This is a genomic window from Mesorhizobium sp. M1423 (genome assembly GCF_040317575.1).
In the GTDB taxonomy this organism is placed as follows: domain Bacteria; phylum Pseudomonadota; class Alphaproteobacteria; order Rhizobiales; family Rhizobiaceae; genus Mesorhizobium.
Genome location: NZ_JAMYKU010000013.1, coordinates 56,905 through 111,390 on the forward strand (window position 1 = coordinate 56,905; position 54,486 = coordinate 111,390).

General features: G+C 63.2%; 58 protein-coding genes, 1 pseudogene and 1 riboswitch (2 of these 60 cut by a window edge). Of the genes and pseudogenes, 35 read left to right on the forward strand and 24 right to left on the reverse strand.

The window, feature by feature from the left end; translation table 11 throughout:
• The 4 genes from NKG95_RS17600 to NKG95_RS17615 all read left to right on the forward strand — a co-directional run.
• Positions 1 to 814, forward strand: partial view of an HlyC/CorC family transporter gene (locus NKG95_RS17600; protein ID WP_023721135.1) — the 3' portion only. The gene continues 83 nt to the left of window position 1, outside the view; 814 of the gene's 897 nt are visible here — the last part of the coding sequence; its start codon lies beyond the left edge, outside the window; its stop codon occupies positions 812 to 814.
• 40 nt (positions 815 to 854) lie between these two features.
• The gene (locus tag NKG95_RS17605) at positions 855 to 1,664 is read left to right on the forward strand and encodes an alpha/beta hydrolase (protein ID WP_352483488.1); all 810 of its coding nucleotides are present in this window, start codon (positions 855 to 857) and stop codon (positions 1,662 to 1,664) included.
• Positions 1,665 to 1,819: 155 nt separating this feature from the next.
• Entirely contained in the window at positions 1,820 to 2,053 is a 234-nt protein-coding gene (locus tag NKG95_RS17610; protein ID WP_023721134.1) for a type II toxin-antitoxin system Phd/YefM family antitoxin, read from the forward strand.
• 2 nt (positions 2,054 to 2,055) lie between these two features.
• Positions 2,056 to 2,448 carry a type II toxin-antitoxin system VapC family toxin gene (locus NKG95_RS17615; protein ID WP_353041783.1) on the forward strand — a complete coding sequence of 131 codons (393 nt, stop codon included), beginning with the start codon at positions 2,056 to 2,058 and terminating at the stop codon, positions 2,446 to 2,448.
• A 5-nt stretch (positions 2,449 to 2,453) separates the two neighbouring features.
• Here NKG95_RS17615 and NKG95_RS17620 read toward each other — a convergent pair whose 3' ends face one another.
• Positions 2,454 to 2,756, reverse strand: coding sequence for a BolA family protein (locus NKG95_RS17620; RefSeq protein WP_023721132.1), 303 nt, complete (start codon positions 2,754 to 2,756; stop codon positions 2,454 to 2,456).
• 133 nt (positions 2,757 to 2,889) lie between these two features.
• On the opposite strand from NKG95_RS17620, the gene NKG95_RS17625 reads away from it, so the two are divergent.
• The 6 genes from NKG95_RS17625 (at position 2,890) to NKG95_RS17650 (ending at position 8,600) form a co-directional block, all read left to right on the forward strand.
• Positions 2,890 to 3,519: a J domain-containing protein gene (locus NKG95_RS17625; protein ID WP_036238769.1), complete on the forward strand. Its 630-nt coding sequence runs from the start codon at positions 2,890 to 2,892 to the stop codon at positions 3,517 to 3,519.
• A gap of 123 nt (positions 3,520 to 3,642) precedes the next feature.
• Positions 3,643 to 4,629 (forward strand): cobaltochelatase subunit CobS, encoded by a 987-nt coding sequence (cobS, locus tag NKG95_RS17630; protein ID WP_023721131.1) that lies wholly within the window; start codon positions 3,643 to 3,645, stop codon positions 4,627 to 4,629.
• Between the two features lie 11 nt (positions 4,630 to 4,640).
• Positions 4,641 to 6,539: a cobaltochelatase subunit CobT gene (gene cobT / locus NKG95_RS17635; protein WP_023721130.1), complete on the forward strand. Its 1,899-nt coding sequence runs from the start codon at positions 4,641 to 4,643 to the stop codon at positions 6,537 to 6,539.
• Entirely contained in the window at positions 6,536 to 7,561 is a 1,026-nt protein-coding gene (locus NKG95_RS17640; protein WP_353041686.1) for an esterase-like activity of phytase family protein, read from the forward strand. The genes cobT and NKG95_RS17640 overlap by 4 nt, the downstream gene beginning before the upstream one ends.
• Before the next feature lie 191 nt (positions 7,562 to 7,752).
• Positions 7,753 to 8,121: an ArsR/SmtB family transcription factor gene (locus NKG95_RS17645; protein WP_352483563.1), complete on the forward strand. Its 369-nt coding sequence runs from the start codon at positions 7,753 to 7,755 to the stop codon at positions 8,119 to 8,121.
• Positions 8,118 to 8,600: an SRPBCC family protein gene (locus tag NKG95_RS17650; protein WP_352483490.1), complete on the forward strand. Its 483-nt coding sequence runs from the start codon at positions 8,118 to 8,120 to the stop codon at positions 8,598 to 8,600. Before NKG95_RS17645 ends, NKG95_RS17650 begins: the two co-directional genes overlap by 4 nt.
• 55 nt (positions 8,601 to 8,655) lie before the next feature.
• Here the strand turns inward: NKG95_RS17650 and NKG95_RS17655 are convergent, their stop codons facing one another.
• The 3 genes from NKG95_RS17655 to rpmB form a co-directional block, all read right to left on the reverse strand.
• Positions 8,656 to 9,327 (reverse strand): spermidine synthase, encoded by a 672-nt coding sequence (locus NKG95_RS17655; protein WP_023721126.1) that lies wholly within the window; start codon positions 9,325 to 9,327, stop codon positions 8,656 to 8,658.
• A gap of 83 nt (positions 9,328 to 9,410) precedes the next feature.
• Complete coding sequence (locus NKG95_RS17660) at positions 9,411 to 10,091, reverse strand: queuosine precursor transporter (protein ID WP_023721125.1); 681 nt, start codon at positions 10,089 to 10,091, stop codon at positions 9,411 to 9,413.
• Positions 10,092 to 10,173: 82 nt separating this feature from the next.
• Entirely contained in the window at positions 10,174 to 10,470 is a 297-nt protein-coding gene (gene rpmB / locus NKG95_RS17665) for a 50S ribosomal protein L28 (RefSeq protein ID WP_023721124.1), read from the reverse strand.
• 617 nt (positions 10,471 to 11,087) lie between these two features.
• Here rpmB and NKG95_RS17670 point away from each other — a divergent pair.
• The 5 genes from NKG95_RS17670 (at position 11,088) to NKG95_RS17690 (ending at position 14,630) form a co-directional block, all read left to right on the forward strand.
• A complete protein-coding gene (locus NKG95_RS17670) occupies positions 11,088 to 11,879 on the forward strand; it encodes a DUF3108 domain-containing protein (RefSeq protein ID WP_352495630.1) in 792 nt (263 codons plus the stop codon).
• A gap of 40 nt (positions 11,880 to 11,919) precedes the next feature.
• Positions 11,920 to 12,825: an aromatic amino acid exporter YddG gene (gene yddG / locus NKG95_RS17675; RefSeq protein WP_353041688.1), complete on the forward strand. Its 906-nt coding sequence runs from the start codon at positions 11,920 to 11,922 to the stop codon at positions 12,823 to 12,825.
• Positions 12,825 to 13,490 carry a lysoplasmalogenase family protein gene (locus NKG95_RS17680; protein ID WP_353041690.1) on the forward strand — a complete coding sequence of 222 codons (666 nt, stop codon included), beginning with the start codon at positions 12,825 to 12,827 and terminating at the stop codon, positions 13,488 to 13,490. Before yddG ends, NKG95_RS17680 begins: the two co-directional genes overlap by 1 nt.
• Positions 13,491 to 13,671: 181 nt before the next feature.
• On the forward strand, positions 13,672 to 14,034 hold the full coding sequence (locus NKG95_RS17685) for a MerR family transcriptional regulator (protein WP_352495627.1): 363 nt from the start codon (positions 13,672 to 13,674) through the stop codon (positions 14,032 to 14,034).
• Positions 14,031 to 14,630: a short chain dehydrogenase gene (locus NKG95_RS17690; RefSeq protein ID WP_352495626.1), complete on the forward strand. Its 600-nt coding sequence runs from the start codon at positions 14,031 to 14,033 to the stop codon at positions 14,628 to 14,630. The genes NKG95_RS17685 and NKG95_RS17690 overlap by 4 nt, the downstream gene beginning before the upstream one ends.
• Positions 14,631 to 14,800: 170 nt before the next feature.
• Here the strand turns inward: NKG95_RS17690 and NKG95_RS17695 are convergent, their stop codons facing one another.
• The gene (locus NKG95_RS17695) at positions 14,801 to 15,229 is read right to left on the reverse strand and encodes a cupin domain-containing protein (RefSeq protein ID WP_352483497.1); all 429 of its coding nucleotides are present in this window, start codon (positions 15,227 to 15,229) and stop codon (positions 14,801 to 14,803) included.
• Positions 15,230 to 15,249: 20 nt separating this feature from the next.
• Complete coding sequence (gloB, locus tag NKG95_RS17700; protein ID WP_023721117.1) at positions 15,250 to 16,017, reverse strand: hydroxyacylglutathione hydrolase; 768 nt, start codon at positions 16,015 to 16,017, stop codon at positions 15,250 to 15,252.
• Between the two features lie 98 nt (positions 16,018 to 16,115).
• Between gloB and NKG95_RS17705 the strand changes: the two genes are divergently transcribed.
• From NKG95_RS17705 to NKG95_RS17715, 3 genes are all read left to right on the forward strand, one after another.
• The gene (locus tag NKG95_RS17705) at positions 16,116 to 16,886 is read left to right on the forward strand and encodes a class I SAM-dependent methyltransferase (RefSeq protein WP_352483498.1); all 771 of its coding nucleotides are present in this window, start codon (positions 16,116 to 16,118) and stop codon (positions 16,884 to 16,886) included.
• A gap of 130 nt (positions 16,887 to 17,016) precedes the next feature.
• Positions 17,017 to 18,849, forward strand: coding sequence for an ABC transporter ATP-binding protein/permease (locus tag NKG95_RS17710; RefSeq protein WP_023721115.1), 1,833 nt, complete (start codon positions 17,017 to 17,019; stop codon positions 18,847 to 18,849).
• Between the two features lie 76 nt (positions 18,850 to 18,925).
• On the forward strand, positions 18,926 to 19,732 hold the full coding sequence (locus NKG95_RS17715; protein ID WP_352483499.1) for a DUF1194 domain-containing protein: 807 nt from the start codon (positions 18,926 to 18,928) through the stop codon (positions 19,730 to 19,732).
• Between the two features lie 18 nt (positions 19,733 to 19,750).
• Here the strand turns inward: NKG95_RS17715 and NKG95_RS17720 are convergent, their stop codons facing one another.
• Together NKG95_RS17720 and NKG95_RS17725 are read right to left on the reverse strand one after the other, a co-directional pair.
• Positions 19,751 to 20,776: an RNA polymerase subunit sigma-70 gene (locus NKG95_RS17720; protein ID WP_023721113.1), complete on the reverse strand. Its 1,026-nt coding sequence runs from the start codon at positions 20,774 to 20,776 to the stop codon at positions 19,751 to 19,753.
• Positions 20,777 to 20,817: 41 nt separating this feature from the next.
• A complete protein-coding gene (locus NKG95_RS17725; RefSeq protein ID WP_353041693.1) occupies positions 20,818 to 21,564 on the reverse strand; it encodes an SDR family NAD(P)-dependent oxidoreductase in 747 nt (248 codons plus the stop codon).
• Positions 21,565 to 21,798: 234 nt separating this feature from the next.
• Here NKG95_RS17725 and NKG95_RS17730 point away from each other — a divergent pair.
• Positions 21,799 to 22,118 (forward strand): annotated as a pseudogene (locus NKG95_RS17730) (DUF1330 domain-containing protein).
• Positions 22,119 to 22,146: 28 nt separating this feature from the next.
• Here NKG95_RS17730 and metW read toward each other — a convergent pair.
• Positions 22,147 to 22,761, reverse strand: a complete 615-nt coding sequence (metW, locus tag NKG95_RS17735; RefSeq protein WP_023721109.1) for a methionine biosynthesis protein MetW — start codon at positions 22,759 to 22,761, stop codon at positions 22,147 to 22,149.
• Positions 22,762 to 22,876: 115 nt separating this feature from the next.
• Complete coding sequence (metX, locus tag NKG95_RS17740; RefSeq protein ID WP_353041694.1) at positions 22,877 to 24,046, reverse strand: homoserine O-acetyltransferase MetX; 1,170 nt, start codon at positions 24,044 to 24,046, stop codon at positions 22,877 to 22,879.
• A 92-nt stretch (positions 24,047 to 24,138) separates the two neighbouring features.
• A riboswitch (SAM riboswitch) is annotated at positions 24,139 to 24,216 on the reverse strand.
• Positions 24,217 to 24,354: 138 nt separating this feature from the next.
• On the opposite strand from metX, the gene hisC reads away from it, so the two are divergent.
• Positions 24,355 to 25,464, forward strand: coding sequence for a histidinol-phosphate transaminase (gene hisC, locus NKG95_RS17745; protein WP_353041695.1), 1,110 nt, complete (start codon positions 24,355 to 24,357; stop codon positions 25,462 to 25,464).
• Between the two features lie 6 nt (positions 25,465 to 25,470).
• The gene (locus NKG95_RS17750; RefSeq protein WP_353041696.1) at positions 25,471 to 26,406 is read left to right on the forward strand and encodes a prephenate/arogenate dehydrogenase family protein; all 936 of its coding nucleotides are present in this window, start codon (positions 25,471 to 25,473) and stop codon (positions 26,404 to 26,406) included.
• A gap of 133 nt (positions 26,407 to 26,539) precedes the next feature.
• Here NKG95_RS17750 and NKG95_RS17755 read toward each other — a convergent pair whose 3' ends face one another.
• The gene (locus NKG95_RS17755; protein ID WP_353041698.1) at positions 26,540 to 27,541 is read right to left on the reverse strand and encodes a DUF2125 domain-containing protein; all 1,002 of its coding nucleotides are present in this window, start codon (positions 27,539 to 27,541) and stop codon (positions 26,540 to 26,542) included.
• Between the two features lie 114 nt (positions 27,542 to 27,655).
• Here NKG95_RS17755 and NKG95_RS17760 point away from each other — a divergent pair, with 114 nt between their 5' ends.
• Complete coding sequence (locus NKG95_RS17760) at positions 27,656 to 28,189, forward strand: gamma-glutamylcyclotransferase (RefSeq protein ID WP_023721103.1); 534 nt, start codon at positions 27,656 to 27,658, stop codon at positions 28,187 to 28,189.
• 45 nt (positions 28,190 to 28,234) lie between these two features.
• On the opposite strand, the gene NKG95_RS17765 is transcribed toward NKG95_RS17760, so the two are convergent.
• A complete protein-coding gene (locus NKG95_RS17765) occupies positions 28,235 to 29,215 on the reverse strand; it encodes a quinone oxidoreductase family protein (RefSeq protein WP_031194569.1) in 981 nt (326 codons plus the stop codon).
• Between the two features lie 319 nt (positions 29,216 to 29,534).
• Between NKG95_RS17765 and NKG95_RS17770 the strand changes: the two genes are divergently transcribed.
• The gene (locus tag NKG95_RS17770) at positions 29,535 to 30,482 is read left to right on the forward strand and encodes an aldo/keto reductase (protein ID WP_352641344.1); all 948 of its coding nucleotides are present in this window, start codon (positions 29,535 to 29,537) and stop codon (positions 30,480 to 30,482) included.
• Positions 30,483 to 30,558: 76 nt separating this feature from the next.
• Positions 30,559 to 31,179, forward strand: coding sequence for a LysE family translocator (locus NKG95_RS17775; RefSeq protein ID WP_352917668.1), 621 nt, complete (start codon positions 30,559 to 30,561; stop codon positions 31,177 to 31,179).
• 27 nt (positions 31,180 to 31,206) lie between these two features.
• Here the strand turns inward: NKG95_RS17775 and NKG95_RS17780 are convergent, their stop codons facing one another.
• Together NKG95_RS17780 and NKG95_RS17785 are read right to left on the reverse strand one after the other, a co-directional pair.
• Entirely contained in the window at positions 31,207 to 32,007 is an 801-nt protein-coding gene (locus NKG95_RS17780) for a lysophospholipid acyltransferase family protein (protein ID WP_353041700.1), read from the reverse strand.
• Between the two features lie 108 nt (positions 32,008 to 32,115).
• Positions 32,116 to 33,024 (reverse strand): LysR family transcriptional regulator, encoded by a 909-nt coding sequence (locus tag NKG95_RS17785; RefSeq protein WP_353041702.1) that lies wholly within the window; start codon positions 33,022 to 33,024, stop codon positions 32,116 to 32,118.
• A gap of 133 nt (positions 33,025 to 33,157) precedes the next feature.
• On the opposite strand from NKG95_RS17785, the gene NKG95_RS17790 reads away from it, so the two are divergent.
• Positions 33,158 to 33,778 carry a pyridoxamine 5'-phosphate oxidase family protein gene (locus tag NKG95_RS17790; RefSeq protein ID WP_352515876.1) on the forward strand — a complete coding sequence of 207 codons (621 nt, stop codon included), beginning with the start codon at positions 33,158 to 33,160 and terminating at the stop codon, positions 33,776 to 33,778.
• Positions 33,779 to 33,794: 16 nt separating this feature from the next.
• On the opposite strand, the gene NKG95_RS17795 is transcribed toward NKG95_RS17790, so the two are convergent.
• From NKG95_RS17795 to ftsE, 3 genes are all read right to left on the reverse strand, one after another.
• A complete protein-coding gene (locus NKG95_RS17795; protein WP_353022866.1) occupies positions 33,795 to 34,559 on the reverse strand; it encodes a YdcF family protein in 765 nt (254 codons plus the stop codon).
• An 88-nt stretch (positions 34,560 to 34,647) separates the two neighbouring features.
• Positions 34,648 to 35,631 (reverse strand): cell division protein FtsX, encoded by a 984-nt coding sequence (locus NKG95_RS17800; protein ID WP_352495619.1) that lies wholly within the window; start codon positions 35,629 to 35,631, stop codon positions 34,648 to 34,650.
• Complete coding sequence (gene ftsE, locus NKG95_RS17805; RefSeq protein WP_023677923.1) at positions 35,624 to 36,283, reverse strand: cell division ATP-binding protein FtsE; 660 nt, start codon at positions 36,281 to 36,283, stop codon at positions 35,624 to 35,626. Before ftsE ends, NKG95_RS17800 begins: the two co-directional genes overlap by 8 nt.
• A gap of 235 nt (positions 36,284 to 36,518) precedes the next feature.
• Here ftsE and NKG95_RS17810 point away from each other — a divergent pair, with 235 nt between their 5' ends.
• The 3 genes from NKG95_RS17810 (at position 36,519) to NKG95_RS17820 (ending at position 38,201) form a co-directional block, all read left to right on the forward strand.
• Entirely contained in the window at positions 36,519 to 36,809 is a 291-nt protein-coding gene (locus NKG95_RS17810) for a hypothetical protein (protein WP_245278668.1), read from the forward strand.
• Positions 36,810 to 36,989: 180 nt separating this feature from the next.
• Positions 36,990 to 37,532 (forward strand): hypoxanthine phosphoribosyltransferase, encoded by a 543-nt coding sequence (gene hpt, locus NKG95_RS17815; RefSeq protein ID WP_254816654.1) that lies wholly within the window; start codon positions 36,990 to 36,992, stop codon positions 37,530 to 37,532.
• A 297-nt stretch (positions 37,533 to 37,829) separates the two neighbouring features.
• Positions 37,830 to 38,201 carry a response regulator gene (locus tag NKG95_RS17820; protein ID WP_353022860.1) on the forward strand — a complete coding sequence of 124 codons (372 nt, stop codon included), beginning with the start codon at positions 37,830 to 37,832 and terminating at the stop codon, positions 38,199 to 38,201.
• Between the two features lie 19 nt (positions 38,202 to 38,220).
• Here NKG95_RS17820 and NKG95_RS17825 read toward each other — a convergent pair whose 3' ends face one another.
• Positions 38,221 to 39,171, reverse strand: a complete 951-nt coding sequence (locus tag NKG95_RS17825) for a DMT family transporter (RefSeq protein WP_353041704.1) — start codon at positions 39,169 to 39,171, stop codon at positions 38,221 to 38,223.
• A gap of 223 nt (positions 39,172 to 39,394) precedes the next feature.
• Between NKG95_RS17825 and NKG95_RS17830 the strand changes: the two genes are divergently transcribed.
• Positions 39,395 to 40,252 (forward strand): LysR substrate-binding domain-containing protein, encoded by an 858-nt coding sequence (locus tag NKG95_RS17830; RefSeq protein WP_353022856.1) that lies wholly within the window; start codon positions 39,395 to 39,397, stop codon positions 40,250 to 40,252.
• A gap of 78 nt (positions 40,253 to 40,330) precedes the next feature.
• On the opposite strand, the gene NKG95_RS17835 is transcribed toward NKG95_RS17830, so the two are convergent.
• The gene (locus NKG95_RS17835) at positions 40,331 to 42,943 is read right to left on the reverse strand and encodes a TIGR02302 family protein (RefSeq protein WP_352860718.1); all 2,613 of its coding nucleotides are present in this window, start codon (positions 42,941 to 42,943) and stop codon (positions 40,331 to 40,333) included.
• 212 nt (positions 42,944 to 43,155) lie between these two features.
• A complete protein-coding gene (locus tag NKG95_RS17840; RefSeq protein WP_353041706.1) occupies positions 43,156 to 44,097 on the reverse strand; it encodes a threonine/serine dehydratase in 942 nt (313 codons plus the stop codon).
• 62 nt (positions 44,098 to 44,159) lie between these two features.
• Here NKG95_RS17840 and NKG95_RS17845 point away from each other — a divergent pair, with 62 nt between their 5' ends.
• Positions 44,160 to 44,462, forward strand: coding sequence for an ArsR/SmtB family transcription factor (locus tag NKG95_RS17845; RefSeq protein ID WP_023721088.1), 303 nt, complete (start codon positions 44,160 to 44,162; stop codon positions 44,460 to 44,462).
• 16 nt (positions 44,463 to 44,478) lie between these two features.
• Here NKG95_RS17845 and lysA read toward each other — a convergent pair whose 3' ends face one another.
• The 3 genes from lysA to argH all read right to left on the reverse strand — a co-directional run bounded on the left by lysA (position 44,479) and on the right by argH (position 47,441).
• On the reverse strand, positions 44,479 to 45,747 hold the full coding sequence (lysA, locus tag NKG95_RS17850; protein WP_353041708.1) for a diaminopimelate decarboxylase: 1,269 nt from the start codon (positions 45,745 to 45,747) through the stop codon (positions 44,479 to 44,481).
• 16 nt (positions 45,748 to 45,763) lie between these two features.
• The gene (locus NKG95_RS17855; RefSeq protein WP_023677931.1) at positions 45,764 to 45,970 is read right to left on the reverse strand and encodes a hypothetical protein; all 207 of its coding nucleotides are present in this window, start codon (positions 45,968 to 45,970) and stop codon (positions 45,764 to 45,766) included.
• A gap of 70 nt (positions 45,971 to 46,040) precedes the next feature.
• Positions 46,041 to 47,441 (reverse strand): argininosuccinate lyase, encoded by a 1,401-nt coding sequence (gene argH / locus NKG95_RS17860; protein ID WP_353041710.1) that lies wholly within the window; start codon positions 47,439 to 47,441, stop codon positions 46,041 to 46,043.
• 35 nt (positions 47,442 to 47,476) lie between these two features.
• On the opposite strand from argH, the gene tlpA reads away from it, so the two are divergent.
• The gene (tlpA, locus tag NKG95_RS17865; protein WP_353041712.1) at positions 47,477 to 48,160 is read left to right on the forward strand and encodes a thiol:disulfide interchange protein TlpA; all 684 of its coding nucleotides are present in this window, start codon (positions 47,477 to 47,479) and stop codon (positions 48,158 to 48,160) included.
• A gap of 2 nt (positions 48,161 to 48,162) precedes the next feature.
• Here the strand turns inward: tlpA and NKG95_RS17870 are convergent, their stop codons facing one another.
• On the reverse strand, positions 48,163 to 50,595 hold the full coding sequence (locus tag NKG95_RS17870; RefSeq protein WP_353041714.1) for a bifunctional diguanylate cyclase/phosphodiesterase: 2,433 nt from the start codon (positions 50,593 to 50,595) through the stop codon (positions 48,163 to 48,165).
• Positions 50,596 to 50,888: 293 nt separating this feature from the next.
• Here NKG95_RS17870 and ugpB point away from each other — a divergent pair, with 293 nt between their 5' ends.
• The 4 genes from ugpB to NKG95_RS17890 form a co-directional block, all read left to right on the forward strand.
• Positions 50,889 to 52,199, forward strand: a complete 1,311-nt coding sequence (ugpB, locus tag NKG95_RS17875) for a sn-glycerol-3-phosphate ABC transporter substrate-binding protein UgpB (protein ID WP_352641359.1) — start codon at positions 50,889 to 50,891, stop codon at positions 52,197 to 52,199.
• 185 nt (positions 52,200 to 52,384) lie between these two features.
• Complete coding sequence (gene ugpA / locus NKG95_RS17880; RefSeq protein WP_352483564.1) at positions 52,385 to 53,269, forward strand: sn-glycerol-3-phosphate ABC transporter permease UgpA; 885 nt, start codon at positions 52,385 to 52,387, stop codon at positions 53,267 to 53,269.
• An 8-nt stretch (positions 53,270 to 53,277) separates the two neighbouring features.
• The gene (gene ugpE, locus NKG95_RS17885; protein ID WP_023721082.1) at positions 53,278 to 54,126 is read left to right on the forward strand and encodes a sn-glycerol-3-phosphate ABC transporter permease UgpE; all 849 of its coding nucleotides are present in this window, start codon (positions 53,278 to 53,280) and stop codon (positions 54,124 to 54,126) included.
• Positions 54,127 to 54,133: 7 nt separating this feature from the next.
• On the forward strand, positions 54,134 to 54,486 hold the 5' end (the start) of the coding sequence (locus NKG95_RS17890) for a sn-glycerol-3-phosphate import ATP-binding protein UgpC (RefSeq protein WP_023721081.1). It continues 715 nt past the right edge of the window; the window shows 353 of its 1,068 coding nt (coding positions 1–353); the start codon lies at positions 54,134 to 54,136; its stop codon lies off the right edge, out of view.

Sequence of the window (54,486 nt, forward strand, 5' to 3'; positions counted from 1 at the left end):
CGCCTTCGGCTACGAGCTGCAGCGTATCGAGCCGCAGCGCTCGACGCATGAGGAATTGCGTGGCGCCGTCGACGATTTCCGCCGCGACGGCCAGGTGGTGCGCGAGGATCGTGCCCGCATTGGCGGCCTGTTCGACCTTGAGGAGCTCGAAGTGTCGGACGTGATGGTCCACCGCACCAATATGCGCTCGGTCAACGCCGACGACCCGCCGGAGGCGGTGGTGCGCGAGATCCTGCAGAGCCCGCATACCCGCATGCCGCTGTGGAAGGGCTCGCTCGACAACATCGTCGGCGTGCTGCACGCGAAGGACCTGCTGCGCGCGCTGAACGAGGTCGGCAATGATTTCTCCAGGATCGACGTGATGAAGATCGCGTCGCGGCCGTGGTTCGTGCCCGACACCACGACGCTGCAGGAGCAGCTCAACGCCTTCCTGCGCCGCAAGGCGCATTTCGCCATCGTCGTCGACGAATATGGCGAGGTCGAGGGACTGGTGACGCTGGAGGACATCATCGAGGAGATCGTCGGCGAGATCGCCGACGAGCACGACATCGACATCCAGGGCGTCAAGCAGGAAGCCGACGGCTCCGTCGTCGTCGACGGCACGGTGTCGATCCGCGACCTCAACCGGGCGCTCGACTGGAACCTGCCGGACGAGGAAGCCACCACCATTGCCGGCCTTGTCATCCACGAGGCGCAGTCGATTCCGGACGAAAAGCAGGCCTTTACGTTTCACGGCAAGCGCTTCGTCGTCATGAAACGCGACAAGAATCGGATCGCGCGGCTGAGGATCAAGCCGGCGATGCTTGGCGAATGACAGTGCACGCCTTATGGCAGCCGTGGGCAGTCAGGAGTCTATGACAATCGATCGGCGAACCCTGCTTCTGGTGTCGATGGCGGCGCTGCTGCCGGGTCAGGCTGCAGCGGCATTGCAGCTGCGTCCGCCATCACCCGAAACCTTCGACTATGGGCCGGCCAAGCTCGACATTTATTCCCGCGATGGCGCAAGCGGCCTGCCGGTTGTCTTTTTCGTCCATGGCGGCGCCTGGCGGGTCGGCAACCGCAACAACGTCAACTCCAAGCCGCAATTCCTGCTCGACAATGGCTTCTGCTTCGTCTCGATCGACTACCGGATGCTGCCTGAAGCCGACGTCGCCACCCAGGCCGCCGATGTCGAACTGGCGTATCGCTACGTCCGCGCCAACATCGCCAGCCATGGCGGCGATCCGGACCGGATCGTCGCGATGGGCCATTCGGCCGGCTGCCATCTCGTCGCGCTGACCGGCCTGCGCGGCGGCCTGCCCGGCGTCGCGGCGCTGGTCCTCGACGATACCAGGGCCTACGATCTGGAGGCGTTGGCCAGGAGCGGCGGCATGGCAGGGGTCTATGCCCGCGCCTTTCCCGATCCGGCGCAGTGGCGGGCGCTGTCGCCGGTCACCTATGTCGACGGCCGCAAGCATCCGCCGACGTTCATCGCCTATTCGCGGGCGAAAACCCGCGCGGCGGACGCGCAGGCCTTTGCCGGGCGTCTGGGCGCCACCGGAACCAGGGTCACGCTGTTCGATGGCAGCGCCTATTCGCACATGTCGATTAATCGCGACTTCGGCACCGAAGGCGATGCGTTGACCGCCGCGGTGATGGCTTTCCTGAGGGCGAGCCTCGGCTGAGTTACCAGTTTGGATGGCGGCAGGCAGGTGAGCGGCGCGCAGACGCGGGAACGAGGGCCGGCTAAAGCCGAAGCGATTTCTGTGACCATGGTCATTGACCGTGGTCACATCTGACCCTATATAGTGAACGGCAATTTTGTTCATTGAGGTGGCGCATGACCGCGCAGGTGTCGAAATCGAAGTTCAAGGCAAAGGCTCTCGAGTATTTTCGTCAGGTTGAAACGACTGGCGAGCCAATCATTGTGACCGATCACGGCCAGCCCACATTAGAGATACGACGCTATGAATCGGTTGCGCGCGACCCTTTGGAGGTGCTGCGTGGGTCTGTCCTGCGTTACGACCGCCCGACGGATCCGGTGGCCGAAGATGATTGGGAAGCCAGCAATTGATCGTGTTGGACACGCATGTTCTCGTCCGCTGGGTCGGCGGTGAGACCGATCTGCTTTCAGAACCAGCACTTCGCGCAATCGAGCGGGAGAGGTTAGGCGGCGAGATTTTGATCTCCTCGATATCAGCATGGGAAATCGCCACGCTGGTTTCCAGGGGGCGTCTCCTGCTATCGATGGATGTGGGTGAATGGCTGGCGACGGTCAGCAAGCTTGAAAAATTGAGCTTCATTTCCGTCGACAATGAGATCGCCGTGACTAGTACCGAACTTCCGGGAGAGTTTCACAAGGATCCGGCTGATCGGATCATTGTTGCGACCAGTCGAAAATTTGCGGCACCTTTGGTGACCGCGGATCACAAGCTGCGAGACTATCGATATGTAAAGACAATCTGGTAGGGCAACTACCAGCGGGTCTTTTCGCCGGGCGCCGCCGGCTCGATCGCCAGGGCATGGACGCCGGATTTCAATTCCTCGGCCAGCAATGCGTTGACGGCGCGGTGGCGTTCGACGCGGCTCATGCCGGCAAAGGCGGGCGCGACGATGCGGACGCGGAAATGCGTCTCGCCGGTGCCGTCGAAGGTGGCGTGATGGCCGGAATCCAGATGATGATGGCCGGCATGGAGATGGCTTTCGTTGATGACGGCCAGCCGTTCCGGCGAAAACGCCTTTTTCAGCTTGTCTTCCATCGTTGCCTGTATGGACATCGCCGCTTCCCTTCACCACATCTATGTCATCGCACAAAATTCGCCGTTCGCCGGTTTTATGCCGCGATTCAGCGGTTAGGGCGATCATCGCGAAAATGTCAATTCTTGTTTCGCATCAGCGAACAGCCCATAAATGGGTGAGATGAAGCCGTACCCAAAATATTTCGAAAAGATTCGCATCCGCCCGGAGAAGGACGCGGAGCTGAAGTCGCGCTCGCCGATCTGCCAGTGGGATGGCTGCAAGGAGGCCGGCACCCACCGCGCCCCGGTCGGACGCATGAAGGAAGGCGAGTACTTCCAGTTCTGCTTCGATCATGTGCGCGAGTACAATAAGGGCTTCAATTATTTCTCGGGCGTTCCCGACACCGAGATTGCCCGCTTCCAGAAGGAGGCTATGACCGGCCACCGGCCGACCTGGAAAATGGGCGTCAACGGTGCTTCGACACGCTCCTCGCCCGACTTCGCCCAGGCGCGCTCCGGTCGCGCCGGCTACTACAACCGCATGCGCGATCCGTTCGATCTGTTCAAAGGCCCGAAGGACCCGCGCGAAGCACGCGAGCGCAAGGCCAAGCCGCTTGAGGCCAAGGCACTGGAAACGCTTGGCCTTGATACAAAGGCGACTGGCAAGGATATCAAGGCGCGCTATAAGGAACTTGTGAAACGCCACCATCCGGATGCGAATGGCGGCGACAGAGGTTCGGAAGACCGGTTCCGCGATGTGCTCCAGGCCTATCGCGTGCTCAAGCAGGCAGGTTTGTGCTGAGCGACCTTACGGTTCGTGTCGCTTTCCAACTTTCATAAGGTTGGAAAAGGCTCTAAGACCGCCCCCGAACAAAATCGATTGCCAGCGAAACGCGGCGTTTCGCTTGTGGAGACGTTGATAGAGATGAACAAGGTCGATCGCGACATCGCCAACCTGCCCGACACCACGGTGTCGGTGAAGGAGACATTCGGCTTCGACTCCAAGATGGTGGTGCCGGCCTATTCGGTGACGAGCGAGCATGTGCCCGACATCGACCCGGACTATCTGTTCGACAAGAACACGACCATGGCGATCCTCGCCGGCTTTGCCTACAACCGCCGGGTCATGGTGTCGGGCTATCACGGCACCGGCAAATCGACGCATATCGAGCAGGTCGCCGCCCGCCTCAACTGGCCCTGCGTGCGCGTTAATCTCGACAGCCATGTCAGCCGTATCGACCTCGTCGGCAAGGACGCCATCGTCGTCAAGGACGGGCTGCAGATCACCGAATTCCGCGACGGCATCCTGCCCTGGGCCTATCAGCACAATGTTGCGCTGTGCTTCGACGAATACGATGCCGGGCGTCCGGACGTGATGTTCGTCATCCAGCGCGTGCTGGAATCGTCGGGCCGGCTGACGCTGCTCGACCAGAGCCGGGTCATCCGCCCGCATCCGGCCTTCCGGCTGTTTTCGACCGCCAACACGGTTGGGCTGGGCGACACCACCGGACTCTATCACGGCACCCAGCAGATCAACCAGGCGCAGATGGACCGCTGGTCGATCGTCACCACGCTGAACTATTTGCCGCACGACAATGAGGTGAACATCGTGCTGGCCAAGGCCAAGCACTATCGCGACGGCAAGGGCAAGGAGATCGTCAACAAGATGGTGCGCGTCGCCGACATGACGCGCTCGGCCTTCATCAACGGCGATTTGTCGACGGTGATGAGCCCGCGCACGGTCATCACCTGGGCCGAGAATGCCGAGATCTTCGGCAATATCGGCATGGCGTTCCGGCTGACCTTCCTCAACAAATGCGACGAGCTGGAACGCTCGCTGGTCGCCGAGTTCTACCAGCGCGCCTTCGGCGAAGATCTGCCGGAATCGGCTGCCAATGTGGTGCTGGGCTAAGCAGAGTCTCGATGGCGGGTCCGGGCGACAACACGCGAAACAAATCCAAGACCGGCGCTGAGAACGACAGCTTCAAGCGCGCGGTTACCGTCTGCATGCGCGCCATCGCCGGCGACAAGGACCTCGAAGTCGGCTTCGCCAAGGACCGGCCGGCGCTGGCCGGCAGCCGCGCCCGGCTGCCCGAACTGCCGAAGAAGGCATCGAAAGCCGATATCGCCATCACCCGGGGGCTCGGCGATTCCATGGCGCTGAAGCGCGCCTGCCATGATGCGCGCATCCACACCAGGCTGGCGCCGGAAGGCAAGCAGGCCCGCGCCATCTATGACGCGGTCGAGCAGGCCCGGGTCGAGGCGATCGGCAGCCGCGCCATGCAGGGCGTTGCCGACAATATCGGCTCGATGCTCGAAGACAAATACGCCCGGGCCAACCTCGTCGACGTCAAGGACAAGGCCGACGCGCCGATCGAGGAGGCGCTGGCGCTGATGGTGCGCGAAAAGCTGACCGGCCGCACTGTGCCGAAGAGCGGCGAACGGCTGGTCGATCTCTGGCGGCCTTGGGTCGAGGAAAAGGCCAGCGCCGACCTCGACGGGCTGTCGGCAAAGCTCGACGACCAGCAGGCCTTTGCCCGCGTCGTGCGCGAGATGCTCGCCTCCATGGAAATGGCCGAGGAACTCGGCGACGACCAGGAGACGGAAGACTCGGAGGACAACGACGAAAACCAGCCGCAAGGCGAGGAGCAGAGCGAGGAGGGCGGCGAAGACGATTCCGGCTCCGAGCAGTCGCAGTCCGAAGATACCGAGGCATCGTCCGACGACGAGCAATCGGCCGAGACCGAGGCCTCCGACGCCACTGCCGACGACCTTTCCGACGATGACGACGCCGACGCGGAGACGCCCGGCGAGGCGCGCCGCAACGACAATCCCTTCACCAATCTGCCGAAAGAGATCGACTACAAGGTCTTCACCACGGCCTTCGACGAGACCGTAGGCGCGGAGGAACTGTGCGAGGAGGAGGAGCTCGACCGGCTGCGCGCCTTCCTCGACAAGCAGCTCGCCAACCTGTCCGGCGTCGTCGGGCGGCTGGCCAACCGGTTGCAGCGCCGCCTGATGGCGCAGCAGAACCGCTCCTGGGATTTCGACCTCGAAGAAGGTTATCTCGATCCGGCACGGCTGGTGCGCGTCGTCATCGACCCGATGCAGCCGCTGTCCTTCAAGCAGGAGCGTGATACCAAATTCCGCGACACGGTGGTGTCGCTGGTGCTCGACAATTCGGGTTCGATGCGCGGCCGGCCGATCACGGTCGCGGCGACCTGCGCCGACATCCTGGCGCGCACGCTGGAACGCTGCGGCGTCTCAGTCGAAATCCTCGGCTTCACCACCCGCGCCTGGAAGGGCGGGCAGGCGCGCGAGAAATGGCTGAAGGAAGGCAAGCCGCCGAACCCCGGCCGGCTCAACGATCTGCGCCACATCATCTATAAATCCGCCGACCATCCGTGGCGGCGGGCGCGCCGCAATCTCGGCCTGATGATGCGCGAGGGCCTGCTCAAGGAAAACATCGACGGCGAGGCGCTGCTTTGGGCGCACAACCGGCTGATCGCGCGGCCGGAGCAGCGCAAGATCCTGATGATGATCTCGGACGGCGCGCCGGTCGACGATTCAACGCTGTCGGTCAATCCGGGCAATTATCTCGAGCGGCATCTGCGCGCCATCATCGAGCTCATCGAGACGCGCTCGCCGGTCGAGCTTTTGGCCATCGGCATCGGCCACGACGTCACCCGCTACTATCGCCGCGCCGTCACCATCGTCGATGCCGAAGAACTGGCCGGCGCCATGACCGAGCAGCTGGCCTCGCTGTTCGCCGAGGAAACCGTGCGCGACACGCGGCGCGGCGGCATGCGGCGCGCCGGATGATTTTTTCCCGCGGCGGCCTTTGGCAGACGCTTTTGGCCGCCATTGCGTTGTCAGGCATCAGTTTGGCGCCGGCTGTCGCTGCCGGGCCGGCCCCGGTCGAGCCGGCCGAAATCTCGGCACGGCCGATCAGCGAATTCCATATCGGCCGGCCGGACAAACAGTTCGGGCCGCTCGAATTCGTCGGCGGGCTCGAAATGACCTCGCCGACGCGCGATTTCGGCGCGCTGTCGGCGCTTCGGTTCCTCAAGCCGGGCAGCGATTTCATCGGCGTCGCCGATACCGGCTTCTGGTTCTTCGGCACCCTTGTCCACGATGCCGACAAGCGGCCTTCCGGCATTCAGAATTTTCGCATGCAGCAGATGGTCGATGCGGCCGGCCAGGCCATCGACCTGAAATGGGCGGTCGATGCCGAAGGCCTCGCGGTCCAGGACGGCATCGCCACGGTCGGCTTCGAGCGCGATCACCGTATCGCAGAGTTCAAGATCGATCCGGACGACATGAAGGCGCCGTTCAAGCAATTGGACTTCCTGATCCCGGCCTGGGAACTTCGCCGCAATCGCGGCTTTGAGACCGTCGCCCGCGCCCATCCTTACGGACAGCACGCGGGCGGGCTGGTCGTGGTGTCGGAAAAGAGCCTCGACAAGGCCGGTAACATCTTCGCGGCGATCATCGAAGGGCCGCATAAGGGCGTCTTCACCGTCAAGCGCAATGGCGACTTCGACATCACCGACGGCGCCTTCCTGCCGGATGGCGACCTGTTGCTTCTGGAGCGCAGTTTTTCGATAGCCGGCGGCGTCAAGATGCGGCTGCGGCGCATCTATGGCGAAAGCGTCGAGAAGGGCGCCGTCGCCGACGGGCCGGTGCTGCTTGAAGCCGACATGGATTACCAGATCGACAACATGGAAGCGCTCGACGTCTGGACCCGCGACGACGGCGCGCTGATCGTGTCGCTGATGTCCGACGACAACCACTCGATCCTGCAGCGCAACCTCTATCTGGAATTCATCCTGCACGAGGATTGACGCGCGATCGGCCATTGATCGGCTGTTGGCGATGCTGGCATTTCCGCGCCGTTTCGCAGCGCATGCAATTTCCCATGGCGATTTCCCCTGGCAATGACCCGCGTCGCGGGTTTCCAACCGGCTCTCACCATCTGCAAAAATACTTTAGTTGTGGCTTGACAATTTGTGTCATCGGCGAAATACTCAAGTCCATGCTTAACTATTCCGAGATCGACAGCATCCTGCGGGCTCTTGCCGAGCCGACGCGGCGGGCAATCCTGGAAAGGCTGGGCCGCGGGCCGGCCACCGTCAGCCAGCTGGCGGAGCCGTTCGGCATGACCTTCGCCGCGGTGCTCCAGCATCTCCAGGCGCTGGAAGCGTGCGGGCTGATCCGCAGCGAAAAAATCGGACGCGTGCGCACCTGCCGGATCGAGCCCGGCGGGCTCGCCCCGCTCGCCGACTGGATCGCCGCGCGCCGCACGCCGGCCGAACGCCACCTCGACCGTCTCGGCCAGATTCTGGCGGAGACTGACCAACCGAACGCAACACTCCACGACCAGGAAAAGGACGAAGAGAAATGAACCAGATTGCGCCCGTGAACGACCACTCCGTCATCCATTCGACCTTCACGATCGAGCGGACCTATCCGCAATCGCCCGAGCGCGTCTTCTTCGCCTTTTCCGACAAGGCGACAGTGCGGCGCTGGCGCGTCGAAGGTGACGGCTTCACCATCGCCGAGTTCACCTTCGATTTCCATGTCGGCGGCGGCGAGGTTTCGCGGTTCAGCTATCAGGGCGGCCCGGAAATCAGGCTCGATGCGCAGTTCCAGGACATCGTCCCTGACCGACGCATCGTATTTTCCTACCGGATGGCGGTCGGGCCGCAGCCGCTGTCGGCGTCGCTCACCACCGTCGAGCTCGCACCCTCCGGCGACGGCACTCGCCTGACCTATACCGAACAGGGTGCGTTTTTCGATGGCATTGATTCAGCGCAAGGACGCGAAGAGGGCACGCGCGGGCTGCTGCAGGCGCTCGCGGCCGAGCTTCAGAAAGCGAAGTAGTAGGTGTCGGCATGCCGGGCGGAGCCCAAACAGCAATCCGCCCGAATTGCTTCCGCTATGCTTTACTCGCGAGCCAGACGATGTGACGAGCGCCGCGCTTGCCGTGAGCCCGCACCTTAACCTCGTCGACCGTGAAGCCCGCCTGCTTGAGCCTTCGGGTGAAACCTGCGTCAGGGCCCTGCGACCAGACCGCCAGCACACCGCCGGGCTTGAGCGCGGCGCGTGCGGCGTTGAGGCCGGTGCCGCTGTAGAGCGCATCGTTGGCCTTGTAGACGATGCCCTCGGGGCCGTTGTCGACGTCGAGCAGGATCGCGTCCCAGGCCGATGCTTGCGAACGGATGAGCTGACCGACATCGGTCTCGTGAACACTGACGCGCCGGTCGTCAAGGCAACCGTCGAAAACCTCGGCCATCGGGCCGCGCGCCCACGTCACGACTGCCGGCACCAGTTCGGCAACAGTGACCTGCGCATCGTCGCCGAGCTCGGCCAGCGCCGCGCGCAAGGTAAAGCCCATGCCTAGGCCGCCGATCAGGATGCTTGGGTTCCGGCGGCCGGCAATCCTTTGACGGGACAGTTTGGCCAGCGCCTCTTCGGAACCGCTGAGCCGACTGTTCATCAGCTCGTTGGCGCCAAGCATGATCGAGAATTCGCCGCCGCGCCGTTTCAGGCGAAGCTCCTGTCCGCCGTCAGGCGTTTTTGCCGAGTCCAGCTGAAGCCAGGGGATCATGCTCGATAGTCTTTGAGCATGATCTTGTCCGAAAACCGGTTCCCACTTTTCGCTAACGCGGACCTTCGGTTCGGGATCATGCTCTATGCCGCCAGTGCCGGCTGGCTCCAGCGGGCGGCAAGCAGCCGGTAAGGGATCAGCGCTACCACCGCTATGATCAGCTTGACGCTGAGATCGCCGAGCGCCCAGGATATCCAGCGCATCGTCTCGACTGGCAGCATGCCCATGAGCGGTGCGGTCTCCAGCGCAAAGCCATCGTTCGGCCCGGCGAAGGCGAAAGCCGCCGCGAAGGCGACGGTGAAAAACACCACCGTATCGAAAACGGAGCCGACCAGCGTGCCGACGATCGGCGCGCGCCACCAGCTCTGCCGGCGCAGTCGGTTGAACACGGTGACGTCGAGCAATTGCGCGGTGAGGAAGGCCGCACCCGACGCCGCGGCAATGCGCACCAGCCGGTCGGCGGCGGTCTCGAATTCGATCAGGCCGTGGCGAAACAGCAAGGGCGGGATGACGATCGAGCAGACCACCGCTGTCATGAACCCGACAAAGACGATCCTGCGCGCCACCGCCGGGCCGTAGCGGCGATTGGCGAGATCGGTGACCAGGAAGGAGAACGGATAGGTGAAGGCGCCCCAGGTCAGGATGTCGGCCAGCGACAACCCGCCGATTGCGCCCTGCATCGGAAACTGCACGAGGATGTTCGAGGCCACGACGACGAGCGCCATGGCGGCCACGAAGGGCAGGTATCGCGAGAGGAAAATCATTTTTTTATCCTGGGTAATGGAACCAGCGGAACGCGATCCGGAGTTCGGATCACGCCCTGGAAGGCGGCTGCCGCCGAAAAATTCAGGCGGCCGGCTGTTCGGCGAGCTTCTTGGCGATCTGCTTCTTCAACAGGCGGGCGCGCTGCGACAATTGCTTGGCATCGGCCTTGGCCAGGAAGGCATCGAGGCCGCCGCGATGCTCGACCGAACGCAGCGCGTTGGCCGAAATGCGCAGGCGCACATTCTGGTTCAGCGCTTCAGAGATCAGCGTCACATTGACGAGATTGGGCAGGAAGCGACGCTTGGTCTTGTTGTTGGCGTGGCTCACATTGTTGCCGGACATGACTGCCTTGGCAGTGAGTTCGCAGGTGCGGGACATGATACTAACCTTCGGTTCTCGGTCCTGGCCAAACATTCGACCCGCGCCGGGTGGCGCGCGGTTTCGGTCAGGCGGCCTTATGGAAAAAGTTGGCGTTCCATAGTTGCATTTCGCCGATGCGTCAAGCTTGGGGTTGGTTCGGGAGAGGGAATTGCACCTTCAAGAGATGAGCACCAGTGGCGAAGCTGCCGATCTCCCCGCTTGCGGGGGAGATGGCCGGCAGGCCAGAGGGGGTGCTGTCCCTCCGACTTAGCTCCGTTGCAGCCAAAACTCTCGGCACTGGGAGGATAAGCTGGATCTTGGCGATCCTTCCTACCCCCTCTGCCCTGCCGGGCATCTCCTCCGCAAGGGGGAGATCGGCAAATTCATCGAGCGCCACATTTTGTTCTTGCTTTGTGCCGGCAGCTATGCTACTAATTTGGGTATGGTGCTGATTCGCGCCGACGACCCGCCCGCCGAGGCGGGTTTTTCATTTCTGGCTTCCGTCACCTCCCACCGACCAGCCCCAGCGTTCCCTGCCGACGCCGCCTTCACATTAAGGCCGGAATTCAGCCTATAAGCGGTCACACAGGGACATGCCAGATCGCCCGTCTCCGGTCGACAATCAAGGACCCGCCATGCCTCGTTCTTTCCTCCATGCCCTGGTCGTGCTGTTCGCCGTCGCGCTGTCGACGACGGTTTCGGCCGCCGAGCCGCAATCCTTCACGGGCGAGTATTCGGTGTCGTTCCTCGGCCTTTCCGTGGCCAAGGCGAAATTCTCCAGCCATTACGAGGGCGACACCTATTCGATCGAGGGCAGCGTCTCCAGCGCCGGGCTCGCCACATTGTTCGACGATACGCGAGGCACGATCTCATCGAAGGGCAAGATTTCGGGCAAGCAGTTGCAGCCGCAGGCGTTTCGCGCCGACTACACGTCCGGCAAGAAGGCGTCGATGATCGACATCCAGTTTGCCAACGGCGTGGTCACCTCGACCAAGGTCGTGCCTGAGCCAAAGAAGCGCAATCCCGAGAATTGGATACCGCTGGTCGGCAGCGATCTCGTATCCGTCCTCGATCCGATGGCCGCGACCGTCATCCATGCCGACAGCCTCGACCAGGTCTGCGGGCGCACGGTGAAGCTCTATGACGGCGAAATGCGTGCAGATCTGAAACTGACCTACGAGTCGAAAGGGTCGATCTCGGTGGCCGGCTACGAGGGCGATACGGTCACCTGCAGGCTGGGTTTCGAGCCGGTGGCCGGCTACCGCAAGAACCGCAAGGCGCTGAACTACCTGAAGAAACGCAGCCGCATCATGGTGACGTTTGCACCGGTCGGCCAAAGCGGCGTATATGCGCCGATCCGCGCCACGGTCAGCACGCAAATCGGCCCGTTGACGGTCAGCGCGGAGCGGTTCGAAGCAGACGAATAGGCGTGATGGTGCGCCGCCAATGGGCCACGGGGCGACGGGTATGGCGCGCGCAACACTGATCGGCTTCTCCGCGGTCGCCATGTGGGCGCTGCTGGCGCTGTTTACGGATGCTTCGGGTTCGGTGCCGCCGTTCCTGCTTTCGGCAATCACCTTTACGATCGGCACCTGCGTCGGCCTGGTTGCCCGGCTGTTCATGCCGGCAGCCGATGGCGCCGCGAAGATACCGCGCCAAGTCAAAATACCACGCAAAGTCTGGGTGATCGGCATTGCCGGCCTGTTCGGCTACCACTTCTTCTACTTCACCGCGCTGCGCAATGCGCCGGCCGTCGAGGCCAGCCTTATCGCCTATCTGTGGCCGCTGCTGATCGTGCTGGGATCGGCGCTGATGCCTGGCGAGCGGCTGGCCTGGAACCATATCGTCGGCGCGCTGCTCGGCCTTGCCGGCACGGTCCTGATCGTCACCAAGGGCGGCGGACTTGCCTTCGATGCACGTTATGCCTTCGGCTATGCGATGGCCGCCGTCTGTGCCGTGTTGTGGTCGTCCTATTCGCTGTTATCGCGGCGCTTCCCGTCGGTGCCGACCAGCATCGTCACCTGGTTCTGCGCCGCCACCGCGGCACTTTCGCTCGTCTGCCATCTGTTGCTGGAAGAAACGGTGCTGCCCAACGGCGCCGGCCAGTGGCTGGCCGTGCTCGGCCTCGGTCTGATGCCGGTAGGGGCGGCGTTCTATGCCTGGGACATCGGTGTCAAGCGCGGCAACATCCAGGTGCTGGGGGCGGCAAGCTACGCCGCGCCGCTGCTGTCGACACTGGTGCTGATCGCCGCCGGCTTCGCCGAGCCGTCATGGCGCATCCTCGCCGCCTGCGTGCTGATCACCGGCGGCGCGGCACTGGCGGCGAAATCGCTGTTCCTGCGCAAGAGGGCCACGAGCGAGGCAAACGCTTGATGCCGTTTCCCGGCGGCATCGATGCCAATGCCAATGCGACGCTGCTGTTTTCATTGGCGGCGGCGGTGATCTACGCGTTCAGCCTTGGCATGCCGGCGCGTCTTTCGCGGTCGGCGGCAAGGACATTGGCGGTGGCGATGCTGGCGGTACTGGTCGTGCAGCAGAGCGGCCCATGGCTGCTCGTCGCGGCGCTGGGCATCAGTGCCGTCGGCGACGCCTTCCTGTCGCGCGACGGCGAGAAGGCACTTCTTGGCGGCATGGCCAGTTTTCTTGCCGCGCATGTGCTTTACGTCGTGCTGTTCCTGCGCGCCGGCGGCGGCCTCGGGCTGCTTTTGGCCGAGCCGTGGCGGGCAGCGATCGTGCTGGCGATGGTCGTGTTGGTGCTGGCGATGATTTTCGCGCTCCGGCGCCGCGTCGGCCCGGCACTGCGCCTGCCGATAGGCCTTCGTGTGGCGGCAATTCTCGCCATGGGCATTGGCGCGCTTACCCTGAGTGCCTGGGTCATCGGTGGCGTCGCCCTGCTCATATTGTCCGACGGGCTGCTTGCCGCGGAAAAGTTCCTGCTGCCCGCCATCTCGCCGCACCGTGCCTGGATGCGCCATGCGGTCTGGGCGCTGTATTACGCCGGCCAGCTGGCGATCACCCTGGGTTTCGTTTTAGGCTAGGCATGTCGATATTCAGATGATGCCGGCCTGCAAACGGCGAAAGATCCGACGCTTGGTGCCCATGGGCAAGCCTTTGTGACGCAATCCTCGAGGTCGTCAGATCAGAGGGTAAAAATTCTCGCTTGACCTAGAGCTGCTCCAGCTTGGTAGCCTAGCGCACAATCGGCAGGGTAGGCGACACATGCGCATTTCGGAGGCGGCAGCTACAAGCGGACTGGGTATCGACACTATCCGCTATTATGAAAAATTGGGTTTGCTTCCGAAGGTCAGGCGAGGACGTGACGGGAGGCGGGACTTCTCGGCAGAGAATGTCGAATGGCTAATACTCCTGTCCTCGCTGCGCGAGACAGGTATGCCCATGGAGCAGATGCGATACTTTGCGCGGCTTTATCAGCGGGGCAGCGAGACTCTGCCCGAACGGAAAGCGGTTCTTCTTGATCACGCAGCGCATCTGGACAAGCGGCGAGCTGCGTTGGATGGCTGCGCCGAACTCCTTGCCTACAAGCTCAAACGATATGACGAGATGGCAGAAGAAATATCATGAGAATTATTGTCGTCGGCGCGGAAGGTGACATCGGCAAAGCGGTTTGCGACGAGTTGGGTTCCCGCCACGCGATCATCAAGGCCAGCCGCTCTAGTGGCGACTTTCAGGTTGATATGGCTGACCGCGCATCGCTCGATGCCATGTACGCCAAATGTGGCAAAGTGGATGCCGTCATCTCTACCGCAGGCAATGTCCATTTCGGGCCGCTTGGCAAGTACACCGAAGAGACGTTCATGCTTGGCCTGCGCCATAAGGTCATGGGCCAGGTCAATCTGGTGTTGGCAGGGTTGGCCACTGTCAGCGATGGCGGCTCGTTCACACTGACTAGCGGAGTGCTCGACCGCGATCCCATTCGGATGGGAACAGGGGCGGCAACAGCGAACGGCGCGCTCGGCGGTTTTGTCCTTGGTGCGGCGATCGAGATGCCGCGCGGTCTTCGCATCAATGTTGTGAGTCCCGGACTTCTGGACGTGTCCGTGCCGAGATATGGCGAGTGGTTCCCCGGTCACGAGCCCGTTTCGTCGAAACGGGTGGGGCTCGCCTATGCGAAGAGCGTGGAAGGGGCCATCACCGGCCAAGTGATCATCGTCGGGTAGTTTCGCAGAAATCCTAAATGTTGGGACATATTGGTCGCCCCCTGAATATCAAGGGTAGTTTCCGTTGCAAAATTTCGGAGGTTCGAGAGTGACTCTTGCGACAACCTGAACGACGGCTTTCCATCCTGAGCGGCTGTTGTCGTTGGGTACCAAGCGTCAGGTCTTCACCACTACGGCGTGCCCGGCAGCCAGCCTGGTTCGGCCAATTCGAAGGCGGCGAAATCGAAGCCCGGCGCCACGGTGCAGCCGACCAGCGTCCATTCGCCGAGGCTGCGTGCCGACTGCCACCAGCCTGCCGGCACGACGATCTGCGGCCGCTCGCCTGCGGCAAGCGCCGTGCCAAGGATCTCCTCGATGACGGGACCGCCTTCTCGATGTATCGACAGCGCCAGCGGCGCACCGTCATAGAAGTGCCAAACCTCGGCCGCGTCTTTGACCCGGTGCCAGGCCGACAATTGGTCCTTCTCCAGAAGGAAATAGATCGCCGTCGAATGGCCGCGCGTGCCTGCCGCGCCGTCGCGAAAGGTTTCGGCATACCAGCCGCCTTCCGGATGCGGCTTCAGGCCGAGCAGGGCGATGATTTCGGCGGAACTGGTCATGCCCTAGCTCCTGGTGCCGCTCAGAAATTGTCCTTGCGCTTGCGGATCTCGGCGAACACTTCGGCGTCGGAGGCCTTTTCCAGGCCGAGATGCCTGCGGATCGCCGGATCGTGCCAGCGCAGGAACGGATTGGTCGACAGTTCCTCGCCGATCGTCGTCGGCAGCGTCGGCTTGCCGTCGGCGCGCAGCGCCTCGATCTTGGCGGCACGCTCTTTCAGCGCCGAATTGGTCGGGTCGACGGTCAGCGCGAAACGGGCGTTGGCCAGCGTATACTCATGTCCGCAATAGACGACCGTCTCGGCCGGCAGCGCTGCGAGCTTTTTCAGGGATTCGTACATCACCGGCGGCTTGCATTCGAGCAGCCGCCCACAGCCGAGCGCAAACAGCGTATCGGCGGCGAATGCCACTTTTGACGCCGGCAGGTGATAGGTGACATGGCCTGCGGTGTGGCCGGGTGTGGCGATGACCTCGATCCGCTCATCGCCGAGGTGGACGACCGACCCTTGCTCGACGGTTTCGTCGATGCCGGGAATCTTTGCCTTTTCGGCTTCCGGCCCGACGATGCGCAGCTTGAAACGCTCCTTCAGCGCCAGATTGGCCTCGACGTGGTCGAGATGGTGGTGGGTGGTCAGGATCATCGTCGGCGTCCAGCCGGTGCGCTTGATGGCGGCCAGGATCGGCGCCTCTTCGGGTGCGTCGATGAGCGCCGTCTGGCCGCTTTTGGGGTCATGCACCAGCACGCCGAAATTGTCGCTGCGGCACATGAATTGTTCGATCTCGACCGGCATCATATCTCTCCGTTTACAGGCGCAGACATAGGGCGCCTGCCAGCTGATGTCATCTGCCTTTGTTGAACTTGGACTGCTTCGAAGCTACCGTTCCGCCCATGCATTCAGATATTGTCGACCTCCGTTCCTTCTATTCGACCACACTCGGGCGCCTGGCCGAACGCTCGATCACCATGGCGCTGTCCTCGCTATGGGCTGTTGTGCCCAACGAGCGGCTGGTCGGCCTCGGCTATACCTTGCCATGGCTGGAGCGCTTCGGCAGCGATGCCGAGCGCGTCTTTGCCTTCATGCCGGCGACGCAGGGCGCGGTGGTCTGGCCGGCGACGGGGCCGACGGCGACCGCCCTGGTCTTCGACGAGGAGCTGCCGCTGGTCGATTCCTGCATCGACCGCATGCTGCTCGTCCATTCGCTCGAACATGTCGAGAACCCGCGCGAGACGCTGAACGAGATCTGGCGGGTGCTGTCGCCGGCCGGCCGTGTCGTCATCGTCGTGCCCAACCGGCGAGGCGTCTGGGCGCGCTTCGAGCATACGCCTTTCGGCAATGGCCGGCCGTTCTCGCGCGGCCAGCTGACCGAATTGCTGCGCGAAGCGAATTTCACGCCGGCGGCATGGTCCGATGCGCTGTTCTTTCCGCCGTCGCCGCGACGTTTCATGATGCAGTTCCACAATGTGCTGGAGCGTGCCGGCCGGCGCTTCTGGCCGATCTTTTCGGGCGTCATCGTTGTCGAGGCGCAGAAGCGGCTCTATCAGGGCGTCCCGGTGGCGCAGCGCGCCTCCCGCCGCGTCTTCGTGCCGGTTCTCTCGCCGCATGGCGCGCCGACGCTTGGCCGGCTGTCGGGGGCCGAACGTCCGGCGTCGCCAGGATGACGCGTTCGTGATCCGACGCAGGCTTTTTCTCACCTATCTGTCGCGGACGGGTTCGCTGCCCGATTGAAGGCATATGCGGTCGATCCTATCACCGGGGTTTAGCACCGCTTCCGAATGCAAGGATCCACTCATGGCTGATCATCCGGATGTCGAGCCCAGCGCCCAGAAGCTTGCCACGTCGATCGAAGCCAGCAGCCTGCGTGAGCAGCTGGCAACAATCAAATTGGCGCTGACCACCTCGCCAGTGCGAAAACAATTGCTTTGGGCAGCGATCGGCATCGTCGCCGTCATCGTGGCGAGCTCGATCGGGCAGGTTCTGCTCAATCGCTGGAACCAGCCTTTCTACGACGCGCTGGCGCGGCGCGACATGCCGGCTTTCCTGCATCAGCTTCTGGTCTTCGCCGGCATCGCCGGCGGGCTTGTGGTGCTCAATGTCAGCCAGACCTGGCTCGACCAGATGCTTCGCCTGAAGCTGCGCGAGGCGCTGACGCTCGACCTGATCGGCGAATGGATGCGGCCGGCGCGTGCCTTCCGGCTGACCCATGCCGGCGCCATCGGCGTCAATCCCGACCAGCGCCTGCAGCAGGATGCCGGGCATCTCTCCGACCTTTCGACCGGTCTCGGCATCGGCCTGCTGCAGTCCTGCATCCTGCTTGCCTCGTTCGTCGGCGTCTTGTGGTCGCTGTCTTCCGGCTTCGTCTTCCACATAGGCGGCCATTCGCTGGCCATACCCGGCTACATGGTCTGGGCGGCGATCCTCTATGCGGGCACCGCTTCGTGGTTGAGCTGGCTGGTCGGGCGGCCGCTGATCCGCTTCAACAACGATCGCTATACGCGTGAAGCGGAGCTGCGCTCCTCGGTGGTTCGCGTCAACGAGAATGTCGATGCCATCGCGCTTGCGCATGGCGAGGCCGATGCCAGGCGCCGGCTCGAATTCGACCTCGGCATGGTGCTGGGCGCCATGCGGCGCATCTACAGCGCCCAGATCAATCTTTCCTGGGTTACCGACACCTATGGCTGGATCACTGTCGTCGCGCCGATCCTCGTCGCTTCCCCGGTCTATTTTGCCGGCGATATCAGCTTTGGCGGCTTGATGATGGCGGTCGGCGCCTTCAATCAGGTCCATTCCTCGCTGCGCTGGTTCATCAACAATATCGGCGGCATCGCCGATTGGCGCGCCACGCTGATGCGGGTCGCCGACTTCCGCATCGCGCTCGGCGACACCGACGCGCTGCACGATACGGAAAGGCGCATTTCGTTCGGCGAAAATCCCGACGGCAGCCTGACATTCGAGAAGCTCGAGATTGCCTCGCCGGACGGATGCACCAAGCTTGCCGAGCCGCATGTCGAAATCCGCGCCGGCGACCGCGTCATGATCACCGGAGATCCGGGCGCCGGCAAGACGCTTTTCTTCCGCGCCATTGCCGGTCTGTGGCCATGGGGCAGCGGCCGGATCGGCATGCCGGCCGGAGAAGCGCCGATCTTCGTTCCGCGTACTCCCTATTTCCCGCTCGGCAGGCTGCGCGAGGTGCTCAACCATTCAGACGGCGCGGCGGAGGCGAGCGATGCCGAGATTTCGGAGGTGCTGGCCGATGTCGGGCTGCAACGCCTGTCGTCCTCGCTCGATCACTCGGCGCGCTGGGAGCGTGAGCTCAGCGACGACGAGCAGCGTCTGCTGGCCTTTGCCAGGCTCGCCTTGCGACGGCCGAAATGGGTGATCATCGACGAGGCGCTGGACGCGTTCGACGGCGCGACGCTGAGGCAAGTGCTGTCGATGCTGGACAAGCGCCTTCCCGACGCCGCGATCCTCAATATCGGCCGCGGCCAGCACAATACCCGCTTCTTCCCGCGAGCGTTGACCATCGTCAAGGATGCCGGCCAACCGCCCCTCAAGCCGGCCCGTGTCAGGGCAGGCGCCATCGAACCGCCCCCGATTATCGCCTCGGCTCGCCGAAAGAAATAGAAGCCAAGCTTTATTTCGCCGCGATCGCGGCGAAAAACTATGGCGATCGTTTCAGATGGGAACGTTCCGATCGGCCATGCTTGACGCTCTCGCCCTGCTCGCCTGCCTTGCCTGTGCCCCGGCAGCACCTGTGGCCGCGCCCGCCAATGCCATTGCCGTCGACGTCGAGCTGGTGCTGGCCGTCGACATCTCGCAGTCGATGGATGAAAGGGAGTTTGCCCTGCAGCGCGCCGGCTATGTCGCGGCGCTGCGACATCCCGACTTCATCAATGCCGTGCGTACCGGCCCTTCCGGCCGCATCGCCATCGCCTATTTCGAATGGGCCGGCACCATCCGCGACGATGCGGTCATTGCCTGGCACGTCATCGACAGCAAGGAGAGCGCCAACGCTTTCGCCGACAAGATCGCGGCCCGCCCGTTCAGGAGCTTTCGCGGCACCTCTATTTCCGGTGCCGTGGCCTTCGGCGCCGAGCTTTTCGATGGCACGGCCTTCGTGGCCAAACGCCGCGTCATCGACGTCTCTGGCGATGGCCCAAACAACACCGGCTTGCCGGTCACAACGGCACGCGATGCGGCGCTGGCGAAGGGCATCGTCATCAACGGGTTGCCGATCCTGATCAGCCCGTCACCGACCTTCAGCCATCTCGACCGGTATTATGCCGAATGCGTCACCGGCGGACCGGGCTCGTTCGTGCTACCGATCTACGCGGTTTCCGAATTCGCCACCGCCACTCGCCGCAAACTGATCCTCGAGGTCAGCGGCGTCGAGTATCCCAAGGAGGATCCGAGGACGATCCGCACCGACGCACCGATCGACTGCCTGCAAGGCGAGCGCGACCGGCGGTTTTTCTCCGACCCGTATTTCCCGGAACTCGACCGGTAAGGCTTGCCCGCGGGTAAGCTAGGCCGGTGGCAGGCCGAAGGCCGGGAACAGAGATGGCCCGAGCGGCCCTATGAAGATCGTCAAGGAAGCGATCCCGCCCTCGGCTGGCTCGAACACATGCAGGGAATGGGCCCGCCACGCCGGGTCATCGTGGCTGCGGGAATAGACCCCGACCGCCGGCTGGCCATTGGCCGCGGTGGCCAGCGTGCGGAAGCCGCCGAACCTCGGCCAGACGGTCTCGAAGAAACCGCGGATCGCTTCGCGGCCTTGATACCATTCGCGCCAAGGCGGCATGGTATAGATGGCGTCCTCACGCAGGAGCTCGATCAAACCTTCGAGATTGGCGGCCTGCCAGGCCTGCATGTAACGTTCGAGCAGCAGGCCTTCTTCGGGGTTGGGCCGTGATCGGCTGGCCGGCCGTCCGCCAGGATAGCGCGCCGTCAGCGTTGCGCGGGCGCGCTGCAACGCGCTGTTGATCGAAGCCGTCGATCCGCCCAGCAAACGCGCCGTCTCGACGGCCGACCATCCCAGGACGTCGGCAAGCAGCAGCGCGGCGCGCTGCCTGGGCGGCAGATCCTGGATAGCGGCGACGAAGGCGAGCTGGACGGCCTCGCGGCTCTCGTAACGGGCTTCCGGACCTGGCTCGCTGCCGGCAATGTCTGGAAGCTCGGCGTCGGGGTAGGGCTCCAGCCACGCGACGTCAGCTACGGGCCCGCCTATGGCCGCCCCGTGCGACGGCGGCCGTCCGGGTTCCCGGAGAATGCGACGCGCCCTCGACCTCGCCTTGATGGCGTTAAGGCAAGCATTGGTCGCGATCATATAGAGCCAACCGCGAACCGAACCCCGCCCGTCGAACTCCGACCTTGCGCGCCAGGCGCGAAGCAACGTGTCCTGGACGAGGTCGTCGGCCTCGTGCAGCGAACCCATCATGCGATAGCAATGCAGCTTGAGCTCGCGGCGATGCGCGGCCGTGACCTTCTCGAAGGCCAGCCGATCGAGGATCGGCTGGCGTGCCGGTTCCAGAGGTGGTTGAGCGTCTGTCATGCTACTTTCGGGTTCCGGGTCAGGTTTGCATTACGCGCGCCTCAGGCGGCCGGGGCAAGCCCGCTCCCGCTCACCATGAAGGAACTGCCTTGCGGCTGGCCGGTGGCGAGTGCGACCACCGCCCGTCCGACATCGGCCGGCGTCTGCATGTCGGTCATGGCGGCGATGAAGTCCGCCGGCTGGATGCCCATATAGGCCGCGATGCTGTCGACGCCGGCCTTGCCCACGCCGGTCTCCGGCATGATCCGCATCGGCGCGAGCGCCATGAAGCGCAGGCCGAGGCCAAGCCGGTCCGACTCCTTCTGGCTATGACCGGCCAGGAACATCTGCATGCGTTTTGCGCCGGCATAGCCGCCGGCATTGGGTGGTCCGCCGGTCAAGGCCGCGCCGCTGGAGATCAGAACGATCCGGGTTCCCGGCTTGAGCGGACGGCGCAGAGCGGCCCGGCAAAACAGGAACGACGCCTTGACGTCGGTGTCCCAATTTGCCGAGAAGGCCTTCCAGTTCTGTTCATGCACCGGCGCGGAAGGGGCCAGCGCACCTGCGCAGATCACCAGCACGTCCGGCTCAAGCGCGGCGAAGACCTTATCGGGGGCGGAGTCCACCGTCGCATCGATCGCGAGCGTCTTCACGCCGGAGACCTCCCAGGCAAATTGCGCCAGGGTCTGTTTTCCGCGGGCGACCGCCAGCACCGTCGCTTTCTCCTTGAGGGCGACCTCCGCAATGGAGCGGCCGACACCCCGGCTGCCTCCGACGACGACGACATTCTGATTTTGCAACGATCCCATGGATCACCTCTCTGTTCCCGGCCGCCGGACCATCCAGGCGCGCTCATCGATAAGGACAGCGCAGGTGGGCGGAAATCATCGGTGCCAGGAGAAATATCTTTCAGGTGACGGCAGCGGCGCGCCAGTTTTGTATTCGGTGTCATTACCTCGGGGGTAATCGACCAGCGCGCAACGTCCCGGCAAACTGCTCCCATCAAGCCGGTTGTCCGGCTTTCGACCACAAGGAGTTACACCATGACCGCCTACGCCGTCGCCCATATGCGCCAGGTCACGCCGGGGCCGTCGATCGTCGAGTACCTGCAGAAGATCGATGCCACGCTTGAGCCGTTCGGCGGGCGCTTCATTGTGCATGGCAGCGAGGGGGACGTGGTTGAAAACAATTGGCCGGGGCACCTCGTCATGATCGAGTTTCCAGACATGCAGCAGGCGCGCGGATGGTACCGCTCGCCCGCCTATCAGGAGATCTGCCGCTGCGCACCGCGAATTCTCAGTCCGACGTGGTCTTCGTCGACGGCGTCGAGCACCCGCACAAGGCCACCGACGTGCTTGAATAAGGGGAATGATCGGCTCGCGGGCGGCCTGCTACCGTTTCAGCAGAAATACCGCCTGCTGGCCGAAAAAGTTCCAGAACCACCACGGCATCGAGAAGCCGATCCGCTGGCCGTTGGCGTCGAGCGCGGTTGCCTTTTCCACCGTCGCGCCCAGCTCGTCGCATAGATTGACGAAATCGCGAATGGTGCAGAAATGGATGTTGGGGGTGTCGTACCAGTAATAGGGCAGGTCCTTGGTCACCGGCATTCGGCCGTTGAAGAGCAGCGAAAAGCGCACCCGCCAGTGGCCGAAATTGGGAAATGAGACGATGGCGCGGTTGCCGATCCGGAGCAGTTCGTCGAGCACCAGCTTCGGATTGCGGGTCGCCTGCAAGGTCTGCGACAAGACGACAAAGTCGAAGCCCTTGTCGGGATAGAATTGGAGGTCCTTGTCGGCATCGCCTTGAATGACCGACAGGCCGCGCGCCACGCATTCGTTGACGCCGCGCTGCGACAGTTCCAGCCCGCGGCCGTCGACCTTCTTGGTCGCCTGCAGCAATTCGAGCAGCAGGCCGTCGCCGGAACCGACGTCCAGCACCCGCGACTGCGGCGGGATGAGATCGGCGACGACTTCGAGGTCGACGCGCTGGGCGCGGTTGACGCTCATGGGCTCGCCTCTTGCTCGGCGCATGATCCCGATCCGAAAAGTCTGCAACTTTTCAGGGTCATGCGCTGATGCCTGGCACATGGTCCTGATCCGAAAAGCCTGCAACCTTTCGGGGTCATGCGCCGAGCCCTCTCGCCCGCGCCGCCGAGGCGATGAAGCCTTTGATGGCGGCGAACAGTTCCGGCTCGTCGAGCAGGAAGGCGTCGTGGCCGCGGTCGGTCTCGATTTCGACGAACGATACCGAGGCGCCGGCCGCGTTCAGCGCGTGAACGACCGAGCGGCTCTCCTCGGTCGGGAACAGCCAGTCGCTGGTGAAGGAGACTAGGCAAAAACGGGTCTTGGTGCCGGCGAAGGCATCGGCCAGCCGGCCGCCATGGTCGGCGGCGAGATCGAAATAGTCCATCGCCCGGGTCATGTAGAGATAGGAGTTGGCATCGAAGCGATCGACGAAGGTCATGCCCTGATGGCGCAGATAGCTCTCGATCTGGAAGTCGGCATCGAACCCGAAGGTCAGCGCTTCGCGGTCCTGCAGGTTGCGGCCGAACTTGCGGTGCAGCGCTGCTTCCGACAGATAGGTGATGTGGGCGGCCATGCGCGCCACCGCCAGCCCCTTTTCCGGTCGCTTGCCGTGCTCGAAATATTTGCCGCCATGCCAGTCGGGGTCGGCCATCACCGCTTGCCTGCCGACCTCGTGGAAAGCGATGTTCTGCGAGGAATGGCGGGCGCCGGTGGCGATCGGCAGGGCCGAGAAGACGCGCTCGGGATAGCTGGAGGCCCATTGCAGCACCTGCATGCCGCCCATCGAGCCGCCCAGCACGCTGAACAGCTGTTCGATGCCGAAATGCTCGACCAGCATCAGCTGCGCCCGCACCATGTCGCGGATGGTGATGATCGGCAGGTCGAGCCCGTAAGGCTTGGCGGTTGCGGGATTTGTCGAGGCGGGGCCGGTGGAACCGAGGCAGCCGCCGATGACGTTGGACGAGATGACGAAGAAACGGTCGGTATCGATGATCTTGCCGGGGCCGATCAGCACTTCCCACCAGCCCGGCTTGCCGGTCACCGGATTGGTGTTGGCGACATGCTGGTCACCGGTCAGCGCATGGCAGACGAGGATGGCGTTGGAGCGCGCGTCGTTGAGCGTGCCATAGGTCTGGTAGGCGATCTGGAACGGCGACAGCAGCGTGCCGGCGTCGAGCTTGAGCGGCTTGTCGGCGCCGAAACGCAACGCCGGGCTCGACGGCTGGTCGGCCTCGTTGTTGGTTTTTCGCGCGCGCAAAGCGACCATCACATCTCCTTGCCCGGCCTTCAGTTGTCCGCCGGTCCGGGCAACAACCAGTCAGGGCAACAAAAAACCGGCCATGCCTTCGCAAAGCCGGTTACAAGATGCAAACGGCCCTTTAGCAAGTTGTTTAACGTGGCTGCAAGCCGACCGGCCAAATCACCACGGAACTGTCGCTGCTCTTCTAGGACTGACGCATGGCTTCGTCAACGGCAAGTTATTGATCCCGAATTGCCGCCCCTCGACATTCCGGGCCACGGCTTGTATTTCCGCTGCGGCTTCCGGATGGAGGCTTCCTCGACGGATTTCATGGAATGAGCCAGACACCGGATCAGACACGTCCAACGCCCCGCGCCGGCATCATGGACATCGAAGCCTATGTGCCCGGCAAGAGCGCGGCGCCTGAAGGTGTCGTCAAAGTCCACAAACTGTCGGCGAACGAGAACCCGCTCGGTCCTTCGCCAAAGGCGATAGAGGCCGCGCGCGCGGTCGCCGACAAGCTCGCGGTCTATCCCGACGGCAGCGCCAGGCGCCTGCGGGAGGCGATCGCCGACGTGCACGGGCTCAATCCGGCGAACATCGTCTGCTCCAACGGTTCCGACGAGATCCTGGGCCTGCTTGCGCAGACCTACCTCGCGCCCGGCGATGAAGCCATCATCACCGAACACGGCTTCATGGTCTACAAGATCTACATCCAGTCGGCCGGTGCCGTCCCGGTAACGGTCAAGGAGACTGATGAACGCGCCGACATCGATGCGATCCTCGCCGCGGTGACGCCGCGTACCAGGATCATCTTCCTTGCCAATCCGAACAACCCGACCGGCACTTACGTGCCGTTCCAGGAGGTGCGCCGCCTGCATGCGGGCCTGCCGCGAAACGTGCTTCTGGTGCTGGATGCCGCCTACGCCGAATATGTCCGGCGCAACGACTATGAATCCGGCGTCGAGTTGGTGGGCAGCGCGGAAAACGTAGTCATGACCCGCACTTTCTCGAAATTGGGCCTCGGTGGCGCGAGGATCGGCTGGATCTATGCGCCAACGCACGTCATCGACGCGATCAACCGCGTGCGCGGGCCCTTCAACGTCAATGCGACGGCGATCGAGGCAGGCATCGCGGCGATCCGCGACCGGGCTCATATCGAGCGCAGCGTCGCGCATAACGAGACCTGGCTGGCCTGGCTGAGCGAGCAATTGACCGGGCTCGGGCTGCGGGTGACCCCGAGCGTCGGCAATTTCATCCTGATCCACTTTCCCGAGGACAAAAAGCATTCGGCGGCGGCCGCCGACGACTACCTCAGTGCGCGCGGCTACATATTGCGGCGCGTTTCCGGCTACGGTTTTCCCAACGCGCTGCGCATGAGCATCGGCACCGAAGAGGCTAATCGCGGCGTTGTCGCAGCACTCGCGACATTCCTGAAAAGCTAGGGCACCATGACCTCACCGATGTTCGAAAAGATCGCGCTGGTCGGCATCGGCCTGATCGGTTCGTCGCTGGCCCGCGTCATCCGCCGCGAGGGACTTGCCGGCCAAGTCGCCATTTCGACGCGCAGCGAAGCGACGCTGGAGCGGGCGAGCCAACTCGGCCTTGGCGACACCTACACGACAGATGCGAAAGAAGCGGTTCGCGATGCCGATCTGGTCATCGTTTCGGTGCCGGTCGGCTCTTCAGGCACGGTCGCCCAGGAGATCGCACCGGCGCTGAAGAAGGGCACCATCCTCACCGATGTCGGCTCGACCAAGGCATCGGTGATCGCGCAGATGCAGCCGCATGTGCCTGATGGCGTGCACTTCATCCCCGGCCATCCTTTGGCCGGCACCGAAAAATCGGGACCGGATGCCGGTTTTGCCGAACTGTTCGAGAACCGCTGGTGCATCTTCACGCCGCTGCCCGGCACCGATGCCGCGGCACTGGAAAAGCTCTCGGAATTCTGGCGCCGCTGCGGCTCCAACATCGACACGATGGACCCGCAGCATCACGACATGACGCTGGCCATCGTTTCGCACTTGCCGCACATCATCGCCTACAACATCGTCGGTACCGCCGACGATCTGGAGTCGGTGACCAAGTCCGAGGTCATCAAATACTCGGCCTCCGGCTTTCGCGACTTCACCCGTCTGGCGGCGTCCGACCCGACCATGTGGCGCGACGTCTGCCTGCACAACAAGGACGCCATTCTCGAAATGCTGGCGCGGTTTTCCGAGGATCTGTCCTCGCTGCAGCGGGCGATCCGCTGGGGCGACGGCGAAAAGCTGTTCGACCTGTTCACCCGCACCCGCGCTGTCCGCCGCTCGATCATCGAGGCCGGCCAGGACATCGACGTACCGGATTTCGGCCGCCAGGCAGTCGAACACCCGCCGAAGGGATAAGCCGCGGCAAGCCGATCGCAGGCCGTGCCGCCCCAGAACGGTTCATCGTTTCACGGAAAACGCCGAACCGGTCTATCTTTTTGTTTGACGCAATTCCGGACGGAAAACCGTTCACACTTTTCCTGGAATTGCTCTAGTCGAGCGGCTTGATCTTGCCGAGCGGGATGAAGCCGAGCGAGGCCTTGCCCTTGACGATCTTCAGCGGCATCGACGGTGCGTTGCCGAGCAGCGCCAGTCCGGCGAAGCCGGTCTGGATTTCTTTCTTCTGCTCGGGGATGGCGGTGGCGAGGATTGCCGCCACGGCCTTCGGGTCAGTGAGCTTGATCATCAGGTCGGCATTTATGAGACCGTCGTCATCGACCGACAGCGGTCCGGAAACGGTGATGCGCGCGGTTCCTGAAGACAGATCGAGCTCGTGGATTTCGGCCGCCTGGCCGCGCAGGCTCTTCGGACTTGCCTTGATCAGCGTCACGCCGTTCTTCAATGTCACGTCGCCGCTGCCGTCGAGCGGCGGCAAGACGCGCCCGCCGATGGCCTCTGCGTCGATTTCGAGATCGGTGAAATTGCCGGCATAGTCGATGTCCGGGCCGTTTGGGCGCAATTGTCCGGTGGCGGTTCCGGCGCTGAACAGCGAGACGGGATCGGTGTCGTCCGCCGGATCGGTCTGGCCGGACAGGCCTTCTGCCTGCAGCGAGAGGCGCCTCGGCAGCGGCCAGGACAGCTTCATGTCGGCTTGCAAATCATCCCAGTCGATCCACAGCGGCGTCATGCCGGGAACAGAGGTCCTGAGCGGCCCCCTGAACTCGGCGGCAGGCGACAGAAGCCGCGTGATCTGCGTGGCGGCATTGATTTTGCCTGTCGATGCAGCGACGTTGCGGCTGTCGTCCTCGTAAGCCAGACTGTCGCAGGAAAGGGTGAAGGTGAAGGGATAGCCGCTGACCGCGAGATTGGCGCAGTCGGCCTTGATGCCTTTGTCGTCGAGATCGGCGACCGCCTTGTCGGTTGCGCTCTCGACCAAGTCCGCCAGGCAGAACCAGCCGGCGCTGTAGATGCCGAACAGCACGAGAATGAAAGCGGCAAGCCACAACAGGCGGCGACGTTGGCTGGGCGGCGGGCGCTCGTCACTTGACGTCATGCTGCGGCTTTCGTTAACGCGGGTGGCACGGGCGGGCTGTCGCTTTCGGCAACAACAGGTAGACGGACTGAAACACCACCGGTGAGGTGGTTCGTCACAATCAGGCTTGGCGATATGGGCGATTTTTGGGTTTTTGGCTACGGCTCACTGATCTGGCGGCCGGGATTCGCGCATGTCGAGACGCGGCGTGCCCGCCTGCATGGCTATCGCCGTTCGCTCTGCGTCTATTCTTTCGTGCATCGCGGCTCGCGCGAACGGCCGGGCCTGGTGCTCGGCCTCGACCGCGGCGGCTCCTGCATCGGGCTGGCGTTCCGGGTTCCAGGCGAGCTGCGCAACGAGGTCGTCACCTATCTGCGCGAACGCGAGCTGGTCACCAACGTCTATCTCGAGCGTGTGCTCAGCGTCCGCCTCGACAAGCGTGAAACGGATGGGGGCGAGACGGTCGAAGCCATCGCCTATGTCGTGGACCGCAGCCATGAGCAATACGCCGGTGCGCTCGACGCCGCCGAGGCAGCAGCCGTCGTTCGCGGCGCCGTCGGCCAGTCGGGGAGGAATGAGGATTACGTGCTCAGCACGCTGGAGCACCTCGAAGCACTGGGTATAAGCGATCGCTGGCTGGAAGAGGTGACAAGACGGGTCGCGACGTAGCTTCTTTGGTCGTTGACCATGATGCTTTCGGCGTCGTGGTCCGGGCTACATCCTGAAAATCTGTTTGCCAAGATCGGCGCGATCCAGGCTGTTTGCCACGGCGAGCTTGAACTCGGTCAACGGGCGGAGACCGCCGACAGGAACGTGGAAGCCGGGCTGGCCGAAGATGTCGATGATCTCGCGTAGCACAGGTCGGTCGGCTTCGACCGGCGGCGAAAAGAAGTAGCGATAGATATTCGCCCTGATCTCCACGCCGCTCAGCAACACATCGAAATTGTGAAGTTCGAAGCGCTCGGCACTCATGCCGCCATTGATCACCATCTGCCCGCCGAGCGCCAGGGTGCGGATCAATTCGCCGCTGACAGGTCCGCCGACATTGTCGATAATCCCGTTCAATCCGGCGCCGCCGGTGATATCCATCACGGCTTCCCGGATACTTGCCTTCAAGTCCGAAAGGTCAAGAATGGCGGCGACGCCAAGCGTCTTCAGATCGAAGCTTTGGTGCGAGCGCCGCACCAGCGCGATGACGTTGATGCCGCGTCGTTGGGCGAACTGCATCACCATTGTCGAAATCGACGAATAGCCGGCCGTGACAGCCAGCCACTGGCCAGGCCGCACACGGGAATCCACCATCAGATCCCACGCGGTAATGGGGTTCACCATCTGCCCGGCGCGTTCGACCGGATAGCCGGCAGGCAACGGGATCAGCCATTCGGCGGGAATGGCCGCGTACTCGGCCCAACTGCCATAATAGCTGAACGCGACGAGCGTGCCCGGTTCCAGCAAAACGTTCGCGCCAACGGCTTCGACGATGCCGGCGCCATGGTTTCCCGCGATCTGCTGGGGAAAATGCGGCTTCTTCGGTTCGGGATAGAGGTTCTGGATAAACAGGAAGTCGCCCGGATTGATCGAGGCCGAGACCATCCTGACCAGCACCTCGCCATCGCCGATCCGCGGCATCGGCAGGTCGTCAACGTAGAGCACGTCGCGCGGCGAGCCGATGGCGTCAAATACAATTGCTTTCATGCCGGTCTCCATAACAAACGATCCGGGGCAAACAGTCTGGGCTTGGCCAGACCGTGCCGAAATTTGCGTCGGCGCCGCGGAACTTATGGCCGGCCGGCAAAGGCCAGAATTGGCAGATTTGACAATCTATGTGCTAAACTTGCCAATTTCCTCAGAGGGGCTGGTTTGGAAGCCGGACACGGCGCGGCGGGTCGCGGTTTTGTGAAGCGCCAGCGGGTTGGAAAAGAGGCTATGCGTTTGACGTTGCCATGGCGCGACATAGGTTAGCCCGGTCGGCGGCTCCCACCCGCCTCAGCATGAATCACCATGGAGATCAGCCTTGCAGAAACGTCGTCTCGGTCGCACCGACCTATCCATCGCGCCATTGGTTCTGGGCGGCAATGTGTTCGGCTGGACCGCCGATGAGAAAACCTCGTTCGACTTGCTCGACCGCTTTGTCGACGCCGGTCTCAACGCCATCGACACGGCCGATTCCTATTCGCGCTGGATTGCCGGCCACCAGGGCGGCGAATCCGAAACCATCATCGGCAAATGGATGAAGAGTCGCGGCAACCGCGACAGGGTTGTCGTCATCACCAAGGTCGGTTCGGACATGGGGCAGGGCAAAAGGGATCTGTCCGCCGCCTATATCGAAAAGGCCATTGATGCCTCGCTGAAGCGGCTGCAGGTCGATACCGTCGATCTCTATCTGTCGCACTGGCCCGACCCTGCGACCCCGTATGAGGAAACGCTCGGTGCTTACCAGAAACTGCTCGACAAGGGCAAAATCCGCTATGCCGGCGCTTCCAACCTCGACGCCGCCCAATTGCGCGCCGCACTCGACGTAGCAAGCCTGCGCGGCCTGCCGCGCTACGAGGTGCTGCAGCCGGAATACAACCTCTACGACCGCTCGTTCTTCGATGGTCCGCTGCGTGATCTGTGCGTGGCCGAGGACATCGGCGTCATCACCTATTTCAGCCTCGCCAAAGGGTTTTTGAGCGGCAAGTACCGCAGCGAAGCCGATCTCGGCAAAAGCCCGCGCGGCGGCGGTGTGAAAGGGTATCTCAACGCGCGTGGCATGCGCATTCTCTCAGCGCTCGACGCCGTGTCGGCCAGACATTCGGCCAAGCCGGCGGAAGCGGCGCTGGCCTGGATCATGGCGCGCGCCGGCGTCACCGCTCCGATCGCCAGCGCGACGACGCTCGGCCAGCTCGACAGCCTGGTGCGTGCGGCGTCGTTGCAGCTCAGTCCGGACGATATCGCCGAGCTCGACAAGGCCAGCGCATAGCCGCGCACGATCGTTCAAGACCCGCACCGCTGCCTTGCCTACCGTCCTACATCGTCACAGGATGCGGGGACGCCGCATGGCCGGACAGGTTCTTCTCGATCAGCAGCTATGGCAGCAATTGCTGGCGCTTGTGCTGGCATCGGCCATCGTCATGGGCAGCCCGGGGCCGGCGACGATAAGCGTCACCGCGGTCGGCGCCGCGTTCGGCCTGCGGGATTCGCTCCGCTATGCCTCGGGGATCGTTGTTGGCACGATCCTCGTGCTCGTGGTGGTGGCGACGGGCATCATGGCCGTTCTCGCCGCGTTGCCGAAGCTCGCGGCGCTGCTGGCGGTCGCCTCGGCAGCCTACATCCTTTACCTGGCGTTCAAGATAGCGACGGCGCCGCCACTGACGGCACGCGTCCGTGGAGCGGCGCTTCCCACTTTCCTTGGCGGGTTTCTTCTGGCTGTTGCCAACCCGAAAGCCTATGTGGCGATTGCCGCCGTGTTCGCCAGCGCGTCTTCCGGCGCCGGCGGTCTCGGTATTTCAGCCAAGCTGGGGGTTCTCACCTTGATGATCGTTGCCATTCATCTCTTGTGGCTTCTCGCCGGCGCAGCCTTTGCACGTTTGCTGCGCAAACCGCTGGCTTCGCGGATCATCAATCTGGTGTTTGCCGTGACGCTGGTTGCAACAGCCGCCCTGGCTGCCCTGCCGTGAGCCCTTGTGGCACCTGAGGCCGTTGCCTCAGCCTTTCAATTCAGGTTTCGCGTCCAGCTCACCAAGCCTTTTCACCGCAGTCGGCGGCATCGGCGGCGGGTTCGGCGTTTGCGACGCCTCGACGAGGAGCTGGTCGCAGGCGGTCTCCGTCTCGCCGATCAGCCGTTGCATGAATTCGTCCTTGCCGAGGCCGGGCGGGATCGGCGACAGGAAGCGCGCCTTGATCGTGCCGGGATAGCGCAGGAATTTGCGGCGCGGCCAATAGAGGCCGGCGACGTGAGCGACCGGCACCACCGGAATGCCAAGTTGCGCGTAGAGTTCGACGATGCCGTATTTGTAGACCGGCTCGTCGCCCGGCGCCCGGCGCGTGCCCTCGGGATAGATGATGAGCTGGCGGGGATTGCGCGCCAATTCCTGTTTGGTCGCGGCGATCACCATCTTCAATGCCTTCGAGCGGCTGCCGCGGTCGACCGGAATCATCCGCATCTTCAAGATGTACCAGCCGAAGAACGGGATCCAGGTCAGCTCCCGCTTCAATATGTAAACGGGATCGTCGAGGAACGGCAGGAAAGCGATCGTGTCCCAGAAGGACTGGTGCTTCGGCGCCAGGATGAAGGAGCCTTCAGGCAGGTTCTCCTGGCCGGTGATCTCGCTTCTGGTGCCGGCGATCTTGTCGTAGAGCCACATGCTGGTGCGCGACCAGAATTTCGGCACGAACCAGGCGCGGTGGCGCGGCGACAGGAAATAATACGGGGTCCAGAGGATCATCTGGACGATCAGATTGAGGTAAAAGGCGAGATTGAACGCCAGCGAGCGGAAATAGAGCATACAGCAAGTGCCCGGTGAGGAGGTGTGCGTTGGTTACACCAAGCGCCGGCAAAAAGGAAACGGTGCGAGGCGGGCGATCGGCCCGGTTTTGCGGTAGGCCGTCCTTCGTCACGCCTGCCACCCCGCCTGCAGCAGGCGCTGCTTCAGGCGTGGGGCGGCGAAGTCGAGGAACGCGCGCAGCTTCACCGGCAGCAGCCCTTGGCCGGCGTGGACGAGGCTCACCGGCCATGGCTCGGGCTCGAACTCCTGCAGCACGGGGCGCAGCGTACCCGACCGAACCGCGGCGGCGATCTGGTAGGAAAGCAGCCTCGTCACGCCGACGCCAGCAATCGCCGCATCGATTGCCGCCTCAGCGGTGTTGACCCGTAACCTGGAGCGGACCGGTACGGTGAATTCGGCCTTGCCGGTGGCGAAACTCCAGGCGGAGGCGTTGAGCCCTTCGAAGGTGATCGCACTGTGTGCTGCAAGCTCTTGCGGCGTTTTCGGCGTGCCGTGCTCGGCGAGATAGGCCGGGCTCGCGCAAACGACGCGGCGGATCGAACCCAGGCGGACGGCGACCAGGCTCGAATCGGCAAGGGCGCCGATGCGGATGGCGAGATCGATGTGCTCTTCGACCAACTGGGTTATCCGGTCGGCGAGTGTCAGCCGCACACTTACGTCGGGGTAGGCGGCGAGAAAGGCGGTGACGACCGGCAGCACATGCAGGCGGCCGAAGACGATCGGCGCGGTGACGATCAGTTCGCCGGTCGGGGCGCTGTACTCGCCGGCGGCTATTCGCTCGGCCTCGCCGACCTCGTCGAGAATGCGACGACAGGCGGCGAGATAGGCGTGGCCGGCATCGGTCAGCGACAGCTGCCGCGCCGAGCGGTTCAACAGCCGTGTCTTCAGGTGCCTTTCCAGGTCCGAAACCTTGCGGCTGACCGTCGTCAGCGGAATGCCGAAGCGACGCCCGGCAGCCGAAAGGCTGCCTGTCTCCGCCGCGGCAACGAAAAGCGACATGGAGTGGAGGCGATCCATAACTTTCCCGAAAAAATTGGCCCTTCCGAAGAATGGAAGGACGCATCCCAGATATGGCATCTGCTTCTCGAAGATGGAAGTATCTACTTTTCGGTGAGTAATGCAGCGTACTCGGCAGTTGAGGAGGGTCTTCATGAACGCTCACACCAGCGATGTTGCCTTCACACCGACGGTGAAGGCGATCCAAGCCCGCAAGGGCTCGCGCCAGGCCTATGCCCGTGTCGAGGAGCGTGGTGGCTGGCAGGCGGCAATCACGCCCGATCTCGCCGCCTTCATCGAGGCGCAGACCAGCGTCTTCCTGTCGACCGCCAATGCTGACGGGCAGCCTTACATCCAGCATCGCGGCGGGCCTGCCGGTTTCCTCAAGGTGCTCGACGAACGGACGATCGGCTTTGCCGATTTTTCCGGCAACAGGCAGTTCATCACCCAAGGCAATCTCAGCGACAACCCACAGGCTTTCCTGTTCCTCATCGATTATGCCCACCGGCAGCGCATCAAGATCTGGGGCACAGCGCAGGTCGTCGAGGGCGATGCCGAACTGATGGCAAAGCTGATGCCGCAAGACTACAAAGCGCGACCCGAACAGGTCATCCTGTTTACCGTTTCTGCCTGGGATTCCAATTGCTCACAGCACATCCCGCAGCGTTTCGAAGCGGCCGATGTGGCGGCGGCTCTGGCCGAACGCGACAGGCGTATAGAACGGCTCGAGCAGGAGATCGCGCGCTTGCGCTCGGGTGCAACAGCCAGGGAATAAAAACTGCCGGTGCCGTTCAGTTTCCGCCCGCGGCGTCGGCCAGCGTGACGCTGTTGGGCGGTTGCTTCACCGGCATGATGCCACGCGCCAGCGCCAGCAGGTATTTGCTGTATTCGGTGAACAGCACGCGCAGCGCTTCCGGCTTGGTCAGCCAGCCGCCATTCCCGAGGTTGGTGTTGACCACCGGATAGGGTTCAAGCCTGGCGCCGCGTAGCAGCCGGCCCATTTCCAGCAGGCTGCGCGGCATGTGATAATTGTTGGTGACGAGGATGACCGTGCCGTAGGCATGGTCCTCGACCCATTTGGCGCTTTCCTCGGCATTGCCGATCGTGTCGAGCGCGGCGCGGTCGATGTCTACGCAGCAGGAAAACAGCCTCTTGTCGCCGCCGGTCGCGGCTTGAAGCTGGCGGCGGCTGGCGGAAGGATGGACGCCGCTGATCAGAAGCCGCTCGCCCTTGCCGGACGCAAGCAGGCCCATCGCGGCGTCGAGGCGCGACTGACCGCCGGTCAGCACGATGATAGCGTCGGCCCTTGCCGGATTGGCGGGCGTCGTCAGACGGCTGACGGTGTTGGCGAACCAGCCGAAGCCGGCGACAAACAGCGCCACAAGGGCGAGCAGAACGAGGGCCGAAAGTCGCAAGGAGCGGGCTGCCAGCAGCCGCCCGTGTTTGGCGAACTGATCCGGCTTGGCAAATTCATCAGGCCCGGCGAATTCATGCGGACGCGCAACCAGCACTGGCATGCACCCAGCGGTATCGGTCGAGTCCCGAACGTCCATCATGAAATGGTTAACCCCGAAATACGGCCTTTGGTAGGAAAAAAATGCAATTTTCGTGACGATGCGTTTTCATCCGTGATCGATCTTTCCTTTAGCCGGCGTCCGGCTGGCGAATGTCGATGTCGCTGAGATAGGTAACCACGGTGAAATGGGAGGTTGCCGCGGTCAGCGCGCCGATCACCAGCACCATGACAGCGACCCCGAGATAACCCGCCGAGCCGATGGCGAAATTGCCGAACAGGGCGGTCGCCTGGTCGGCCTGCGGCGTTGCCATGTTGCGTGACGACCACCAGGAGAAGACGATGAAGACGAGGATTGCCGCGGCGCCGCCCGCCGCGGCGCCCTTCATGCCGGTGACCAGAAAATGCCGGCGGAATTCGCGCGCGATGAAGCGCGCCTCGGCGCCGACGAAATGCAGCACCTCGATGATGTGGCCGTTGCCGGCCATGGCGCCGCGCGTCGCGAATACCACGGTCAGCACCGTCGCCGACAGCATCAGTGCCAGCACTGCGATACCGATCGTTACCGTGGTGCGGGCCATGGCAACCAGCCGGTCGACCCAGGTGCGATGATCGTCGAGCGAGGCACTCGGCAGCTTCGGCGTGATCGCCGCGCGCAGTGCGGCGAAATCTGGCGGACTGTTCTCGTCGATGGTGATGATGATCAGACGCGGCACCGGCAGCTCATCGATGTTCAGGCCCGAGCCCAACCAAGGCTCGAGCAGCCGGGCCGTCGCTTCGCGGTCGACGATCCTGGCGCTTTTCACGCCGGGGAATTCGCCGGCGATCTGCGAGGCCAGCGCAAGTGCGGCCTCCATGTCGAGGCCGTCGACCGGCTTGATCTGGATGGTCGCCTCGCGCGAGATCTGGTTCTCCCAGACCGAGGCGGTGTCACGCACCAGCGTGACTGCGCCAAACGTCAGGCAGGACAGAAACGTCATGATGGCGATGACCAGCACCAGCGCCCGGCCGGCGATGTTCTGCGCCGGCACGATCGGCGCCATCTTGCGCTGGACGCGGGGCTTGGCCGCCGCGGCGTCGTGACCCTCGAAATGTTCGACGGAGAGCTCAGTCATAGATGTCCAGCCTTCCGCCGGCCAGGATCATGCGCCGTGCGTCGACCTGTTCCATCAGGCCGAGGTCGTGCGTGGCGATCACCACGGCAGTGCCCAGCCGGTTGAGCTCGATGAACAGCCGCAGCAGGCGTCGCGCCAGTGGTGGATCGACATTGCCCGTCGGCTCGTCGGCGAGCAGGATCTCGGGCTGCTCGATCAACGCCCGGGCGATCGCTGCGCGCTGTTTCTCGCCGCCTGACAGCACCGGCGGCAGCACATGCATGCGTTCGCCGAGGCCGACCCATTTCAGCAGCTCGGTGACGTCGGTGCGGTAGGTCGCCTCCTCGCGGCCGCGCACGCGCAGCGGTAAGGCCACGTTCTCGTAGGTGGTCATATGGTCGAGCAGGCGAAAATCCTGGAACACCACGCCGATGCGGCGTCTCAGATGCGGCAATTCGGTGCGCGAGATGCGCGAGCGGTCCTTGCCGAAGATGGTGATCAGGCCGCGCGTCGGCTTCAGCGACATGAACAGAAGCCGCAGCAACGTCGTCTTGCCGGCGCCTGAAGGTCCGCTCAGGAACTGAAAGGAGCGCTCCGGAATGTGCAAGGAGATGTCGCGGAGGATCTCCGGACCCATGCCATAGCGGAGGCCGACATTTTCGAAGCGGATCACTTTCGACGACCTGAAATTCTCGGCGGCAAGATGCCAGCCCTTTCTGTGGAAAGACCATCGGCCGGCATGGTTAACCGACGGTTAATTTGGGGGCTTTTCAAACGAGTCACAGGGGTTCCGGTGGGGAAGCGTTAACCATTTCCGTTTACCCAAAAGAAACGAACAGCAACAGGTGCTGTAGTGTTGGGCCATGATGGCTGAGGATCGAACCGCGCGCCCGGTTTCCGGCGAAATCATGACCGATGCGGCCGCCGAGCCGGAACGCATCATGCGCGACGTGACCGCCGACGTCATCGATGCCGATTATGAGGTGCTGCCCCGCCATTTTACGCGTCCAGACTTTGCGCCGCCGCCTGCGCGCACGATTTCCACCCCTTCGATCGAAGGCATGGACATGTTGCGCAAGCCGGAAACCGCCGTCGAACGACCGTTATGGGTGCACGGTGGGCCGATCTTCTGGATTGCCGGCGTCGGTGCCGCCTTGGCCGCCTTCTGGATTTCGGGCGGCCATGCGCTGGTTCGTTAGAACAGCGCCAGAAAATCAACAGGTCACCAGATAAACGATTTGCGACGCCCTGGGGACGGTTCGCGGGCGCCCTGCCAAAGATTTGGCCTTGCCAGACGGCTCGACATGCCTAGAAACGGGGTTGAAGACCGTTTTCGGTCAGCTTCGCCTACAAGGCGATCATTTCTGGAAAGGCGGCCAATGCCAGTTGTGCGCGGCAAGGACATCGAAGTCCTGTTTTCGGCGTCCGCCATCGCGCGGCGGAATCTGGAACTTGCCAAGGAGATCGCCGGGCACGACTACCACGACCTTCTGGTAATCTCGGTGCTGAAGGGATCATTCATCTTCGCCGCCGATCTTATCCGTGCCATGCACGATGTCGGCCTGTCGCCGGAGGTCGAGTTCATCTTCATCTCGAGCTATGGCGCCGGGACAACCAGCGGTGAGGTGAGGGTGCTGCGCGACATCGACAACGAGGTCGCCGGCCGCGATGTGCTTCTCATCGACGACATCCTCGAATCCGGCAAGACGCTGAGCTTCACCCGCGACCTCATGCTGTCGCGCGGCGCGAGGAGCTGTGCCATCGCCGTGCTGCTCGACAAGCGCATGCGCCGCCAGACCACGCTCAACGCCGACTATGTCGGCTTCGACTGCCCCGATTATTTCGTCGTCGGTTATGGCATGGACGTCGCCCACGCGTTTCGCGAATTGCCGTTCGTCGGCATCGTCAAGGGCGACGCTTGAGGCCTTTTGATAATTCTACTCCGGCGGCCACCTGACGCAGTGTTCTGCGCTTCCTGCAGCGCAGCGCGTCCTTTGGACGCGCAAAGGACGCTGTAGCACTTTTGATTTTGCGCATGATCCTTTCCGAAACGAAACCGATTTCGGGATCGTGCGCGAAGCTCCCGGACTCGAACGTCCGCTCCGCTCCGGTTCTCGAAAACCACGCCATCTGACTCGCCGGAGCGAATTCTGAAAAGGCCTCATCGACCCTCAGCGCCTTCAGGAAACATCAACTTTTCCTCGCCAAATATCCTGCCCATGGCAAAGCTCCTGATCGTCGAGGACGATGAATCCGTCCGCACCCTCGCCGCCCGTGCGCTCGAACGCGCCGGGCATAATGTCACTATTGCCGCCGACGGCGCGCACGGTCTTTCTCTGATTAGGGCGGCGCAAGGGGGCTACGACCTTGTGCTGTCCGACATCCGCATGCCGGAGATGGACGGCATCGAAATGGCCAAGGCGGCAGCGGCGCTGTTCCCGGCGATGAAGATCATGCTGATGACCGGCTTTGCCGATCAGCGCGAGCGCGCCGAGGAATTGGACGGCGTTATTCTCGATGTCGTGCAAAAGCCGTTCACGCTGGCTGAAATTCGCGCCCGTGTCGACCAGGCGCTCGCCTGCTTCGCCTAAAGCCCAAGGCCGACGGCCTTCAGGCAGGGTCGCAGGTCGCAGCGATGGCTGGCGCGCCGCTCCGGCGCCGGCTGGCATTGAGCGCAAACAGGCCGGCGCCGATGATGAGGGCTGCGCCGGCCGCCGTCGCTGGTCGCGGCACTTCGGCAAAAAACAGAAAACCCCATAGCGGCGACCAGATGATACCGGTGTATTCGAAGGTGGCGACGCTGTTGGCGGGCGCCAGCCGATAGGCCTGCGACAACAGGATCATGCCGGCCGAGGCAACGAAGCCGCATGCCCCCATCTTGAGGAGATCCGGCGTCGTCGGCCACACCCATGGCCGGACGAGGAATTCGAGGCTCGGATGCATGGCGTGGTCTATGCCTGCCAGCCAAAACAATGCCGCCACCAAGGCGGCGCCGACCAGATAGGCGCCGTTCTGATAGAACGCCATGACAGTCGAGGATTCGGTGTCGCCGATCTTGCGTGCCATCAGCTGCGAGAAACCGTAAAGCAGAGCCGAACCTAGCGACAGCAGCGCTGCCCAGTCGAACACGCCGGCGCCCGGGCGCACCATCACCAGCACGCCGAGCATGCCGACCAGGACGGTGGCGAGCGCCTGCCAGGACACGCGTTCGCCGAGATAGGGGCCAGCCAGCGCCATGATGAACAGCGGCGCCATGAAATAGAGCGCCACCGCGTCAGCCAGCGGCAGCGCGGCGATTGCCAGATAGTAGGCTGTGTAGGAGGTGAACTGGATGAAGGCGCGCATCGTAAGCATGCCGAACCGCTTCGACAGGATCGCCTGCAGTCCGACATCGGCGTGGACCAGGAAAACCAGGATCGGCAGGGCGACTATCGAGCGGATCGCCATCACCTCGGTGACGGGATAGCGGCTCGACACCGCCTTGACCAGCGGATCCTGCAGCGAAAAGACCAGCACGCCGAGACAGAGGCTGAGGATGCCGAGCACAAGCCGATTCTGCATAGGCGCTCCTGTCTCCCGCGTGCGCGGCCGAAAGCAGGCCTGCATCCGGGCAAAAAGAACCCGCCACCGTTTCGGGCAGCGGGTACGAGTGAGGACTTTTGATTGGTCCGCGGCCGATTTCGCGGCCGCATATCCAATGGGTGAGGCGACTATCGTCCGCCGTTTGACATGTTGCAAACGAATTGGAATGATGCCAGCAATCAGATTTTCTTATGGTGGGCACATGCGACCCAATCTCGACAGCGACCTCTTGCGCACCTTCGTCGCGGTCGCCGACACCGGCAATTTCACCAAGGCGGCGGAGCGGGCCGGCCGCACCCAGTCGGCGGTCTCGATGCAGATGAAGAAGCTCGAAAGCATGGTCGGCGACAGCCTGTTCGAGCGCGGCTCGCGTGGTGTGGCGCTGACGCGGCGCGGCGGCGAGCTCATTGCCAACGCGAGGCGCATCGTTTCGCTGCTCGACGAGACGGCGGCATCGATGGTCGCGGCGCCGCTTGGCGGGCCGGTGCGCATCGGCATCCCGGAGGAATATGGCCACGCGATTCTGTCGCGCGCGCTCGGTGCCTTTGCCAAGCGCCATCCTCAGGTCGACATCACCGTCCGCTACGCGCATTCCGGTGCGCAGATCGCGGCGCTCGCCGCCGGCGAGCTCGATCTGGCGGTGGTGTTCGAATGGCAGGATCTCTCGGGCGGTGAGGTGCTGATGCATGATCCGACCGTATGGGTGACGTCGGAGCTGCATCACATGCATGAGGAGCGGCCGGTGCCGATCGCGCTCTACAACCGTGCCGGCTGGTGCAAGGATTTCGCGATAAAGTCGCTGGAACAGCGCGGTCTCGCCTATCGTATCGCCTACACCAGCGATACGAATGGCGGCCTGCGGCTCGCCGTCACCTCCGGGCTGGCGATTGCGCCGATCTCGCGCAGCAACATCCCGGCCGGCTGCCGCGAACTTACGGCCGCCGACGGGTTCGGCGACATCGATTCCTCGAACGTAGTGCTGCGGCGCAATCCGAACGCTTCCGGCGAGGCGATCGACGGCATGGAAGAGGCGATCCGCGAGGCGTTCACCAACCGTTAAACACGTCGCTCGGTCCGGCGATAGCTGCCACCACGGAGGACCGCGCACGACGATCTTCCAAAAATGTAGAGTGCAGCCTTACTTCAGCTCCAGCAACCGCTCCAGATAGCTGCGCTCGATATCGGGGCTGAGCGCGTTGCCGAGCCGCTTGCGGATTGCCTCGAGGATCTGGCGGGCGCGCTGCACGTCGATCTCGTCAGGCACTCTCACCGAACTTCCGTCATCGGGACCCTCGCTGGTGCGGGGCCGCCCGAGCGGGTCACGGTCGGCATTCTGCTGGCGTCCGCCCTGCCCGTTGCCGCCCTGGTCGCCTTGCATCGCTTGCAATTGCTTCATCATATCCTTGGCGCCCCTGCGCAAGGCTTCCAATGCGCGGCCCTGGTGGCCGACGGCTTGGTCGCCCTCGCCCTCGCCGAGCGCCTGTTCGGCATTGCCCATGGATTTGCCGGCTTCGCCAAACCCCTCATTGGGGTCGAGGCCCATGCCTTCGAGGCCCTTCCTCAATTGATCGAGCTCGCTCTGCAGCTTGCCCTGGCCTTCCTGCAATTGCTTCAGCGCATCGGCAAATTCCTGCGGCGTCATCGGCTTCGGCCGGCCGAGCGGATCGCGGTCGTCGCCCGGGCTGGGCTTGCCCTCTTCGCCCATCGGGCCTTGCTCACCGTTCTCGCCGAGTTGCTCGTCGCGGTTCTGCCCGCGCTGTTGCTGGCCGCGCTGCATCTGGTCCATACGGAAGGTGTCGTTCATCATCTCCTGCTGGCGCCGCATGATCTCGCCCAGCTTGTCCATCTGCTGGCGCATCTCGCTGTCCTGCTGGCCGCCTTGCTGCTGGCGGCCTGCCTGCAGATTGTTCATCATGTCCTGCAGCTCCGACAGCAATTGCTGCGCCTGGTCGCGATTGCCGGATTTCGCCAGGTTCTCGATTTGGTCCATCATGCGGTCGATGTCGCTCTGGCGCAGTTCCTGGCCGTTTTGCTGCATCTGTGGCGCATTCGGATTCTGCTGCGCCCGCGCCGCGAATTCCTGCAGGAACTGGTTCATCGCCTCGCGCAGTTCCTTCATCGCCTTCTCGATCTCTTGGTCGCTAGCGCCGTTCTTGATCGCATCCTGCAGCGCCTGCTGCGCCTGGCGCAGCCGCTTCTCGGCCGCCGACAGATTGCCTTCCTCGATGCCGAGCGCGATCTCCCAGAGGTAAGCGACCTCGTCGCGCAACTGGTCGTCGCTGTCGGCCATCTTCAGCCGGGTGCGGGCGCTCATGATGGCGAGGTAGTGCGCCATATTGTCGAACGTGTCTTCGGGCCTGAGCGTGATCGCATCCATCAGGTCGAGGACGCGGTCCTTGGCATAGGCGTCGAGCGCCAGCATGCGGCGCTGCTCGACCACGGCCCGCGCCAAGGGGTTGGAGAATGGCCGCTCCGGCATCACCAGCGTCTTGGTTTCGCTGGTCGCCGTGTGTCCGGCGCCGTCGGTGGCGACAAGCGACAGCTTGACGTTGCCACCGGCCCAGACATGGTCGGTCAGATCCTTCGTCGTTTTGGCGGCATTGGCCTTGCCGCCGCGGCGCGGCAACGTCAGCGGCATATCCGGCGGGCCATAGAGCGGATGCGCGTTGGGCACCTGCGGATCGGCCAATGCGAAAACCGCCTTGGCGGAGGCCGCGCCATAGTCGTCGTCGATCTGGTAGTTGAGCTCGAAGGCGCCGTTGACGGCGCGTTTCGGCTCACCGACAAAGCGGATCTGCGGCGGCTTGTCGGGGATTATGGCGAAGGCCCAGCGGCCGAGCTCGCCGTCGCCGGATTGCAGCGTCAGCATGCCGTCGGCCGTCAACTTGCCGCTGAACTGGCGCACGGTGGAAGGCGTTGCAGTATTTGCCTCTGGCTTGGCTTGCGGCCCGGTCGGATCGATGGCGCGGGTGTTGCCGCCGGCGTCGGCGTAGCTCAGCGTTTCCTCGCCCGAACCGCCCGTGACGCGCAGCGACACGTCGCTGCCCTCCGGAACGGTGAAGGTCGGCGCCGCTTGATTGGCATTGTTGGCAAGGACAGGGGCGTTGAGGAATACTGGTGGCCTGCCGGTATAGGCCGGTGGCGTCACCCAGGCATCAATGCGCGGCGGCACGACGTCGCGCGCGGCACGGGCAACAAACCCGTCACTCAGCTTGCCGCCCGACGGCCCGAAGGAGAAGGCAAAGGCGGTGACCAACAAAAGCGCCGCAACGGCGCGCAACGCCCACGGGTCATGCTCGGGGACGCGCGTGCGCGGCACGTCGCCGCCAAGCTCGCCCAGCCGGTCCGCCATGCGCCGCTGATGCTCGCGCCACAGGGCTCGCGAAAAAATGCTTTCCTTGCCGCTCGGGCGATCGGTCTGGACCTGCACCGGGCTGTGCAGCAACCGGTTGGCCGCCTCAATGCGGCGGTCGACCTCGGCACTGGATGGCGTGCGGAAGAAACGCAATGGATAGAGTGCGGCAAGCGCTGCGACGCCGAATGCCGTGATGAGACCGAATCGCACTAAATCGGGCAAAAGCGGGAACAGACCGAGCCACGAGATACTGAGAAACAGGCTGGCGACGATGATCAGCGGCAGCAGCAACGGCCAGCCGCGCTCGACGATTATCGAGACCTGCGTCGCCAGCCGGCTCAAGGCAAGGCGCCCGGCCAGGCTGCGATCGCTGGTAAAGACGGGTCGTTGCGTCATCGGCCCTTCCTGGCCGGGCGGGATAGCCCGGACCTCACGAGTCTATCGCATGGGCCCGAAAAGTCGATTTTCGGGAAGCACGATGCGAAGACCCAAAATCTTAGCGCATACGTCGTGCATTCAGGCGGCTGCACGTCGCCCTAAGGATACCAACAAACACGGCGAAGGCGAGGCGGTTCCCCAAAACGTGAACAATAATGCCCCGGATATTGTCAAAATTTCGCTGGATTGGCGTTTGCGCCGCAGACCAGAACGGCAACGCGCTCGCCCACAGCCGGCCTGTAGCGGCCGGACAGGAGCGCCGCGAAGGCCGCCGCACCGCCCGGCTCGGAGATGATTCGCACCCGGTCCCACAGCGCCGCCTGGGCGGCGATAATGTCGTCGTCGCCGACGAGGATCGAGCGCTCGACGAACGCCTCGGCGATAGGAAACATCATTTCGCCGACACGCTTCGGCGCGAGCGAATCGGCGGCGATGCCCTCGGTTGGGGCATCGACAGGCCGGCCCGCCTCGAAAGCGCGGTGTAGCGTCGGCGCACCCTCCGGCTCGACGGCAATGATCCTGATGCGGCCGGAAAACCAAGCGGCGATGCCGCCGATCAAGCCGCCGCCGCCGACAGCGACCAGCAGCGTGTCGAGCTTCGGCAGGTCGGCCTCGATTTCGAGGCCGAGCGTACCTTGCCCGACCAGCGTCTCCTCCTGGTTGAAGGCGTGGATCTGCAGCGCGCCGGATTTTTCGGCGAAGCTCTCGCTGGCGCCCAGCGCCTCGGCATAACGGGCGCCGCCGACGATCAGCTCGGCGCCGTAGCCGCGGATGCGGTCCAGCTTGGCCGGCGGGCTCACTTCGGGAACAAAGATGGTCGCCTTATGGCCGAGCCGCATGGCGGCATAGGCGACCGCGGCGCCGTGGTTGCCGCCCGATGCGGCGACGACGCCAACTGCGGGAACCGGCCGTTCGAGGAGATTGGTGAACGCGCCACGCGCCTTGAACGAGCCGGAATGCTGCAGGCATTCGAGCTTCAGGTCGACAGGCAGAGGCGGGCGGCCGAAATCGGCCATGTCGACGCGCAGCACCGGCGTGTGGCGCACGAAGGGCCGGATGCGGGGTTCCATCGCCGCAATGCGCTCGCGGGTGATCGTGTGGCCATGCAGCATGCTTCACTCCCAGAGTTGACATTCAGAGTTGACATTACTTAGTAACTTGGCAAAGTGCCTAAATGCAAGAGGTCGACGTCTTCAAAGCGATTGCCAGCGAGCGCAGACTGCAGATCCTCGATTGGCTCAAGGACCCGCGCGCGCATTTTCCGCCGCAGGCGGACGGTGATCTGGTCGAGGACGGGGTCTGCGCGCTGCTGATCGCGGAAAAGCTGGGGATCACGCAGGCGACGCTCAGCGAGCATATGCGCGTACTCACCCAGGCAGGGCTTTTGCGCAGCAAGCGTATCAAGCAGTGGATATTCTATCGCCGGAACGAGGACAGGATCGCCGAGGCCAGGGTGCTCATTCAGCACCGGCTGTAGCGCTGCAAGGTATCTCTCAGGTCAACCAATCAGGCACCGAATCCAGCCCGATCAATTCGTCATAGGTCTGGCGCGGGCGCACGATGTGGAAGCGGTCGCCGTCGACCAGCACTTCCGGCACCAGCGGCCTGGTGTTGTAGGTGCCGGCCTGGACGGCGCCATAGGCGCCGGCGGTGGCGACAGCGATCAGGTCGCCGGCTTTCAGCCTGGGCAGGTCACGGTCGAGCCCGAGATAGTCGCCGGTCTCGCAGACCGGGCCGACGACGTCGACCCTCATGCGCGGTGCTGCGACCGGCTGCTGCACCACCGGCCTGATGTCGTGGAAGGCGTCGTAAAGGGTCGGCCGGATCAGATCGTTCATCGCGGCGTCGACGACGAGGAAGTTCTTGGCGTCGCCCTCTTTCACGAAGATGACCTCCGAGACCAGGATGCCGGCATTGCCGACGATCAGCCGGCCCGGCTCGAACATCACTTTCAGCCCGAGCTTGGCGACATGCTTCCTGACGATCTGGGCATAGGCTTCGGGCAAAGGCGGCGGGTTGTTGTCGACGCGGTAGGGAATGCCGAGGCCACCACCGACATCGATATGCTCAATGGCATGCCCGTCGGCGCGCAACGCGCCGACCAGTTCCACCAGCAGCGCGAAGGCGTCGTCGAAGGGCTGCAATTCGGTGATCTGGCTGCCGATATGGGTATCTATGCCGGTGATCTTGATGCCCGGCAACTCAGCCGCGCGGGCATAAACCTTCCGCGCCTGCTGCCAGGGAATGCCGAACTTGTTCTCGGCCTTCCCAGTCGAAATCTTCTTGTGCGTCATGGCGTCGACATCCGGGTTGATGCGCAGCGAGATCGGCGCGATCTTGCCCAGCGCGGTGGCGCGGGCCGACAGCAGCTCCAGCTCCGGTTCGGATTCGACGTTGAAACAGAGAATGCCGGCCGAGAGCGCAAAATCCATTTCGCGCGCGGTCTTGCCGACGCCTGAAAACAGGATCTTGCTTGCCGGAATGCCGGCGGCCAAAGCGCGGCGCAGTTCGCCTTCCGAGACCACGTCGGCGCCGGCGCCGAGCCTTGCCAGCACCTTCAACACAGCCTGGTTGGAATTCGCCTTCATGGCATAGCAGACGAGGGCGTCGAGCCCGGCAAAAGCTTCGGCAAAGACGCGAAAATGCCTGGTCAGCGTCGCCGTCGAATAGCAATAAAACGGCGTGCCGACACTGGCGGCGATATCTGATATTGCCACGTCCTCGGCATGCAGTACGCCGTCGCGGTAGTCGAAATGGTTCACGAGATCGGTCCGAAAATCAGAGCAGCGGGTCGAGGATGAATTTCTTGTCCTCGACAGGTTTTTCCGGCTCCGGCGGCAAAGGTTGCTTGGCCTTCTCGGCGTCCTTACGCGCCTGCACGGCTGCCGCGTAGGGCGTATCGAGCGCAGCCTTCCTGCCGCAGGCCGCAACGGTCGCCATCGCCGCTAGCAGCGTCAGCGTCACCAAAATCCTGCTTCCGGTCATCGCGTCATCCGTCCGAAACTGTTGCCCGCAGCGCTTCTATCCGAGTTTTGCGGCCATTGCACCCCGCGTCTTACGCCTTGGCGAGCCGCTTTTTCCAGTAGCGGATCTGCTTGCGCACCTCGGACGGCGCGGTGCCGCCGAAGCTTGTGCGGCTCCTTACAGAATTCTGCACGGCCAGAACCGAAAACACGTCGGCGCTGATACCGGGGTGAATGGACTGCAAATCCTGCAGCGAAAGCCTCTCGAGCCCGACCTTCTTGTCCTCGGCCAGCGCCACCGCCCGGCCAGTGATATGGTGCGCCTCGCGGAACGGCAGGCCGAGCGTGCGTACCAGCCAGTCGGCGAGGTCGGTCGCAGTCGAATAGCCGGCGCCCGCCGCCTTTTTCATCGCGGCAGTGTTCACCGTCATGTCGCGCATCATGCCGGTCATCGCCGCCAGCATCAGGTCGAGCGTCTCTGCCGCGTCGAAGACGGATTCCTTGTCTTCCTGCATGTCCTTGCCATAGGTCAGCGGCATGCCCTTCATTACCGTCAGCAGGCCGACCAGATGGCCGGTGACACGGCCTGTCTTGCCGCGCACCAGTTCGGCGGCGTCGGGGTTCTTCTTCTGCGGCATGATCGACGAACCCGTCGAGAAGCTATCCGACAGCCTGACGAAACCGAATTGCGGCGTCGACCAGATGATGATCTCTTCGGCCAGCCGCGACAGATGTGTCGCACAGATCGCCGCCAGCCCCAAGAATTCCAGCGCGAAATCGCGGTCCGAAACGCTGTCGAGCGAATTGCGCATCGGTTCGCGAAAACCAAGCGCCGTTGCCGTCTGGTGCCGGTCGATCGGAAAGCTGGTGCCGGCGAGGGCGGCCGCACCGAGCGGGCTTTCGTCCATCCGCTCGATCGCGTCGCGGACGCGCGACAGGTCGCGCGCAAACATCTCGACATAGGCCATGCAGTGGTGGCCGAAGGTCACCGGCTGCGCCGCTTGCATGTGGGTGAAGCCCGGCATCACCGTTGCCGCATGCTCCTCGGCCCGGGCGAGGAACGCCGTGATCAGGCCTTTCAGCGCCTCGGCGACACGAAAGCACTCGTCCTTGACCCAGAGCCTGAGGTCGACCGCCACCTGGTCGTTGCGCGAGCGGGCAGTGTGCAGGCGGCCGGCGGCAGGGCCGATCAAATCGGCGAGGCGGGCCTCGACATTCATGTGGATGTCTTCCAGCCTGGTCGAGAACTCGAATGTGCCGGCCTCGATCTCTGCCAGGATCGTGTTCAGCCCGTGACTGATTTTTTCTTGATCGGCCGCCGAAATAATGCCCGTTTGCGCCAGCATCTCGCTATGGGCGATCGAGCCGCGAATGTCCTGGGCATAGAGTTTGCGGTCGAACGAGATCGACGCGTTGATCGCTTCCATGATTGCGGCCGGACTCGAGGCAAAACGTCCGCCCCACATCTGGTTGCTGGCCTTCTTATCGCTCATCGCTATAACCCGTGCTCCGGAGCAGTTGTTGAAAAATGGCAGACGGCAATAGATTTTTCCCGGCTTTGCGTCTCATCCTCGCCGCTTTGGTTGCGGGCGTGCTGGCCGGCGCGGTCGCGGTATATGTCAGGGAAAGCGGTTCTGGCAATAACGCGCCCGCGCAAGTGGCCGCCGGCGGCGGCAATGACGACGTCGCCTGCGCCGCCAAGACCGACCATGCCAAGAAGATCGCCGCGGCCGCTACCGGTCAAGTCGCCGCGCTTTTGCCGGCGGATCCGCCGCAATCGCTGAAAAGCCTCGCCTTCAACGGCCCCGACGGCAAGCCGACGACGATCGCCGATCATGCCGGCAAGACGGTGCTGCTCAATCTGTGGGCAACATGGTGCGCACCTTGCCGCGCCGAAATGCCGGCGCTCGATGCACTGCAGAAGGAGATGGGCAGCGACGCGTTTCAGGTTGTCGCAGTCAACGTCGATGTCGGCGACGATACCAAGCCGAAGAAGTTCCTCGAGGACACCGGCGTCAAGGCGCTCGGCTATTATCGCGATGCCACCATGGCGCTGTTCAACGAGGTCAAGACGCGCGGCCTGGCACTCGGTCTGCCGGTCACCATGCTGATCGATGGGCAAGGCTGCCTGATCGCCCATATGAACGGCCCGGCCGAATGGTCGGGGCCGGATGCCAAGCGTCTGGTCGAGGCGGCGCTTCAGCCGGGATAGGCTCAGACCGTGCGCAGGCGCGGCTTGAGCACGGCGATGCTTGCGCCGCGTCGGCTGGCGGTGCGGACTGCCGGAGCTGTGACGCCCGTCAACTCGCCGAATGTCTCGATCGGAGCCGGTTTGCCGAGGTAATAGCCTTGCCCGATCTCGCAAGCCTCGGCGTCAAGGAACTGCAATTCGCCCGGCGTCTCGATGCCCTCCGCCAGGACCGGCAGGCCGAGACCGCGTCCAAGCCCCAGCACGGCGCGGACGATGGCCGCGAACTGGCCGTTCTTGTCGACCGATTTGATGAACGACCCGTCGATCTTGATCTTGTCGAAGGGAAAGGCGCTAAGGTTGGACAGCGAAGAATAGCCGGTGCCAAAATCGTCCATCGCCACATGCACGCCAAGCGCCTTGACCTGCCTCAAGGTTGCCAATGCGCGGGGCATGTCCTTCACCAGGGCCGTTTCGGTGATCTCCAGTTCGAGCCTGCCGGGTGCGAGGCCGGATCTCGACAGTGCGTCGTGCACCTTGCGGCTGAAGTTCGGATTGTGAAGCTGCACGGCGGAGACGTTGACGGCGACCATCAGCGGATTTGTCCAGCGAACAGCATCGTTACAAGCCGTCGTCAGCACCCAGTCGCCGATCTGCGCGATGGCGCCGCTATCCTCGGCCACGGGGATGAAAACGGCCGGGGAAATGTCGCCCCGCTCCGGATGCTGCCAACGGACCAGGGCTTCGAAGCCGATCATCTTGCCGCTGCGGATTTCCTTCTGCGGCTGGTAGACGAGGTGGAACTCCTTGCGGGCGATCGCCTGGCGCAATTCATGCTCCATCACGCGCTTGTCGCGGGCCGCGGTGCCCATGGCCACCTCGAAAAACCGGTAAGTGTCCCTGCCCTCGGTCTTGGCGCGATGGAGTGCCGTGTCGGCATGGCCGATCAGGCCGGCCTGATCTTCGGCATCCAGCGGAAAGAAGGCGATGCCGATGCTGGCCGAAACAAGGCCGGAGCCGACTGAAACCCTGTTTTCCTCGCGGATCGCCGCCAGCAAGTCCTCGGCTATGCGGCCTGCGGCCAGGGGGTCGGGGAGGTTCGGAGCTAAGACGGCAAACTCGTCGCCGCCGAGACGCGCGAGCATCTGTCCGTGGCGCGGAATGCCAGAAATGCAGTGCGCCAGCTTCTGCAGCATGGCGTCACCGGCGCTGTGGCCGTAGAGGTCGTTGACTTGCTTGAATCGGTCGAGGTCAAGCAGCAGGAGCGCCAGATATCCATCCTTGCTGCCACGCTCCATCGATGCGATTTCTGCTTCGAGCCGGGAAGAAAAGCTCCGCCGATTGGCAAGCCCGGTAAGTGGATCGAAATGCGCGAGACGGAGGATCTCTTCTTCCGCCTTCTTGCGCTCACGGATGTCGCGAACGGCAAGCACCGTATGAGGCCTGCCGCAGTAGGCGATCTTCCTGGCGATCAGCTCGACAGGAATTCTCGTGCCGTCGCTGCCCCTCAATTTCGTTTCTTGTGCCTGTTCGCCGAAGCCGGATACATCGGCTGCGCTCTGTCCATCGAACAGCTCGCCGAGTTGCATCGTGTTCAGGGTGGCTGTCGCCGTGCCCGTCAGTTTCGCCATGCTGTCATTGGCGCTGACTATGCGTGTGCCATCGCAAACGATCAGCCCTTCGACCGCGGCATTGGCGAGATCGTGCATGCGATCGGCCTCGAGCCTCTGCCGGCGAAAGCGCAGGTCGATCCACAGCGCGGCGCCTGACAGCACAAGGATTACCAGGCTGGCGACCGCTGCGGCAAAGGCCTGGGAAATGGGCTCGATGGAATGTTCGGATATTTCAATCGAGGAATCCGGAATGATCGACACCGCGCCCATCGCGATGAAATGCAAGCTGCAAATCGCCAGCGTCAAAAGCGCGGCGCCACCAAGTGTTGCGAGCGCGGACGGGCGGCGCAAGACGACAAGGAGCGCCATTGCCGCGAGCGTCCCGCCGGCCAGAAGCGATATCGCGACAAGGAGCAGGTTCCATACGATCCGGCCCTCGACCTCGAACGCCGCCATGCCGATGTAGTGCATCGTCGCGATGGCACCACCGAGAATGGCACCGCCGACGAGGAAATGGTCGATGCCGCGGCGCAAGGTGGCAACCCACATCCCAAGCGCGGTCAGGATGACGGCGGCGGCAAGCGAAAAGGCGGATAATCCCGGATTATATGCGTTTGGTATTCCCGGCGTAAACGCAGTCATGGCGATGAAATGCGTCGCCCATATGCCGAACCCGGTCGAAGTTGCGGCGATCATTAGCCAGACAAGCCGGTTTCGGTTGGTCGATCGGCCGACGTGCTTAAGGAGATTTACTGCAGAGAAGCAAGAAATGCCGCAGACGAGGGCGGCAAGTGCGACCAGTCTCAGGTCGTGCTGACTTACAATACAATTATAGACCGTCAGCATCCTGGGTTCACTCGGTCTGCCAAATAACAGGGGAGGTGTGACTGATTAGCTCTTGGAGATTTTAACGAATGGTTAACCCGCGGGCCATGAGGCGGGCCTTTTCGGGGGAAAACCGATGCGCTCCGCCGAGAAGGCGGTGATGTAGTTCCTGGCGACGCTTTCGGTAGCGAGCGCACTTTAGCCGGAAGCGATGTTCATGGACCCGCAACAAAACCGTTGTCCGATTGTCATCAGCGCCACATATTGGCTTTGCGAGAGTGCCCCTTTCGCCAATGACAAACGGGAGATGAAACATGAAGTTCTTCGGCTTCGCGGCCGGTGTTGCCGCCACCTTGACCCTGCTTTCCACCACCTCCGCCTTCGCCGTCACGCAGATCAGCTGGTGGCACGCCATGACCGGCGCCAACGCCGAGGTCGTCGCCAAGATCTCCAAGGATTTCAACGCCAGCCAGAGCGACTATGAGCTCGTTCCGGTGTTCAAGGGCACCTATCCGGAGACGCTGAATGCCGGCATCGCCGCTTTCCGCGCCGGCCAGGCGCCCGATATCCTCCAGGTGTTCGACGTCGGCACCGGCGTGATGATGGCGGCCGAGGGTGCGATCAAGCCGGCGGCCGATGTGCTGACCAGTGCCGGGATGACCTTTGACAAGAGCCAGTATCTGCCCGGCATCGTCGGCTATTATTCGAAGCCGGACGGCACCATGCTGTCGTTCCCTTACAACTCCTCGTCGCCGATCCTCTACTACAACAAGGACATTTTCCAGAAGGCAGGCCTCGACGTGAACAGCCCGCCCAAGACCTGGAACGAGGTGTGGGAAGCTGCCAGGAAGATCAAGACGAGCGGCGCCGCCCCTTGCGGCTATACCTCGACCTGGCTGACCTGGATCCATCTGGAGAATTTCGCGGCGTGGAATGACGTGCCTTGGGCCACTCAGCAGAACGGCCTGGCCGGCGGCGATGTCGAACTCAAGATCAATGCGCCAATTTTCGTCAACCACTTCCAGGCGCTCGCGGACCTGGCCAAGGACGGCACGTTCAAGTATGGCGGTCGCACCTCCGAAGCCAAGCAGATATTCCTCGCTGGCGAATGCGGCATCTTCACCGAATCGTCGGGCGGCCTCGGCGATATCGTCAAGTCCGGCATGAACTATGGCATCGGCCAGCTTCCTTACGATAGCGACGCCAAGGGCGCACCACAGAACACCACGCCGGGCGGTGCCAGCCTGTGGGTGTTCGGCAACAAGTCGGACGAGGAATATAAGGGTGTTGCCGCCTTCTTTGCCTATCTGTCCAAGACCGATGTGCAGAAATATCTGCACCAGAAGTCGGGATACCTGCCTGTGACGCTCGCCGCGTATGAGGCGACCAAGAAATCAGGCTTCTATGACAAAAACCCCGGCCGCGAGACACCCATCCTGCAGATGACGGGCAAGGCGCCGACCGACAACTCGAAGGGCGTGCGCCTGCCGAATCTGCCGCAGGTGCGTGATATCCAGAATGAGGAGTTGGAGAAGATGCTGGCCGGCCAGCAAACCGCTCAGCAGGCGCTCGACAATGCGGTCACACGCGGCAACGCCGCGATCAAGGAAGCGCTGGAGAACTGACGAGATTATCTCGGTTAAAGCGCGTCGCGTTTGAATGGCCACATGCGACGCGCTTTAAGCTCTTGTTCTTATGCATGTCGTTATCCCAAAACCGCTGCGCACTTTTGGGCGACATGCGTTAGTCGGTTGAAATATCGCCCACGCGAGCTCGCGTTGGCGACACCTGGATAGCGAGGGAAATCAGCCTGTCTCCACGCGTCGTATTTCCCAACAAGATCCTGCCGTACCTGCTGGTGGCGCCACAACTCGCCATCACCCTGGTTTTCTTCTACTGGCCGGCCGGTCAGGCGCTTTACCAGTCGATGCTCAGGCAAGACCCGTTCGGGCTGAAGAGCAGGTTCGTCTGGTTTGCCAATTTCCGGAAGGTGCTGGCCGATCCGGCCTACCTCAACTCGATCAAGGTCACGGTGGTGTTCTCGCTTGCGACCGCGATCGTTGCCATGGTTGTGGCCCTGCTGCTCGCGGTCATGGCCGAGAAGGCCGTGCGCGGCAAAGGCCTCTACCGCACACTGTTGATATGGCCTTATGCCGTCGCGCCGGCGATTGCCGGCATGCTGTGGCTTTTCTTGTTCAATCCTTCGATCGGCTCGTTGGCCTATTTGCTGAGAAGCCTCGGCATCGCATGGGACCCGCTGCTCAACGGCACCCACGCCATGATCCTGCTGGTGTCGGCGGCTGCCTGGAAGCAGATCAGCTACAATTTCCTGTTCTTCGTCGCCGGCCTGCAGGCGGTGCCGAAAACGCTGATCGAGGCGGCGGCCATGGATGGCGCCGGCGAGACCAAGCGCTTCTGGACCATCGTCTTCCCGCTGCTTGCGCCGACAACCTTTTTCCTGCTGGTCGTCAACACCGTCTATGCCCTGTTCGACACGTTCGGCATCGTTCATGCCGTCACCGGCGGCGGCCCGGGCAAGACGACCGAGACGCTGGTCTACAAGGTCTACAATGACGGCTTCGTCAATCTGATCCTGGGTGACTCGGCGGCGCAGTCGGTCATCCTGATGGCCATCGTCATCGCGCTCACAGCCATCCAGTTCCGCTATGTGGAACGCAAAGTCCATTACGGCTGAGGGCAGCGATGATCGGCCAATCCCCGCTCCGCACCGTCATCGCCCATGCCGTGCTTATCCTTGGCATATTGATCGTGGTTTTTCCGATCTACTACACCTTCGTTGCCTCGACGCACACGCTGCAAACGATCCTCAGGCCGCCGCTGCCGCTGTTGCCCGGCGACCAGCTATGGAACAATTACAGCGAGGCGCTGTTCGGCGGCATCGGTCGTATCGGCGGTATCAGCGTCGGCAGACTGCTCCTCAACACCACGATCATGGCGCTCGGCGTCGCGGTGGGAAAGATCTTTATCTCGATCCTGTCGGCCTACGCGATCGTGTTCTTCCGCTTTCCGCTGCGCATGACCTTCTTCTGGCTGATCTTCATCACCTTGATGCTTCCGGTCGAGGTGCGCATTCTGCCGACCTACAAGGTGATGGTCGATCTCGGCATGATCGACACCTATGCCGGCCTGATTATCCCGCTGATCGCCTCGGCCACCGCAACGCTGCTGTTTCGCCAGTTCTTCATGACCATCCCGGGCGAACTGGTCGAGGCGGCGCGTGTCGACGGTGCCGGTCCATGGCGCTTCTTTTTCGATATTCTGGTACCGCTGTCGCGGACAAACATCGCCGCGCTGTTCGTGATCCTCTTCATCTACGGCTGGACGCAGTATCTTTGGCCGCTGCTCGTCACCAACAGCAACGACATGAACACCATCGTCATCGCGCTGCGAAAGATGGTTTCCTTCGCCGATGCCGACACCCAATGGCACCTGGTCATGGTCACCGCGATGCTGGCCATCGTGCCGCCGATCCTGGTCGTGGTGCTGATGCAACGCTGGTTCGTGCGCGGCCTGGTCGAATCCGAAAAGTGAGAAGCCGATGGCGACCGTCGATCTGAAGGATGTCAAGAAGATCTATCCCGGCGGCGTCGAGGCCGTGAAGGGCGTTTCCATCGCCATTCCCGACAAGGAGCTTTGCGTGCTGGTCGGCCCCTCCGGCTGCGGCAAGTCCACGCTGCTGAGGATGATCGCCGGGCTCGAGACGATTTCGGCCGGTACAGTCGCCATCGACGGCAAGGTGGTCAACGCCATTGGCCCGACCGAGCGCGACATCGCCATGGTGTTCCAGAACTATGCGCTCTACCCGCATATGAAGGTCTACGACAACATGGCCTATGGCCTGCGCAACCGCGGCACGCCGAAGGACGAGATAGACAGCAGGGTACGCTCGAC

Bases quoted from the DNA above. Each gene is read 5' to 3' on its own strand.
- NKG95_RS17670 (WP_352495630.1), top strand. From the start codon at position 11,088: ATGCCTCGTTCTTTCCTCCATGCCCTGGTCGTGCTGTTCGCCGTCGCG.
- NKG95_RS17775 (WP_352917668.1), top strand. From the start codon at position 30,559: ATGGCCGGACAGGTTCTTCTCGATCAGCAGCTATGGCAGCAATTGCTG.
- NKG95_RS17780 (WP_353041700.1), bottom strand. From the start codon at position 32,007: ATGCTCTATTTCCGCTCGCTGGCGTTCAATCTCGCCTTTTACCTCAAT.
- metX (WP_353041694.1), bottom strand. From the start codon at position 24,046: ATGGTCGCTTTGCGCGCGCGAAAAACCAACAACGAGGCCGACCAGCCG.
- NKG95_RS17750 (WP_353041696.1), top strand. From the start codon at position 25,471: ATGACCTCACCGATGTTCGAAAAGATCGCGCTGGTCGGCATCGGCCTG.
- NKG95_RS17640 (WP_353041686.1), top strand. From the start codon at position 6,536: ATGATTTTTTCCCGCGGCGGCCTTTGGCAGACGCTTTTGGCCGCCATT.
- yddG (WP_353041688.1), top strand. From the start codon at position 11,920: ATGGCGCGCGCAACACTGATCGGCTTCTCCGCGGTCGCCATGTGGGCG.
- metW (WP_023721109.1), bottom strand. From the start codon at position 22,761: ATGAGCGTCAACCGCGCCCAGCGCGTCGACCTCGAAGTCGTCGCCGAT.
- argH (WP_353041710.1), bottom strand. From the start codon at position 47,441: ATGAGCGATAAGAAGGCCAGCAACCAGATGTGGGGCGGACGTTTTGCC.
- NKG95_RS17765 (WP_031194569.1), bottom strand. From the start codon at position 29,215: ATGAAAGCAATTGTATTTGACGCCATCGGCTCGCCGCGCGACGTGCTC.
- cobS (WP_023721131.1), top strand. From the start codon at position 3,643: ATGAACAAGGTCGATCGCGACATCGCCAACCTGCCCGACACCACGGTG.
- hisC (WP_353041695.1), top strand. From the start codon at position 24,355: ATGAGCCAGACACCGGATCAGACACGTCCAACGCCCCGCGCCGGCATC.
- NKG95_RS17605 (WP_352483488.1), top strand. From the start codon at position 855: ATGACAATCGATCGGCGAACCCTGCTTCTGGTGTCGATGGCGGCGCTG.
- NKG95_RS17620 (WP_023721132.1), bottom strand. From the start codon at position 2,756: ATGTCCATACAGGCAACGATGGAAGACAAGCTGAAAAAGGCGTTTTCG.
- tlpA (WP_353041712.1), top strand. From the start codon at position 47,477: ATGGCAGACGGCAATAGATTTTTCCCGGCTTTGCGTCTCATCCTCGCC.
- hpt (WP_254816654.1), top strand. From the start codon at position 36,990: ATGCCAGTTGTGCGCGGCAAGGACATCGAAGTCCTGTTTTCGGCGTCC.
- NKG95_RS17830 (WP_353022856.1), top strand. From the start codon at position 39,395: ATGCGACCCAATCTCGACAGCGACCTCTTGCGCACCTTCGTCGCGGTC.
- NKG95_RS17845 (WP_023721088.1), top strand. From the start codon at position 44,160: ATGCAAGAGGTCGACGTCTTCAAAGCGATTGCCAGCGAGCGCAGACTG.
- NKG95_RS17710 (WP_023721115.1), top strand. From the start codon at position 17,017: ATGGCTGATCATCCGGATGTCGAGCCCAGCGCCCAGAAGCTTGCCACG.
- NKG95_RS17785 (WP_353041702.1), bottom strand. From the start codon at position 33,024: ATGGATCGCCTCCACTCCATGTCGCTTTTCGTTGCCGCGGCGGAGACA.
- gloB (WP_023721117.1), bottom strand. From the start codon at position 16,017: ATGCCGGTCGAGATCGAACAATTCATGTGCCGCAGCGACAATTTCGGC.
- NKG95_RS17720 (WP_023721113.1), bottom strand. From the start codon at position 20,776: ATGACAGACGCTCAACCACCTCTGGAACCGGCACGCCAGCCGATCCTC.
- NKG95_RS17655 (WP_023721126.1), bottom strand. From the start codon at position 9,327: ATGATCCCCTGGCTTCAGCTGGACTCGGCAAAAACGCCTGACGGCGGA.
- NKG95_RS17645 (WP_352483563.1), top strand. From the start codon at position 7,753: ATGCTTAACTATTCCGAGATCGACAGCATCCTGCGGGCTCTTGCCGAG.
- NKG95_RS17855 (WP_023677931.1), bottom strand. From the start codon at position 45,970: ATGACCGGAAGCAGGATTTTGGTGACGCTGACGCTGCTAGCGGCGATG.
- NKG95_RS17825 (WP_353041704.1), bottom strand. From the start codon at position 39,171: ATGCAGAATCGGCTTGTGCTCGGCATCCTCAGCCTCTGTCTCGGCGTG.
- NKG95_RS17810 (WP_245278668.1), top strand. From the start codon at position 36,519: ATGACCGATGCGGCCGCCGAGCCGGAACGCATCATGCGCGACGTGACC.
- NKG95_RS17650 (WP_352483490.1), top strand. From the start codon at position 8,118: ATGAACCAGATTGCGCCCGTGAACGACCACTCCGTCATCCATTCGACC.
- NKG95_RS17725 (WP_353041693.1), bottom strand. From the start codon at position 21,564: ATGGGATCGTTGCAAAATCAGAATGTCGTCGTCGTCGGAGGCAGCCGG.
- NKG95_RS17610 (WP_023721134.1), top strand. From the start codon at position 1,820: ATGACCGCGCAGGTGTCGAAATCGAAGTTCAAGGCAAAGGCTCTCGAG.
- NKG95_RS17660 (WP_023721125.1), bottom strand. From the start codon at position 10,091: ATGATTTTCCTCTCGCGATACCTGCCCTTCGTGGCCGCCATGGCGCTC.
- cobT (WP_023721130.1), top strand. From the start codon at position 4,641: ATGGCGGGTCCGGGCGACAACACGCGAAACAAATCCAAGACCGGCGCT.
- NKG95_RS17835 (WP_352860718.1), bottom strand. From the start codon at position 42,943: ATGACGCAACGACCCGTCTTTACCAGCGATCGCAGCCTGGCCGGGCGC.
- NKG95_RS17790 (WP_352515876.1), top strand. From the start codon at position 33,158: ATGAACGCTCACACCAGCGATGTTGCCTTCACACCGACGGTGAAGGCG.
- NKG95_RS17705 (WP_352483498.1), top strand. From the start codon at position 16,116: ATGCATTCAGATATTGTCGACCTCCGTTCCTTCTATTCGACCACACTC.
- NKG95_RS17685 (WP_352495627.1), top strand. From the start codon at position 13,672: ATGCGCATTTCGGAGGCGGCAGCTACAAGCGGACTGGGTATCGACACT.
- rpmB (WP_023721124.1), bottom strand. From the start codon at position 10,470: ATGTCCCGCACCTGCGAACTCACTGCCAAGGCAGTCATGTCCGGCAAC.
- NKG95_RS17795 (WP_353022866.1), bottom strand. From the start codon at position 34,559: ATGATGGACGTTCGGGACTCGACCGATACCGCTGGGTGCATGCCAGTG.
- NKG95_RS17755 (WP_353041698.1), bottom strand. From the start codon at position 27,541: ATGACGTCAAGTGACGAGCGCCCGCCGCCCAGCCAACGTCGCCGCCTG.
- NKG95_RS17870 (WP_353041714.1), bottom strand. From the start codon at position 50,595: ATGCTGACGGTCTATAATTGTATTGTAAGTCAGCACGACCTGAGACTG.
- ugpB (WP_352641359.1), top strand. From the start codon at position 50,889: ATGAAGTTCTTCGGCTTCGCGGCCGGTGTTGCCGCCACCTTGACCCTG.
- NKG95_RS17680 (WP_353041690.1), top strand. From the start codon at position 12,825: ATGCCGTTTCCCGGCGGCATCGATGCCAATGCCAATGCGACGCTGCTG.
- NKG95_RS17695 (WP_352483497.1), bottom strand. From the start codon at position 15,229: ATGACCAGTTCCGCCGAAATCATCGCCCTGCTCGGCCTGAAGCCGCAT.
- NKG95_RS17800 (WP_352495619.1), bottom strand. From the start codon at position 35,631: ATGACTGAGCTCTCCGTCGAACATTTCGAGGGTCACGACGCCGCGGCG.
- NKG95_RS17760 (WP_023721103.1), top strand. From the start codon at position 27,656: ATGGGCGATTTTTGGGTTTTTGGCTACGGCTCACTGATCTGGCGGCCG.
- NKG95_RS17690 (WP_352495626.1), top strand. From the start codon at position 14,031: ATGAGAATTATTGTCGTCGGCGCGGAAGGTGACATCGGCAAAGCGGTT.
- NKG95_RS17715 (WP_352483499.1), top strand. From the start codon at position 18,926: ATGCTTGACGCTCTCGCCCTGCTCGCCTGCCTTGCCTGTGCCCCGGCA.
- NKG95_RS17625 (WP_036238769.1), top strand. From the start codon at position 2,890: ATGGGTGAGATGAAGCCGTACCCAAAATATTTCGAAAAGATTCGCATC.
- NKG95_RS17840 (WP_353041706.1), bottom strand. From the start codon at position 44,097: ATGCTGCATGGCCACACGATCACCCGCGAGCGCATTGCGGCGATGGAA.
- ugpE (WP_023721082.1), top strand. From the start codon at position 53,278: ATGATCGGCCAATCCCCGCTCCGCACCGTCATCGCCCATGCCGTGCTT.
- NKG95_RS17820 (WP_353022860.1), top strand. From the start codon at position 37,830: ATGGCAAAGCTCCTGATCGTCGAGGACGATGAATCCGTCCGCACCCTC.